Annotated in this window: 49 protein-coding genes; 21 read left to right on the top strand and 28 right to left on the bottom strand. The window is 75.8% G+C overall.

What is annotated here, in order from left to right:
- Positions 1-60: 60 nt before the first annotated feature.
- A complete protein-coding gene (locus tag ACIP60_RS00245; protein ID WP_282203096.1) occupies positions 61-216 on the top strand; it encodes a DUF6131 family protein in 156 nt (51 codons plus the stop codon).
- Between the two features lie 93 nt (positions 217-309).
- Here the strand turns inward: ACIP60_RS00245 and ACIP60_RS00240 are convergent, their stop codons facing one another.
- The 8 genes from ACIP60_RS00240 to ACIP60_RS00205 form a co-directional block, all read right to left on the bottom strand.
- The gene (locus ACIP60_RS00240; protein WP_400678586.1) at positions 310-894 is read right to left on the bottom strand and encodes a DUF5994 family protein; all 585 of its coding nucleotides are present in this window, start codon (positions 892-894) and stop codon (positions 310-312) included.
- A gap of 198 nt (positions 895-1,092) precedes the next feature.
- Complete coding sequence (locus ACIP60_RS00235) at positions 1,093-1,926, bottom strand: metal ABC transporter permease (RefSeq protein ID WP_400678584.1); 834 nt, start codon at positions 1,924-1,926, stop codon at positions 1,093-1,095.
- Positions 1,923-2,123 carry a hypothetical protein gene (locus ACIP60_RS00230; protein ID WP_400678581.1) on the bottom strand — a complete coding sequence of 67 codons (201 nt, stop codon included), beginning with the start codon at positions 2,121-2,123 and terminating at the stop codon, positions 1,923-1,925. Before ACIP60_RS00230 ends, ACIP60_RS00235 begins: the two co-directional genes overlap by 4 nt.
- Positions 2,120-3,031: a metal ABC transporter permease gene (locus tag ACIP60_RS00225; protein WP_400678580.1), complete on the bottom strand. Its 912-nt coding sequence runs from the start codon at positions 3,029-3,031 to the stop codon at positions 2,120-2,122. The genes ACIP60_RS00230 and ACIP60_RS00225 overlap by 4 nt, the downstream gene beginning before the upstream one ends.
- Complete coding sequence (locus ACIP60_RS00220; RefSeq protein ID WP_400678579.1) at positions 3,022-3,927, bottom strand: metal ABC transporter ATP-binding protein; 906 nt, start codon at positions 3,925-3,927, stop codon at positions 3,022-3,024. The genes ACIP60_RS00225 and ACIP60_RS00220 overlap by 10 nt, the downstream gene beginning before the upstream one ends.
- Positions 3,924-4,937, bottom strand: a complete 1,014-nt coding sequence (locus tag ACIP60_RS00215; RefSeq protein WP_400678577.1) for a metal ABC transporter solute-binding protein, Zn/Mn family — start codon at positions 4,935-4,937, stop codon at positions 3,924-3,926. Before ACIP60_RS00215 ends, ACIP60_RS00220 begins: the two co-directional genes overlap by 4 nt.
- A gap of 150 nt (positions 4,938-5,087) precedes the next feature.
- On the bottom strand, positions 5,088-6,023 hold the full coding sequence (locus ACIP60_RS00210; RefSeq protein WP_400678575.1) for a sugar kinase: 936 nt from the start codon (positions 6,021-6,023) through the stop codon (positions 5,088-5,090).
- A complete protein-coding gene (locus ACIP60_RS00205; RefSeq protein WP_400678573.1) occupies positions 6,020-6,664 on the bottom strand; it encodes a bifunctional 4-hydroxy-2-oxoglutarate aldolase/2-dehydro-3-deoxy-phosphogluconate aldolase in 645 nt (214 codons plus the stop codon). The genes ACIP60_RS00210 and ACIP60_RS00205 overlap by 4 nt, the downstream gene beginning before the upstream one ends.
- A 111-nt stretch (positions 6,665-6,775) precedes the next feature.
- Here ACIP60_RS00205 and ACIP60_RS00200 point away from each other — a divergent pair, with 111 nt between their 5' ends.
- The 3 genes from ACIP60_RS00200 to ACIP60_RS00190 are packed head-to-tail and all read left to right on the top strand — an operon-like array spanning position 6,776 to position 9,642.
- Positions 6,776-7,933 (top strand): mandelate racemase/muconate lactonizing enzyme family protein, encoded by a 1,158-nt coding sequence (locus tag ACIP60_RS00200; protein ID WP_400678571.1) that lies wholly within the window; start codon positions 6,776-6,778, stop codon positions 7,931-7,933.
- A gap of 3 nt (positions 7,934-7,936) precedes the next feature.
- Entirely contained in the window at positions 7,937-8,923 is a 987-nt protein-coding gene (locus ACIP60_RS00195) for a dihydrodipicolinate synthase family protein (RefSeq protein WP_400678569.1), read from the top strand.
- The gene (locus tag ACIP60_RS00190; RefSeq protein WP_111555290.1) at positions 8,920-9,642 is read left to right on the top strand and encodes an SDR family NAD(P)-dependent oxidoreductase; all 723 of its coding nucleotides are present in this window, start codon (positions 8,920-8,922) and stop codon (positions 9,640-9,642) included. The genes ACIP60_RS00195 and ACIP60_RS00190 overlap by 4 nt, the downstream gene beginning before the upstream one ends.
- A gap of 238 nt (positions 9,643-9,880) precedes the next feature.
- On the opposite strand, the gene ACIP60_RS00185 is transcribed toward ACIP60_RS00190, so the two are convergent.
- The 8 genes from ACIP60_RS00185 to ACIP60_RS00150 all read right to left on the bottom strand — a co-directional run bounded on the left by ACIP60_RS00185 (position 9,881) and on the right by ACIP60_RS00150 (position 20,355).
- Complete coding sequence (locus ACIP60_RS00185; RefSeq protein WP_400678568.1) at positions 9,881-10,771, bottom strand: SMP-30/gluconolactonase/LRE family protein; 891 nt, start codon at positions 10,769-10,771, stop codon at positions 9,881-9,883.
- Entirely contained in the window at positions 10,768-11,595 is an 828-nt protein-coding gene (locus tag ACIP60_RS00180) for an IclR family transcriptional regulator (RefSeq protein WP_282203086.1), read from the bottom strand. The genes ACIP60_RS00185 and ACIP60_RS00180 overlap by 4 nt, the downstream gene beginning before the upstream one ends.
- A gap of 179 nt (positions 11,596-11,774) precedes the next feature.
- Positions 11,775-13,085, bottom strand: a complete 1,311-nt coding sequence (locus ACIP60_RS00175) for an ABC transporter substrate-binding protein (protein ID WP_400678566.1) — start codon at positions 13,083-13,085, stop codon at positions 11,775-11,777.
- A 44-nt stretch (positions 13,086-13,129) separates the two neighbouring features.
- Positions 13,130-14,050 (bottom strand): carbohydrate ABC transporter permease, encoded by a 921-nt coding sequence (locus ACIP60_RS00170; RefSeq protein ID WP_400678565.1) that lies wholly within the window; start codon positions 14,048-14,050, stop codon positions 13,130-13,132.
- Positions 14,050-14,988: a carbohydrate ABC transporter permease gene (locus ACIP60_RS00165; protein ID WP_400678563.1), complete on the bottom strand. Its 939-nt coding sequence runs from the start codon at positions 14,986-14,988 to the stop codon at positions 14,050-14,052. Before ACIP60_RS00165 ends, ACIP60_RS00170 begins: the two co-directional genes overlap by 1 nt.
- 142 nt (positions 14,989-15,130) lie before the next feature.
- Entirely contained in the window at positions 15,131-16,666 is a 1,536-nt protein-coding gene (locus ACIP60_RS00160) for a family 16 glycosylhydrolase (RefSeq protein WP_400678562.1), read from the bottom strand.
- A gap of 240 nt (positions 16,667-16,906) precedes the next feature.
- On the bottom strand, positions 16,907-19,804 hold the full coding sequence (locus tag ACIP60_RS00155; RefSeq protein WP_400678560.1) for a helix-turn-helix transcriptional regulator: 2,898 nt from the start codon (positions 19,802-19,804) through the stop codon (positions 16,907-16,909).
- Between the two features lie 95 nt (positions 19,805-19,899).
- Positions 19,900-20,355 (bottom strand): ATP-binding protein, encoded by a 456-nt coding sequence (locus ACIP60_RS00150; RefSeq protein WP_400678558.1) that lies wholly within the window; start codon positions 20,353-20,355, stop codon positions 19,900-19,902.
- Between the two features lie 173 nt (positions 20,356-20,528).
- On the opposite strand from ACIP60_RS00150, the gene ACIP60_RS00145 reads away from it, so the two are divergent.
- Positions 20,529-20,924 carry a hypothetical protein gene (locus tag ACIP60_RS00145; RefSeq protein ID WP_400678556.1) on the top strand — a complete coding sequence of 132 codons (396 nt, stop codon included), beginning with the start codon at positions 20,529-20,531 and terminating at the stop codon, positions 20,922-20,924.
- A gap of 32 nt (positions 20,925-20,956) precedes the next feature.
- Here ACIP60_RS00145 and ACIP60_RS00140 read toward each other — a convergent pair whose 3' ends face one another.
- From ACIP60_RS00140 to ACIP60_RS00130, 3 genes are all read right to left on the bottom strand, one after another.
- Positions 20,957-21,583 carry a response regulator gene (locus ACIP60_RS00140; RefSeq protein WP_400679890.1) on the bottom strand — a complete coding sequence of 209 codons (627 nt, stop codon included), beginning with the start codon at positions 21,581-21,583 and terminating at the stop codon, positions 20,957-20,959.
- A 71-nt stretch (positions 21,584-21,654) separates the two neighbouring features.
- On the bottom strand, positions 21,655-22,827 hold the full coding sequence (locus ACIP60_RS00135) for a sensor histidine kinase (RefSeq protein ID WP_400678555.1): 1,173 nt from the start codon (positions 22,825-22,827) through the stop codon (positions 21,655-21,657).
- A gap of 113 nt (positions 22,828-22,940) precedes the next feature.
- The gene (locus tag ACIP60_RS00130) at positions 22,941-23,630 is read right to left on the bottom strand and encodes a hypothetical protein (RefSeq protein ID WP_400678554.1); all 690 of its coding nucleotides are present in this window, start codon (positions 23,628-23,630) and stop codon (positions 22,941-22,943) included.
- A 233-nt stretch (positions 23,631-23,863) separates the two neighbouring features.
- Here ACIP60_RS00130 and ACIP60_RS00125 point away from each other — a divergent pair, with 233 nt between their 5' ends.
- Positions 23,864-24,400: a hypothetical protein gene (locus tag ACIP60_RS00125; protein ID WP_400678553.1), complete on the top strand. Its 537-nt coding sequence runs from the start codon at positions 23,864-23,866 to the stop codon at positions 24,398-24,400.
- Between the two features lie 6 nt (positions 24,401-24,406).
- Here ACIP60_RS00125 and ACIP60_RS00120 read toward each other — a convergent pair whose 3' ends face one another.
- Positions 24,407-26,053 (bottom strand): amidohydrolase, encoded by a 1,647-nt coding sequence (locus ACIP60_RS00120; RefSeq protein ID WP_400678551.1) that lies wholly within the window; start codon positions 26,051-26,053, stop codon positions 24,407-24,409.
- A 70-nt stretch (positions 26,054-26,123) separates the two neighbouring features.
- Positions 26,124-27,623 (bottom strand): APC family permease, encoded by a 1,500-nt coding sequence (locus ACIP60_RS00115; RefSeq protein ID WP_400678549.1) that lies wholly within the window; start codon positions 27,621-27,623, stop codon positions 26,124-26,126.
- A gap of 164 nt (positions 27,624-27,787) precedes the next feature.
- On the opposite strand from ACIP60_RS00115, the gene ACIP60_RS00110 reads away from it, so the two are divergent.
- The 6 genes from ACIP60_RS00110 (at position 27,788) to atzF (ending at position 37,756) form a co-directional block, all read left to right on the top strand.
- On the top strand, positions 27,788-28,540 hold the full coding sequence (locus tag ACIP60_RS00110; RefSeq protein ID WP_400678548.1) for a TetR/AcrR family transcriptional regulator: 753 nt from the start codon (positions 27,788-27,790) through the stop codon (positions 28,538-28,540).
- 248 nt (positions 28,541-28,788) lie between these two features.
- Positions 28,789-29,478, top strand: a complete 690-nt coding sequence (locus ACIP60_RS00105) for a TMEM175 family protein (RefSeq protein ID WP_400678546.1) — start codon at positions 28,789-28,791, stop codon at positions 29,476-29,478.
- A gap of 132 nt (positions 29,479-29,610) precedes the next feature.
- Positions 29,611-30,324, top strand: a complete 714-nt coding sequence (locus tag ACIP60_RS00100) for a GntR family transcriptional regulator (protein WP_400678544.1) — start codon at positions 29,611-29,613, stop codon at positions 30,322-30,324.
- A gap of 199 nt (positions 30,325-30,523) precedes the next feature.
- Positions 30,524-32,224 (top strand): allantoin permease, encoded by a 1,701-nt coding sequence (locus ACIP60_RS00095; protein WP_400678542.1) that lies wholly within the window; start codon positions 30,524-30,526, stop codon positions 32,222-32,224.
- A gap of 97 nt (positions 32,225-32,321) precedes the next feature.
- The gene (gene uca, locus ACIP60_RS00090; RefSeq protein WP_400678541.1) at positions 32,322-35,951 is read left to right on the top strand and encodes an urea carboxylase; all 3,630 of its coding nucleotides are present in this window, start codon (positions 32,322-32,324) and stop codon (positions 35,949-35,951) included.
- The gene (gene atzF / locus ACIP60_RS00085; RefSeq protein ID WP_400678540.1) at positions 35,948-37,756 is read left to right on the top strand and encodes an allophanate hydrolase; all 1,809 of its coding nucleotides are present in this window, start codon (positions 35,948-35,950) and stop codon (positions 37,754-37,756) included. Before uca ends, atzF begins: the two co-directional genes overlap by 4 nt.
- A 512-nt stretch (positions 37,757-38,268) precedes the next feature.
- On the opposite strand, the gene ACIP60_RS00080 is transcribed toward atzF, so the two are convergent.
- A complete protein-coding gene (locus tag ACIP60_RS00080) occupies positions 38,269-39,306 on the bottom strand; it encodes a LacI family DNA-binding transcriptional regulator (RefSeq protein ID WP_400678538.1) in 1,038 nt (345 codons plus the stop codon).
- A 311-nt stretch (positions 39,307-39,617) separates the two neighbouring features.
- Here ACIP60_RS00080 and ACIP60_RS00075 point away from each other — a divergent pair, with 311 nt between their 5' ends.
- The 4 genes from ACIP60_RS00075 to ACIP60_RS00060 all read left to right on the top strand — a co-directional run bounded on the left by ACIP60_RS00075 (position 39,618) and on the right by ACIP60_RS00060 (position 44,232).
- The gene (locus ACIP60_RS00075; RefSeq protein ID WP_400678537.1) at positions 39,618-40,769 is read left to right on the top strand and encodes a Gfo/Idh/MocA family protein; all 1,152 of its coding nucleotides are present in this window, start codon (positions 39,618-39,620) and stop codon (positions 40,767-40,769) included.
- A 133-nt stretch (positions 40,770-40,902) separates the two neighbouring features.
- Entirely contained in the window at positions 40,903-42,054 is a 1,152-nt protein-coding gene (locus tag ACIP60_RS00070) for a dihydrodipicolinate synthase family protein (RefSeq protein WP_400678535.1), read from the top strand.
- Positions 42,051-42,914 (top strand): sugar phosphate isomerase/epimerase family protein, encoded by an 864-nt coding sequence (locus ACIP60_RS00065; protein ID WP_400678534.1) that lies wholly within the window; start codon positions 42,051-42,053, stop codon positions 42,912-42,914. Before ACIP60_RS00070 ends, ACIP60_RS00065 begins: the two co-directional genes overlap by 4 nt.
- A 34-nt stretch (positions 42,915-42,948) precedes the next feature.
- Positions 42,949-44,232 carry a glycerate kinase gene (locus tag ACIP60_RS00060; protein ID WP_400678532.1) on the top strand — a complete coding sequence of 428 codons (1,284 nt, stop codon included), beginning with the start codon at positions 42,949-42,951 and terminating at the stop codon, positions 44,230-44,232.
- A gap of 120 nt (positions 44,233-44,352) precedes the next feature.
- Here ACIP60_RS00060 and ACIP60_RS00055 read toward each other — a convergent pair whose 3' ends face one another.
- From ACIP60_RS00055 to ACIP60_RS00030, 6 genes are all read right to left on the bottom strand, one after another.
- Positions 44,353-44,901 carry a hypothetical protein gene (locus tag ACIP60_RS00055; RefSeq protein WP_400678531.1) on the bottom strand — a complete coding sequence of 183 codons (549 nt, stop codon included), beginning with the start codon at positions 44,899-44,901 and terminating at the stop codon, positions 44,353-44,355.
- A gap of 714 nt (positions 44,902-45,615) precedes the next feature.
- Positions 45,616-48,075 (bottom strand): glycoside hydrolase family 2 TIM barrel-domain containing protein, encoded by a 2,460-nt coding sequence (locus ACIP60_RS00050; RefSeq protein WP_400678529.1) that lies wholly within the window; start codon positions 48,073-48,075, stop codon positions 45,616-45,618.
- A gap of 309 nt (positions 48,076-48,384) precedes the next feature.
- Complete coding sequence (locus ACIP60_RS00045; RefSeq protein WP_400678528.1) at positions 48,385-49,257, bottom strand: SMP-30/gluconolactonase/LRE family protein; 873 nt, start codon at positions 49,255-49,257, stop codon at positions 48,385-48,387.
- A gap of 15 nt (positions 49,258-49,272) precedes the next feature.
- On the bottom strand, positions 49,273-50,193 hold the full coding sequence (locus ACIP60_RS00040; RefSeq protein WP_400679888.1) for a sugar kinase: 921 nt from the start codon (positions 50,191-50,193) through the stop codon (positions 49,273-49,275).
- 41 nt (positions 50,194-50,234) lie between these two features.
- Positions 50,235-50,858, bottom strand: a complete 624-nt coding sequence (locus ACIP60_RS00035) for a bifunctional 4-hydroxy-2-oxoglutarate aldolase/2-dehydro-3-deoxy-phosphogluconate aldolase (protein WP_400678526.1) — start codon at positions 50,856-50,858, stop codon at positions 50,235-50,237.
- A gap of 323 nt (positions 50,859-51,181) precedes the next feature.
- Positions 51,182-51,880, bottom strand: coding sequence for a FadR/GntR family transcriptional regulator (locus ACIP60_RS00030; protein WP_400678524.1), 699 nt, complete (start codon positions 51,878-51,880; stop codon positions 51,182-51,184).
- 264 nt (positions 51,881-52,144) lie between these two features.
- On the opposite strand from ACIP60_RS00030, the gene ACIP60_RS00025 reads away from it, so the two are divergent.
- From ACIP60_RS00025 to ACIP60_RS00005, 5 genes are all read left to right on the top strand, one after another.
- Entirely contained in the window at positions 52,145-53,866 is a 1,722-nt protein-coding gene (locus ACIP60_RS00025; RefSeq protein ID WP_400678523.1) for an IlvD/Edd family dehydratase, read from the top strand.
- The gene (locus ACIP60_RS00020) at positions 53,866-54,855 is read left to right on the top strand and encodes a dihydrodipicolinate synthase family protein (protein ID WP_400678522.1); all 990 of its coding nucleotides are present in this window, start codon (positions 53,866-53,868) and stop codon (positions 54,853-54,855) included. Before ACIP60_RS00025 ends, ACIP60_RS00020 begins: the two co-directional genes overlap by 1 nt.
- On the top strand, positions 54,852-55,607 hold the full coding sequence (locus tag ACIP60_RS00015; protein ID WP_400678521.1) for an SDR family NAD(P)-dependent oxidoreductase: 756 nt from the start codon (positions 54,852-54,854) through the stop codon (positions 55,605-55,607). The genes ACIP60_RS00020 and ACIP60_RS00015 overlap by 4 nt, the downstream gene beginning before the upstream one ends.
- Before the next feature lie 91 nt (positions 55,608-55,698).
- The gene (locus ACIP60_RS00010) at positions 55,699-56,751 is read left to right on the top strand and encodes a substrate-binding domain-containing protein (RefSeq protein ID WP_400678520.1); all 1,053 of its coding nucleotides are present in this window, start codon (positions 55,699-55,701) and stop codon (positions 56,749-56,751) included.
- A 108-nt stretch (positions 56,752-56,859) separates the two neighbouring features.
- The coding region (locus ACIP60_RS00005) for an ATP-binding cassette domain-containing protein (RefSeq protein ID WP_400678519.1) at positions 56,860-57,047 on the top strand (188 nt) is incomplete at its 3' end.

The following is a 57,047-nucleotide window of genomic DNA, read 5'->3' as shown; positions in this document are numbered from 1 at the left end:
AGCACCGCCTCCGCCCAGCGGAGCACCGTTTCACCAGGGGGAACAGGAACGAAGGCCACCATGATCACCCTCGGAGTCATCCTCCTCGTCATTGGCTTCATCGCCGGCATCCCGGTCCTGTGGACCATCGGCATCATCCTCGCGGTCATCGGCCTCGGCCTGGTGCTCGCGGGCGCGCTCGGGCACGAGATCGCCGGCCGCCGCCACTACTGGTGACCCGGCACCGTCCACCCCGCAGCACGGACGGGGCGCCCGGTCACGATCGACCGGGCGCCCCGCGCCCACGAACGGCCCGTCGGCCGCCCCTCGTTACGCCCGTCCGGGCCAGGCGGCGGCCCGGTCGCGGGCGACCTCGGCCCGTTCCCCGGCCGCGCCGGCTCCGTCGGCGGGCTCGGCGGCCGACGGCAGGAAGCCGGAGCGGGCCGCCTCCCCCGCCGGGTCGTCGTCCGGCTGCGCGGGCGCGGCGAGCAGCGCGCTCGCCGTCCGGACGTTGGCCGGGTCGGCCGCCGCGGTCATCAGCCGGGCCGCGTCGACGGGGTCCGTCTCCGGCGGGACGACCAGCAGGTCCAGCCTGCGCGGGGTGTACGAGCAGACCCTGATCAGGTGCTCGTCCTGCTCGACGGTGAACCAGCCCGCGTGGACGACGTGCCCGGTGACCGGGATGCGCCGGGGGATGACGGGCCACTGCGCGGGGTTGACGGTGATCCGGGTGACCCGGCCCCACCGCCGGTCGAGTTCGGCGGCCAGGGAGGGCAGTTCGAGGAGGAGGTCCCGCGAGCGGGGCCACCAGGCCCCGTCCAGCCGGCCGGGCCGGACCCCCTGGGGGGCGAGGGAGAGCCGTGGGGTGGATTCCAGGGCGGTGGGCGTCGTCGCACGATCGAGCATCGCGGTCATGGCCAAGCACCTGTCTCCGGGCCTGGCCCGAACGGGCCGGTCCGGCATTGCCGTTCGCCGGAGACGACGCCAGTATCCGGTGCCGGCATGCGAAGTGCCTTCGGTGATCTCCAGGTTACTCTCCGTCGGCCCCGAACCCACCCTGTTTCCGGGGGTCAGTTTCCGGGGAGCGGTTTCCGCCCCGGCCGTGGGGCGCGATCAGCCTGCCGCCGGACGGACCCGGGCCTGCGGGCGGACCAGCAGTGCGGCGGCGTAGCAGGTGGTGGCGACCGCCATGATGCTGAAGCTGGGCGGCAGTCGGGGCACCGTGACGGAGAGGGCGAGTCCGGCCCACATCTCCAGGACGGCGAGGGCGGCGGAGAGGCCGAGCGCCCGGTAGGGGCGGTCGGTGAGCCGGACGGCGGCGCCGGCGGGCGCGGCGAGCAGCCCGAGCAGGAGCAGCGAGCCGACCGCCTGGGTGGCCTCGGCCGCGCAGGCGCCGACCAGTGCGAGGAAGACCAGGCCGAGCGTACCGGTGCGCACGCCGCGGGCGGCGGCGACGGCTTCGTCGAGGGTGGCGAACAGCAGCGGGCGGGCGATCAGCAGGACGGCCGCGGCGATGACCGCCGCGATCGCGGCGGCGGTGGCGGCCCGGGCGGCGTCCAGGCCGTAGACGGAGCCGAACAGGACGCTGATCCCGGCGTTGCCCCGGTCGGCGCCGCGGTGGGTCGCGTACAGGGTGAGGAAGAAGGTGCCGAGGCCGAGGATCCAGGAGAACAGGGTGCCGATGACCACGTCGTCGGGTCGGCCCCGGCGGCCGAGCGCGCCGAGCAGCAGGGCGGCGCCGACCGTGGCGGCGAACAGGCCGAGCCGCAGGTCGTAGCCGCCGGCGAGGGCGGCCATGGCACCGGTGAAGGCGACGTGGCTGAGGGTGTCGCCGGTGAAGGTCTGGGCGCGCAGCACCAGGAAGTACCCGACCAGGCCGGAGGCGAGGGCGATCGCGGTGCCGGCCAGCAGGGCGTGCTGGAAGAAGGGCTGGTGGAGGGCGTTCATCGTTCCGGTGCTCCGAGGGGCGGGCGGCGGCCGGACGCACCGGGCGGCGGGGCGTCACCGATGGCGAAGGCGTCACCGATGGCGAGGACGACGGCGACGGCGACAGCGACAGCGACAGCGACGGCGATCGCGGTGCCGGCCGACGGGGCGGGCCGGTGGAGGAGCCGGTGGCAGGACCGGCGGCGGGCGGCGGTCATGCCGGTGCTCCGGTGGGCAGCGGGCCGCGGGTGCGGCCGAGGGCGGTGTGCAGGGCGCGGCCGAGGTGGGCCAGCAGGTAGCCGGCGAAGGCGAAGGTGGTGACGAAGAAGCCGAGCGGGTAGGGCTGGTAGTAGGCGGCGAACAGGCCGAGCCAGCAGGCCGCGAGGCCGATCAGGGCGCTCAGCAGCAGGCCGAGGGCGGGCCGGGCGGTCAGCACCTGGGCGGTGGCGGCGGGCATCACCAGCAGGGCGAAGACCAGCAGGCTGCCGGTGATCTGCCCGGCCTCGGCCGTCGCGGTGCCCAGCAGGAGCAGGAAGGCGGCGCCGAGCAGCCGGACGGGGACGCCGCGGGCGGCGGCGACGTCCGGGTCGAGGGTGGCGAACAGCAGCGGCCGGGCGATCAGGGCCAGTGCCAGCAGGACGGCCGCGCCGACCGCGGTGAGCAGCACGACCTGGCCGGTGGTGATGCCCAGGAAGGTCCCGAACAGCAGGGCCTGCGGGCCGCCGAGCAGGCCCTTGTAGAGGGTGACGAAGAGGAAGCCGCAGGCCAGGGCGGACGACTGCACGGTGCCGGTGGCCGCGGACTCCTGCGCCGCCCCGGCCCGGCCGCTGTCGCGCAGCAGGGCGAGGCCGAGGGCGGCGGCCGTGCAGGCGCCGAGGTAGCCGAGCGGGACGGGCAGGCCGAGCAGGGTGGCGAGCGCGGCGCCGGGGAAGGCCACCACGGACAGGGTGTGCCCGGCGAAGGTCTGCCGGCGCAGCACCATGAACCAGCCGACGGCGGACGCGACCACGGCGACCACGGCCCCGGCCCGGAACGCGTTGACCATGAAGAGGTAGGACCACATGTCCCGGAGGTCGGCGGCGAGGTTCCAGGAGAAGGCCGGTGCGGCGGTGTCGGCTAGCAGCACGGGCCACAGCTCCGGCAGTCCTCGGGCACGCCGACCACGACCAGTCGGCCGTCCCCGGTGCGCAGCACCTCGACGGGGGCGCCGTACAGGCGGCTGAGGGTGGCGGAGGTGATCACCTCGGCCGGCGGGCCGGAGACGGCCCGGCCCTCGGCGAGGTACACCACCCGGTCGAGGTGGTGCAGGATCGGGTTGACGTCGTGGGCGACCATGACGACGCACACCCCGCTCTCCCGGCAGATCCGGCCGAGCAGCGCGGCGACGGCGCCCTGGTTGGGCAGGTCGAGGCTGTCGAGCGGTTCGTCGAGCAGCAGCAGCCGGGGGCGGGTGACCAGGGCCTGGGCGAGCAGCAGGCGCTGCTGCTCGCCGCCGGAGCACTGGCCGACCGGCCGCCGGGCGTAGCCGGTGGCGCCGGTCAACTCGATGGCCTCGTCGACGCGTTGGCGGGCGAGGCGGCGGCGGGCCCGGGTGGCGGCGCGCAGTCCGGGGAGCGGGACGCCCCAGCGGTGGCCGTCGAGGCCGAGGCGGACGAGGTCGGTGCCGCGGATCCGGACGCCCGCGTCGAAGGTGCGGCGCTGCGGCAGGTAGCCGATGGCGGTGCGCTCCGGGACGCGGACCTCGCCGGCGGCGGCCGGCACCGCGCCGAGCAGCAGCTTGACCAGGGTGGACTTGCCGACCCCATTGGGGCCGAGGACGGCGGTGAACTCCCCTTCCCGGGCGGTGAGTTCGACGTCGGACCAGAGCGTGCGCCCACCGGCCCGGGCGGCGGCGCCGCGCAGTTCGAGCACGGGCCGGCGGACGGCGGGGCCGGGGTCGGGGCCGGGGCCGCTTCCGGCGGCGGGGCCGGGACCGGGGTCGGACGGGCGGGTCGTGGCGCGCTCGGCGGATGCGGCGGTCACTTGCCGGTCGCCTGCTTCAACGCGTCCGCGATGCCACGGAGTTCGGCGAGCTGCCAGTCCTGGAAGGAGGCGGTGGCCGGGTCCGGCGTCTCGGTGACGGTGGCGACGGGTATGCCCTGCGCCTTGGCGGCCTGGACCTGGGCCTTGATGTCCGGGGTGTCGTTCTGGCTGTTGTAGACGTAGATGCCGATCTGCCTGCCGCTGATCTGCCGGTCGGCGGTGGACTTGTCGGCGGCCGTCGGGTCGGCGCCCTCGCTGACGGCGTCGAGCAGGCCCTCGGGGGTGAGGAGCCGGAGGCCGAGGCCCTCGGCGAGCGGGGTGACGATCGACTCGGAGGCGCCGATCGGGGTGCCGGCGTAGGTGGCCTTGATCTGCGCGATCAGCTGGTCGTAGGGGGCGAGCGCGGTGCCGAGGAACTCGGTCCGGCGCTGGTCGAAGTAGGCGGCGTCGGCGGGGTCGAGCTTCTGGTAGTCCTCGGTGATCCGGTCGATCACCCGGTGCACGCTGGCCGGGGAGTACCACTGGTGCGGGTTGCCGCCCTCCTGGATGCCGACCAGGTCGCCGACCTTGAGCGCGGTGCGGTCGGGGGCGGGGTTGGCGGCGAGCAGCTTGTCCGCCCAGGCGTCGTAGCCGATGCCGTTGGTGATGACGTACCGGGCGCCGGCCACGGTGCGGCCGTCGGCGGCGGTCGGCTCGTAGTCGTGCGGGTCGGCGTCCGGGTTGCTGATGATGTCGCTCACCTCGACGTGCTCGCCGCCGAGTTGGGCGGCGAGGGACCCCCAGAAGCTCTCCGCGGCGGCGACCCGGATGGTCCTCCCCGCCGCACCTGCCGCACCCGCAGCCGCGTCCGCCGCCCCCGTGGCGGCGTCGGACTTGGCGGGGCTGGTCGAGCAGGCGGCGGTGGCGGCCAGCGCCAGCGCGGCGGCAGTGGCGGCGGCGAGCCGGACCGGTCGGGCGGATCGGGCAGGTCGGGCGGATCGGGCAGGTCGGGCGGGCGCGGAGATGCGCATGGCGGTGGTGCTCCTCGGCAGGGGGGTGCGAACCCCCTCACCATAGATGGAAACGGTTTTCATCACCATGAGTTCATGGCCGAGATGAAAATCATTGCCGAATCTTGACCTGCCGCCGGGCACTCCCGCGGGCCGGTCAGCGCAGCACGGTCAGCGCAGGGCGGTGCCGCCGCCGCGCGCGAGGAGCGCCAGGTCGGCGCGGGTGGGCAGGGACTCCCAGTCGCCGTGGCCGCCGACGCAGAAGGCTCCGGCGGTGACGCCCCGGGCGAGGCGGTCCTCCGTCGGCAGTCCGTCGAGCGCGGCGGAGAGGTAGCCGGCGACGAAGGCGTCGCCCGCGCCGATGCTGTCGGCCACCGCGACCGGCAGGGCGGCCAGCGAGCGGCTGCCGTCGGGGGTGTGCGCGTGCGCCCCGGCCGCTCCGGCGGTGACGACCACCTCGGCCGCGCCCCGGGCCAGCAGGTCGGGGACGGGGTCGGCGGCGGGGGTGAGCAGGTCGAGTTCGTCCTCGGAGGCGAAGACGGTGTGCACCCACGGCAGCAGTTCGCGCAGCACGGCGGCGGCCTCGCCCCGACTCCACAGCCGGGCACGGTAGTTGACGTCGAGGGTGACCCGGGCTCCGGCGGCCCGGGCGGTGCGGGCGGCGGCCAGGGTCGCGGCCCGGGCGGTGGCGGACAGCGCCGGGGTGATGCCGGTGAGGTGCACCAGTTCGGGGGCGCAGGAGGTGACGGCGGCGGCGGTCTCGGCGGCGGTGAGGGTGGACCCGGCGGAGCCGGTGCGGTGGTAGCTGACCCGGGTGGTGTCGTGCGCGGCCCGGTCGAAGGCGATGAAGCCGGTGGGCGCCCCGGGCGCGGTGCGGGCGTACCGCAGGCCGACGCCTTCGGCCCGCAGGGTGCGCAGGACGAGTTCGCCGGGCTGGTCGGCGCCGACCGCGCCGAGCCAGTGCGCCTCGTGGCCGAGCCGGGCCAGGCCGATGGCGACGTTGCTCTCCGAGCCGGCGACGGAGAGTTGGGCGGGGCCGCCGAGCCGCAGCGGGGCGGCGGTGCGCAGGGCGGCCATGGTCTCGCCGACGGCCAGCACGCCGCTCATCGGGCCGCCGCCGGGGTGTCGCGGTGCCCGACGGCCCGCAGCAGGCGGGCGGCGCGTTCGGCGAGGGCGGTGAGGCTGCCGCCGCGTCCGGCGTCGCCGAGCAGCGGCGAGCCGACGCCGACGGCGCGGGCGCCGGCCGCGAGGTAGCGGGGCGCGGCGGCGGCGTCGATGCCGCCGATGGCGATCAGCGGGGCGTGCGGCAGCGAGGCGAGCAGGTCGCGCAGGTAGCCGGGGCCGTGGGTGGCGGCGGGGAAGACCTTGACCGCGGTGGCGCCGGCGTCGAGCGCGGCGAGGACCTCGGTGGGGGTGAGCGCGCCGCACAGCAGCGGCAGGCCGAGGGCGGTGCTGCGGGGCGCGCCGGGGGTGAGGCCGGGGGTGACGGTGAACGAGGCGCCGGCAGTGGCGGCCAGTTCGGCGTGCTCGGCGGTGAGGACGGTGCCCGCGCCGATCAGGACGTCCGGCGGGCTGTCGGCCCGGGCGCGGGCGATGGCGTCCAGCGCGCCCGGGGTGGTGAGCGAGACCTCCAGCGCGGTGACCCCGGCCCCGGCCAGGGTGCGGATGCAGGCGACGGCGAGGTCGGGGGTGTCGGCGCGGACGACGGCCAGGACCTTGCGGTCCGTGAGTTCGGTCAGCAGGTCCACGGGTTCCTCCGGTGGTCAGGGGGTTTCTCGTACCCCGGTGAGCGTGGATACTACTTTCAACATACGCAAGTGCCAAGCCATAATGCGGATGATCCAACTTTGGGAGCTCCCTTGCGCATCACCGATGTGAAGACCTTCATCCTCAAACAGCCCACCGGACCGTCCGGCCCCACCGACGGCGCGGTGGGGGACGACGACCCCGGTTACTTCACCCGCCCGCCGTGGCGCAGCCTCTACTCCGCCCGGATGGAGACGCTGCTGGTCCGCCTCACCACCGACGACGGCCAGCAGGGCTGGGGCGAGGCGCTCGCCCCCGTCGCCCCCGAGGTGGTCGGCGCGATCGTCGACCGGATGCTCGGCCCCTGGCTGACCGGCCGCGACCCGCGCGCCGTCCGGCCGCTCTGGGACGGCATGCGCGACCTGATGCGCGAACGCGGCCACCTGACCGGCCACCAGGCCGACGCGATGGCCGCCCTCGACATCGCCCTGTGGGACCTGCTCGGCCGCACCACCGGCCTGTCGGTCGCCCAACTCCTCGGCGGCGCCCACCGCACCGAGATCCCCGCGTACGTCTCCGGGCTGGCCGAACCCACCGACGAGCGCCGTGCCGCCCTCGCCGCCCGGCTCGCCGTCGAGGGCGCCACCACGATCAAGCTGGCGGCCGGCCAGGGCGTGGAGGCCGACCTGGCCACCTACGACGCGGTGGCCGCCGCCGCGCCCGGCGTCCGGATCGCCCTGGACGCGCACTGGGTCTACTCGCTGGCCGACGCGCTGCGTCTGGGCCGCGAACTCGACCGGCGCGGCGCGCTGTTCTTCGAGGCCCCGCTCGCCCCGGAGGACATCGAGGGCCACCGCGAACTGGCTGGCCGGATCGCCACCCCCGTCGCCGTCGGCGAGTGCCTGCGCAACCGCTACGAGTTCCGCGACTGGATCACCCGCCGCGCGCTGTCCGTCGCCCAGCCCGACGTGGCCCGCACCGGCCTCACCGAGGCCACCGCGATCGCCGCGCTGGCCGACGCCCACCACGTGCCGGTGGCCCACCACCACTCGGTGGGCCTCGGGGTCGCGCTGGCCGCCGGACTGCACGCCTCCGCCGCCACCGCCGACTGCCCGTTCTTCGAGTACCAGCCCACCCCGCTGCCCTACGCGCAGCGCGTCCTGCGCACCCCGATCACCGCCGGACCGGCCGGTTTCACCCTGCCCGAGGGCCCCGGCCTGGGCATCGAGGTCGACACCGAGACCGTCGAACGACTCGCCGAGGAGAGCTGACCGTTGTCCCCCACCCGCACCCCCACCGGGCTCGTCCCCATCCTCGCCACCCCGTTCGACGACACCGGCGCGCTCGACCTGTTCTCGCTGCGCACCCTGGTCGAGTTCCAACTCGCCGCCGGCGCCGACGGGCTGGCCGTCTTCGGCATGGCCAGCGAGGGCTTCGCGCTCACCGCCGAGGAGCGCCGCGCCGTCCTGCGCGAGGTCCGCACCGTGGCCGGTCCGGACGTCCCGCTGGTCGCGGGCGTCAACGGCACCGGCACGGTGGTCGCCGTCGAGCAGGCCCGGCTCGCCGCCGACGGCGGCGCCGACCAGCTGATGGTGCTGCCGCCGTTCCTCGCCAAGCCGAACCGCCGGCAGGTCATCGACTTCTACGGCGCGCTCGCCGCCGCCACCGACGCCTCGGTGATGGTGCAGGACGCGCCCGGCGTCACCGGCGTCGCCATCGACGCCGCCGCGATCGGCGTGCTGGCCACCGTCCCCGGCATCACCTCGGTCAAGGTGGAGGCCCCGCCCACGCCGGTGAAGATGGCCGCCGTGGCCGCCGCCGCCGGGCCGGGCTTCGCGGTCCTCGGCGGGCTCAACGCGGCGGCGCTGTGCGAGGAGTACGCCAACGGCAGCGTCGGCACCATGCCCGCCTGCGAATTCACCGACCTGCTGCGCCCGGTCCTGGACGACCTGGCCGCCGGGCGCACCGCCGCCGCCCGGGCCGGGTTCACCCGGCTGCTGCCGCTGATCCACCTCGGCATGCGGCCCGGGCAGGCGTGGGCGGTGCACAAGGAGGTGCTGCGCCGGCGCGGGGTGATCGCCTCCGCCGCCGTCCGGCTGCCCGCCCAGGACCTGGACCCGCTGACCGCCCGCGCCCTGGACGACGTGCTGGCCGACCTGGAACTGGCGCCCGCCACCGGCCGGGTGCCCGCCGGGCGGCGGGAGGGCGCCGAGCCGGGGAACGCCGGGCCGCAGCGCGCCGGACGGGCGGGCGTCCGGTGAGCCGGGCCGTGCTGCTGATCGGCAGCTCCTCCCCGATCGGACGGGCGATCACCGAGGTCTTCACCCGCGGCGGGGACCGGGTGGTCGGGGTCAGCGTCGAGCCCGACCCCGACCCGGCGCTCGCCGACTCCCTGGTGCTGGACGCCGGCACCGCCGAGGGCGCGGACCGGGCGGTGGCCCGCACCGTCGACCTGCTCGGCGGCCTGGACGTGCTGGTCCTCGCGGCGGCCGTGATGGCGCCCGGCCGGGCGCACGAGATCGGTCCCGAGCAGTGGCGCGCCGCGCTCGACAACACCCTGGACACCGCGTTCTTCCCGGCCGCCGCCGCGCTGCGGGTGCTGCCCCCGGGCGGGGCGGTCGTCGCGGTCGGCTCGGTGAACGCGACGCTGGCCGCGCCGTGGCTGCCCGGGTACGCGGCGGCCAAGGCGGGCGTCGAGGGGCTGGTGCGCCAACTCGCCCTGGACTACGGGCCGCGCGGGGTGCGGGTCAGCGCGGTGGCGCCCGGGATGATCGGCAACGAGCACCTCCCGCACGTCGCCGACGGCTACCCGCTGGGTCGGGTCGGCCGCCCCGAGGAGGTCGCCCACGCGGTGCACTTCCTGGCCGGCGCGACCTTCGTCACCGGCGTGGTCCTCCCGGTCGACGGCGGCCTGTCCGTGGCCTCACCCGCCGCCTTCCTCCGCCCCGACCTGCGCGCCCGCCTCTACGACGGCGCCTGACCCCCGCCCCGGTGCCCCGCCCGCTCGCCCGTCACGAGCCGGCGGGGCCCCGCCGACACCGCCGTCCCCAGCAGCGGCCCTCCGCCTCCGAACGCTCCGCGACATCTCCCCCGTCCGCCCCCGGCGCCCCGCGCTGCGGCGGACCCGCCGTCCCCAGCAGCGGCCCCCGACCGCCGGACGCCCCACGGCACTTCCCCCCTTCCGCCCCCGACGCCCCGCGCAGCGGCACTCCCCCGCCTCAGCCCCCGGCCGGGAGCACCGCCCGGCGCGCCGCGGGGCCGCCGACGCCGACGTCCAGGGTGTACGTCCAGCCGGAGGCCTCCTCGCCGGCGACGGCGGCGGTGGTGATCACCAGGTGCGGGCCGACGAAGGCGCAGGCGGTGGGGCGGGAGCAGGGCAGTTCCACCCGGCGCAGTTCGGTGCCGTCGGGGGCGAGCCGGACCACGGCCGCGGCGTCCCACAGCGCCACCCAGAGGCAGCCCTCGTGGTCGACGGCCAGGCCGTCGGGCAGGCCCTGCGGGACGGGCAGCGGGGGGCCGCCGGGCCGGGGCGGGGCGGTCGGGTCGGACGGGTCGGTGCGCAGCCGGTGGACGAGGCGGCGGCCGGTGTCGACCACGTACGCCCGGGTGCCGTCGGGGCTCCAGCCGATGCCGTTGGCGGCGAGCATGCCGTCGAGCAGGACGGCGGGCGTCCCGTCGGGTCCGAGCCGGTGCAGGCGGGCGACGGGTTCGAGCGGGCGGCGGTGGCCGATCGAGCCGACCCAGAGGCGGCCGTGCGGGTCGACGGCGCCGTCGTTGAGCCGGGCCGGGCCGGGGTCGGCCTCCAGCTGCGCGACGACCGGGGCGGCGGCGGGCGGGGTGCCGGGCCGCCAGTGGACGACCGCGCCGCCGAGCGCCACCAGCCAGTCCGCGCCGTCCCCGGCCCGCACCGCGCAGCCGGTCTCGCCGGGGAACTCGGCCAGCAGCACGGGCGCGCCCAGCGGCTCGTCCGCGTCGGGGCGGGCGTCGGCCCGCCAGAGGCGTCCGGCCACCAGGTCGACCCAGCTCAGGGTGGCGGTGGCGGCGTCCGGCCGGGGGCACTCGCCGAGGCGGGTGCGGGGCAGGGCGGTGCGCCGCAGCGGCGGGTTCACCGCGCGGGCTCCGCGGTGGCGGCCGGCAGCCGGGGCTGGGGGGCGCGGGTGACGGAGAAGCCGAGGCCGACGGAGAGTTCGTCGGCGGCCTCGATCACGGTGAGCGCCCACTCCTGCTGCCGGTGGGGCAGGTCGAGTTCGGAGAGCGGGCCGCTCAGCGACAGCGCCGCGACCACGTTCCCGGCGCGGCCGCGGATGGGGGCGGCGACGCAGGCCCGGCCGAAGGCGAGTTCCTCGACCTCGGTGGCGCAGCCGCGGCTGCGGACCTCGGCCAGCGCGGTGTGCATCGCGGCGAGGTCGGTGAGGGTGTGGGGGGTGTAGCCGTCGGCCCGGCCGGCCGCGTAGTAGGCGTCGACGTAGTCCGGGTCGAGGTCGGCGAGGACGGCCTTGCCCATGCCGGTGGCGTGCAGCGGGGCGGTGCGCCCGGCCATGGTGAAGTTCTTCGGGGAGCGGGCGCCCTCGAAGTTGCACAGGTAGAACAGCTGGTCGTCGCGGAACTCGGCGAGGTTGACGCCGAGCCCGGTGCTCTGCGCGAGGTTCTGGGCGAGCTGCCGGGCGGCGCGGAACAGCGGGGAGCTGTTGAGGGCGACGGAGCCGAGCGTCACCGAGGTCGGGCCGAGCCGGTAGAGCCCGGTGCGGGCGTCCTGGACGACGAAGCCCAGCCGGTCGAGCGAGGCGACCATCCGGGAGACGGTGGACTGGCCCAGTCCGGTGCGGGCGCAGAGTTCGGAGATGCGCAGTTCGCTGTCCTCGTCGGAGAAGCAGAGCAGCAGCGACATGGCGCGTTCGACGGCCTGGGTGCCGGCCCCGGATTCGGTGGTCATGGCCCTCCTCGGTCGGGCGCGGCCGCTCCGGCCGCGCCATCGGCTATCCACAAGTTGCAACACGCTTGCATATCATGCGTACCACTGAGGTGCCACCGCGGCCCCGTGACCAGCGGCGGCTGCCCCGCCGCCCGGAGGGGCGGCGGGGCAGGTCGGCGCGGGGGCGGTTCAGGGGCGGCTCAGGGATTCTGGGCGAGGATGTCCTCGACCTTCTTGCGCAGGTCGTTCAGGCCGCTCTGCACCTGGCTCTGCCCGGCCAGGATCGCGGCGACGCCGTCGCCGATCGCGGTGTCGATCTGGGCGTAGGCGGCGAGCCGGTCCCAGGCCGCGGCCCGCGAGTGGTCGGCGATCTCGGTGCGGAACAGGGTCTGGAAGGTGTCCTGGGCCAGGCCCGGGACCTGGGCGGCGACGGTGGCGTCGGCGGGGGCCAGGGCGGACTGCTGGTACAGCGCGGTGGCGGCGGCCAGGTCGCCCGCGACGTAGGCGATGAAGTCCTTGCTGGTCTTCTCGCCCTTGCCGGAGCTGCAGAACAGGCCGCTGCCCCAGAACCGGTTGAAGGACGGCGCTCCCCCGGCCTGCGGCCGCTGCAACGGGCGGACGGCGGAGGCCAGTTCGGCGCTGCCGCCGTTGGTGGTGACGAACTTCCGGGCCAGCGGCGCGTCGTCGTACAGCACCGCCTGGCCCCGGGCGAACAGGATGCGCGCGTCTCCGCGGGCCACCCCGGACTTGGTCAGCCCGGCGTCCTGGAGCTGCTTGTACCAGGTGACGGCGGCGACCGACTCGGCGTCACCGATGGTGACCTTGCGGTCGTCGGTGACCACCGGGCTGCCCCAGCCCCACATCCAGTGGACGGCGTCCTTCAGATCGGGGTTCTTGGTGACGGCGGCGTACGGGATGAGCTTGGCGTCCTGCTTCTTGATCCGCTCCAGGGCGGCGGCGAACTCCTCCACGCCCAGCCCGGCCCGCAGGCCGACCTCGTCGGCGATCCGGCCGTCGGCGACCAGGCCGATGCCGGAGGCGTTGACCGGCAGGTAGTGCAGCTTGCCGTCGATCCGCAGCGAGTCGGTGATCCGGCTGGGCAGGCTCATCCCGGCGGCCAGGTCGGAGACGTCGGCGAGGATGCCGGTGGGCACCAGCACCTGCCAGGGCCCGGCCTGGCCGACGCCGGCGAAGTCGCCGGATCTCGCGGCCAGCGCCAGCTGGGTGGACGCCTGGTCGTACGGGTAGATCACCGGCTTGACGCTCCGGCCGGACTTCCTCTGCCAGCCGTCGACGGCGGCCTGCCAGGCGGCCTTCTGCGACTCCTCCCCGAGGACGTTGTTGTAGAAGTTGATGGTGCCGATCTCGGTGGCGCCGCCGGCCGCGGACTTGGCGGGGGCGGGCGTCGAGCAGCCGGTCAGGCCGGCGGCGCCGAGGACGCCGAGCGCGCCGAGGCCGGCGAGCAGGCCGCGGCGGGACAGCGGCCGGTGGGTGTCGGGGGTGAAGGACATCGCTGCTCCTGGGGAACGGGGGGCGAGGGTGGGCGGGCGGGCGGTCAGCCCTTGACGGCCCCGGCGGCGAGGCCGGAGACGAAGTAGCGCTGCAGGGCGACGAAGGCGACGGCCAGCGGCAGCGAGGTCACCACGGAGGAGGCCATCAGGGCCGGCCAGTCGGCGGCGCCCTCGTGGATGAAGGCCGTGGTCAGGCCGACCGGCAGGGTCTGCCGGTCGGGCCCGGCCAGGGTGAGGGCGAACAGCAGGTCGCTCCAGGCCCGCATGAAGGCGAACATCCCGGCGGTGACCAGGCCCGGGGTGATCAGCGGGAAGACGATCCGGAACAGGATCGCGGTGTTCGACAGGCCGTCGACCCGGCCGGCCTCGATGAGTTCGTCCGGCAGGCCGTCGATGATGCCCTTGAGCAGGAACGCGGACAGCGGCAGCGTGAAGGTGGTGAACGCCAGCACCACCGCGGTGTAGGTGTGCAGCAGTCCGACCGCGCTGAACATCAGGTACAGCGTGACCAGCAGCAGGGCACCGGGCAGGAGTTGGCCCAGCAGGAACATCACCATGATGGCGTTGCGGCCGCGGTAGCGGAACTTGGAGAGCGAGTACGCCATCAGGCCGGAGACCAGCACCGAGACCGCGGCGGTGGCGGTGGAGACCACCGCGGAGTTGCCGAGGGCGTGCAGCAGGGCCGGGTCGTCGAAGAACGCGCGGAAGTTCTCCAGTGTCGGGTGGACCGGGAACAGCGGGCGGTCGGCGGCGAAGACGTCGCCGCGGCGCATGAACGCGGTGGCGAAGAGCCAGTAGACCGGCAGCAGTCCGAACAGGGCGAGGGCGGTGAGGGCGATCCGGCCCCACGGGCCGAGGGCCGGGGCGGTGATGCCCTCGCCGACCTGGCGGGCGGCGCGGCGGGCGGCCCGGCGGGCGGGCTTGCGGGCGGGCGTGCCGGGGGAACGGGGGGCGAGCAGGGCCATCAGCGGGATTCCAGTTTCTTGTCCAGCAGGAAGTAGCCCGCGCACACCACGGACAGGGACACCAGCCACAGCACGCCCATCGCGGCGGCTCGGCCGAGCGAGAACTCGGTGAAGGCGTAGCGGTAGAGGCTGACGGCGAGGGTCATGGTGGAGGTGCCGGGGCCGCCGCCGGTCATCACGAAGATCATGTCGAAGGACCCGAAGTTGTAGATGAACTCCAGCATCGCGACCAGGGCGACCGGCCCGGCCAGGTGCGGCAGCGAGACGTGCCGGAAGCGCTGGGCGCGGGTGGCGCCGTCCAGGGCGGCGGCCTCCAGCTGCTCGCGCGGCAGGGACTGCAGGGCGGCGAGCGCGACCACCATCACCCAGGGGAAGGAGTTCCAGGTCTTGGCGGCCACGACGGCGAGCATCGCGGTGGCCGGGCGGCCGAGGAAGTCGACCTGGGGCAGGCCCAGGCCGGACAGCAGGTGGTCCAGGACGCCGTAGCTGTCGTTGAAGATCCAGGCCCACAGGAAGGAGACCACCACGCCGGGCAGCAGCCACGGCAGCATCAGCGCGCCGCGCAGCAGGCCGCGCCCGCGCAGCCGGGCGTTGAGCAGGACGGCGAGGGCGAGGCCGACGGCGAGCGGGAAGAGCGTGGCCAGGCCGGAGAAGACCAGGGTGGTGCCGAGCCGGTCCACGAAGTCGGGCCAGACGGCGGTGTAGTTGTCCAGGCCGACGAACCTGCGCTCGGGCCGGATCAGGGACTGGTCGTAGAAGCTCGTCGCGATGCCGGCCAGCAGCGGGTAGACGGCCACCACGAGGAACAGCGTGAGCGCGGGCGCGGCCAGCATGAAGCCGAAGGTGCGGTCCCGGGCGCCCGCCGACCGGGGCCGCGCGGCGGGGCGGGGGGTGGGGTCCGCGGTCCGGACGGGCGGGGGTTCGGTGGTTATCGCCATGTTCACTCCTCATACTGTGACGACACGTCACCGTATCCCGGAATACACATCCATTAAATGGATGTCAGATTTACTATATGAATCCGTTGCCTGGCGGGGCGGCGGGAGGTCGGGGGTGCCGCCGCCCCGCCCGGGCGCCGGCTCAGCCGAGGGCGGTGACCGTCAGATCGGAGGCGGTGAACGCCTGCTGGTAGCCCTTGAGCCCGATCCGACCGGTGCCGAAGGCGAAGTCGTCCTTGGCGAGCTTGCGCACCCCGTCCACGTAGCCGGTCAGGGTGTTGTCCTCCACCGTCAGCTTCAGCCGGTACGCCGTCCCGGGCGTGCTGGCCGCCGGGGCGGTGGCCAGCACGGTGGAGACGCCGTCCGCCTTGCGCACCAGCGCGACCTGCTGCTTGGCGGGCAGCAGTTGCAGGTAGTAGTAGTTCTGGTCGTCCTTGGCGCGGGCCATCAGCCCGGCCCCTTGGCCGGCGCCGTCGAGCGTGACGGTCGCCTCCACCGCGACGTTGGTCCAGTCCGGCGCGAACGGGAGGGTGTTGGGCGGCTGCGGGTCGGTGACGGGCTGTCCGAGCAGGGCGATCGCGTCGCCCTGCGCCGAGGGGTGGCGCAGGCCGTGGCCGGTCCCGGCCGGGACGGTGGTCCAGGTCGAACCGGGCTTCTTCCACCAGCGGGCCGCTCCGTCGGCGAAGTCCTCCGCGACGGTGGTGAACGCGTCCGGCAGCGGCGTCGGGTCGTCCACCGGCGGGACCTGTCCGTCGGGCGCGTAGTAGGCGACCCGGTCCACCCGGTAGGTGCCGAAGCTGGTCCCGACCGGGACGTCCGCGCCGATGTAGGCGGGCGTGGTCAGCACCGCCGAGATCCAGATCGACATCGGCGAGTTGTAGGACGCCGCCGGGTAGCTCGCGGTGCCCGGCATCGGGTCCCGGACCGGGTTCGGCACGGTGCCGATCGGCGTGCCGTCCAGCACGTACGTCAGCGCGGTGGGCGTGTAGTAGAGGCCGTAGCGGTGCTGCTCGTTCCACAGCGGCGTGCCGTCGGCCTTCTTCCAGGGGAAGCGCGGCTTGAACTCGGAGTTCTTGATGTCGTTGCCGGAGGTGTTGTTGTTCCAGGTGATGACGCCGCCGTCGAGCTTGGTGGTGGCGGGGACGGTGCCGTGCGGGGCCACCGACTGGACCTCGAACACGTCGAGTTCGGTGAACGGCCGGTCGTACACCGGACGGCCCTCGGCACCGTCCCACAGCTGGGTCCAGAACGCCGGGTGCCAGCCGGGGGTCAACTGCGGGAGGGTCGCGGTGATCTCGTAGTACCCGTAGCCGAAGCGCTGCCTGGAGGAGATGCCGCCGCCGCGGAAGCCGTCCTTCCCGGCCGAGGCGCTCACCCGCTTCATGTCGATGTTCAGCTCGCCACCGCTCACCGAGACGTTGGAGTCGTTCGACCAGGAGGTCTGGCGGACGTTCCACTTCGCGGGGTCGAGCGCGGTGCCGTCGAAGTCGTCCGCGAAAACCTGCCGCAGGCAGGGCAGCGGGTAGCTCACGCCGGCGGGGTCGGCGCAGGGCGCGCCGGTCGCACCGGCCGTCGCGGCGGCCGGGCCGACCGCGGTGAGCAGGCCGAGGGCGGTGGCGAGGCCGACCGTTCCGGCGAGGGTGCGGCGACGCAGGCGCGTGACAGGGCCAGCAGTCATGGGGGACCGCCTTTCGAACTGGTGGGTGGTGGCTCATATCGTGGCTAGCTCATCCGCTTTTAGCAATAGGCATGCAACATATGATGAACAGATCCACCGATTGCGGCGCACGACGGAACACCGGCCCGAAAGGACGAGTCAACGCCGGGCCGCCCCGGACGGACACCCCGCAGCCGCGGCGACGGAAAAGATCGGGGGGTCGGGTAAGGGGCCCGCGCAGCCGTCCGCGCAGCCGTCCGCTCAGCCGCTCAGCGCCGCCGCGAGCTGGGTGCGGGCGGAGATGCCGAGCTTGCGGTAGATCCGCGACAGGTGGACCTCGACCGTCTTCGGCGTGACGAACAGCTGGTGCGCGATCGCCCGGTTGGTCGCCCCCGCCGCCGCCAGCTCGGCCACCCGCAGCTCGCTGGGGGTCAGCGCCCCCGGCCCGGACAGCGCCGCCCGGCGCGGGCGCGCGCCCGCCGCCCGCAGCGCCCCGCGCACCCGCTCGGTCAGCGGCCGGGCCCCGCACTGGTCGGCCGCGTCCAGCGCCGCGCGCAGCACCGCCCGGGACTCCGCCGCCCGGCCCGCCGCGTGCAGCGCGACCCCGAGGTCGGCCCGCGCCGCCGCCAGGTCCAGCCGCGCCGCCGACCCCTCCAGCACGGCGACCGACTCCCGCAGCAGCTCCACCGCGCCCACCCGGTCCGGCGCCAGGTCGGCCAGCAGCCGCAGCGCCCGACCGACCGGCGCGGGGGCGCCCCACCGCCGGGCCAGCTCCAGCTCCCGGACGGCCAGCTCCCGGGCCTGCCCGGTGCGGCCGTCCGCGTGCAGGGCCAGCGCCGCCGGGACCCGCCACTGCACCATGGCCGGGTTGAGCACCCCGATCGCCTCCGCGGCGCTCCCCGCCTCCAGGGCCTCGCGCGCCACCAGCGCCGGGGCGTCGCCGCGGGCCTGCCGCAGCCGGGCCCGCGGGGCACCGAGCAGGTGCGCCGGTCCGGCGGCGGCCAGCACCCGCCCGGCCTCGTCGAGGTCGCCGCGCAGGATCAGCGTCTCGCCGAGCGCGGCCCGCACCACCGGGCCGAGCACCGTGGTCCGCAGCCCCGTCCGCTCGTAGATCCGGGCCGCGGCCAGTCCCTCCCGGGCGTCCGTCTCGGCCTCCGCCAACTGCCCGGCCAGCAGCCAGCCGCGGGCCCGGACGGTGCTCGCCGAGGCCAGCATGCGCAGCGAACCGCTCCGCCGGGCGTCGGCCGTCAGCGCGTCCAGCCGGGCCGCCGCACCCGGGTCCTCCGCCAGCAGCAGCACCGCGAGGGCCAGCGCCAGCGCCGTGACGGTGTGCTCGGACGGCTCCAGCAGCCCGCCCGACAGCCCGCGCCGGGCCCGGTCCGCCGCGTCCGGGCGGCCCGTCATGGCGTCCTGGTAGGCGATCGCGCAGTCCAGCATCCGGGCTCCCGGACCGTCGTGCTCGGCCAGCTCGCGCAGCCGCGGCATCCGCCGCGCCAGCTCCCCCCGGCCGGAGCGGGAGGCGAACGCGGTGAACAGCATCGTGGCGGCCAGCCGGCGCCGCAGGTCCTCCGCCGGAACGCCGCCCTCCTCCCGCTCCAGCGCCGCCACCGCGTGCTCCAGGTCGGCCATCGCCTGCTCGGTCGGCTGCACGTAGGTCGCCGCCTCGCCCAGCAGCGCCGCGATCCGAGCCCGCTCCACCGGGCCGGACGCCAGCCGCAGCGCGGTGCGCAGGTGGCCGGCCGCGGCGGCGATGTCCTGGGTGATGGTCGCCTCCGCCAGCTCCAGCAGCAGCGGCACCCGTTCCGGCTCGGGCGGCGGCTCCTCCAGCGCCCGGCGCAGGAACACCGCCGCCTCGGCGGGCGCGCCCATCGCGGCCGACCGCGCAGCGGCCCGGCGCAGCAGCGCCACCGCGTGCGGGTCGGCGGCGGGCACCGCGTGCAGCAGGTGCGCGGCGATCCGGGCCGGGTCGCCGTCGCCGGTCCTGGCCTCCACCAGCCGGGCGGCCCGGCGGTGCAGCAGGGCCCGGTCGGCCGCCGGGATCGAGGCGTACACGGCGGCCCGGATCAGCGGGTGGACGTAGCGCAGGCGGCGCGGGCCGCGCCCGGCCGCGGAGCCCTCCCCGTCGTGCACGGTGCCGGGGTGGCCGATCTCGTCCAGGCAGCGCAGCGCGGTGCCCGGGTCGATGCCCGCCAGCGCCGCCGCGTCGGCCAGCGGCGCGTCGTCGCCGAGCACGGCGAGCGCGGCGGCGAAGCGCTGCGCCCGCGGACCGAGCCGGTCCCGGCGGCGCTCCACCAGCCGGGCCACCGCGTGCGGCCCGAGGTCCACCACGTACCCGGCGTGCGCGGCGTCGGTCGGCAGGTCCTGCTCGCGCACGGCCCGGGCCAGCTCGCGCAGCAGCAGCGGATTGCCCGCGGTGGCGTCGTGGCAGGCCCGGACGAAGTCCGGTTCGACGCCACCCCGGTCCAGCGCCCGGGTCAGGAACTCCGCGGCGGCGCCCCGGCCGAGCGGGCGCGGGCGCAGCACCGTGAACGCCGGGTCGGTGGCGACCTGGTTGAGCAGCGGCCGGGCCTCGACCGCCTCGTCGCTGCGCACGGCGGCGACCAGGGCGATCCGCAGCTCGGCCAGCCGGGGCAGCAGGAACGCCAGCCAGCGCAGCGACGGCGGGTCGCACCAGTGCAGGTCGTCGACGACGAGCAGCAGCGGCTCCTCCTCGGCCGCGTTCACCGCCAGCCACAGCAGGCCGTTCAGCGCGGCGAAGTCGCCGATCGCCGGCCTGGCCGCCGCCGGTTCCTCCCGGAGCGGTGCGAGGACCGCGGTGGCGGCCAGTGCCGGGCCGACCAGCAGGGCCGCCCGCCGCTCGGGGGGTGCCGCGGCCAGCAGCGGTTCGAGCAACTGCCGCACGACACCGAAGGCGAAACTGGTCTCCAACTCGGTGGCCCGCGCGGTGAGCACCCGCACGCCGCCCGCCCGGCCCCGGTCGCGGGCGTACCGCAGCAGGGCGCTCTTCCCGATCCCGGCCACCCCCTCCAGCAGCACGGCCGCCCCGGCACCGCGCCCGGCCGCGGCGACCGTCGCGTCGAGGACGGCCGACTCGTGGCCGCGTTCGAGGAGTGCCGCGTCCGGTACGGGGGCCGGGGGCGGCCCGGGTTCGGCGCTCACGTGCCCATCTTCGCCGCTCGCACCGGATCGGTCCAGGTCAGGGGCGGTCCGACCGGCCGGAGCGGGCGCGGTCGGCCGAGCGTCGGGCCCGGCGTTCAGCCCGCCGCGACGCAGGCCCAGCGGACGACCGTCCCGCCGTGGTGCGGGCGCGCGCCGTGGGCGAGGGCGAGGGTGGCCACGAGGAGCAGTCCGCGGCCGTGTTCGTCGGGCGGCGGCAGGTCGGGGGCGGCGGTGCGGGCGGGGCCGCCGTCGGTGACCTCGACCCAGAGCCGGCGGTCGGCGCGGTCGTGGCGGAGCCGGAGGGCGACCGGCGGGAGGGCGTGGCGGACCGCGTTGGTCACCAGTTCGGACACCACCAGGACCGCGGCGTCGGCGGCGGCGGGCTCCACCCCCCAGGAGTTCAGCGACGCCCGGGCCGACCGGCGGAGCGGCCCGAGCGCGTCGGGGCGGTGCTCGACCGCCCAGTGCTCCCCCTCCCGTCCCGGCGCGGGCGCGGGGGCGGGGACGGCGGGGGCGGGGCGGGGGGCCGTCGGGATCTCGGTCGTGGCCACGGCGATCACTTCCAGCGGGTGCGGTTGGCGGGCTCTCCCTCCGTTGTCCCACCCGGGCCCGCCCCCGGCGTCAGGGGGTGCACCCCAAGGAAACGGCACGGTTCACCGCCCGGATCGGAAACGTTCTCCTCCCCGGGCCGGGAACGGGGCGCGGGCGCTGGCAGGATGGCCGGGTGCACGACGACACCACCCCCACCCGGGCCGAACGGGTCCGCCTCTACCTCGACACCCTGCGGGCCCGGATGTCCCCCGACGAGTTCCGGGTGCTGGGCCGCCTCCTCGCCCCCGCGGTGGCCTCCCTCGCCGCCCCCGCCGAGGACCACGTCCTCGACCTCGCCCCCGAGGACCGGGCGCACCTGACCCGCGAGGTGGAGGAGGAACTCCTCGCCGTGCTGTCGATCGTCGCCACCGGCACCATGGAGCACCGGTTCGTCGACCTCGGCGACGGCGCGACCACGGTGCTGGACACCGGCGCGGCCGACGACCCGGAGGCCGTCGAGCGGATGCGCGCGTGGGCCGCCCGGCAGCGCGAGGTCCGGGTCGGCGCCGAGCAGGCCCCGCACGCCTGACGCCCGGCCGTCGGCGCCGCGGCCCCGGCCGGTCACGGCACCGGGCCGCCCAGTCCGTGCTGCCGCGCGTAGTGGACGACGGCGACCCGGTCGCGGCAGCCGGTCTTGGCGAAGATCCGGTTGATGTGGGTCTTGACGGTGTTGTTGCTGAGGAAGAGGGCCGCGCCGATCTCCCGGTTGCTGAGCCCGCGGGCCACCAGGGCCAGCACCTCGGCCTCCCGGGCGGTCAGCCCGTCCGGCCGCGGGCCTTCCGGAGCGGGGGCGGGGGCCGGGTCCGGGAAAGGCGGCGGGTCCGGTGCCGGGCCGGCCGCGGCGAGGAGCGCCCCGCGCACCCGGGGGTCGAGCACGGCGAAGCCCCCGTGCGCGGCGCGCAGGGCGGCGGCGATGTCCGCCCGGTCCGCGTCCTTGGTCAGGTAGGAGCACGCCCCGGCCCGCAGCGCCGCCAGGACCGAGGCGTCGTCGACGTAGGTGGTCAGGACGACGACCGCGACGCCCGGGTGCTCGCGCGCGAGGACCCGGGTGGCACCGGTCCCGTCCAGGCGGGGCATGTGCAGGTCCATCAGCACGGCGTCCGGCCGGTGCCGTTCGACCTGGGCGACGGCCTCCTCGCCGTCGGCGGCGGTCGCCACCACCTCGATCCCGGGCAGCAGGCCCAGCATGATCGCCAGCCCCTCCCGGATGCTGGCCTGGTCGTCGGCGACGACGATCCGCAGCGGGCCGGGGTCCGCGCTCACCGCGGCACCCGCGCGGTGAGGGTCCAGATGCCGTCGGCGCCGTCGGCACGCAGCGTGCCGCCCAGCAGCGCCAGGCGCTCCCGGATGCCGGTGAGCCCGTAGCCCCCGTCGACCGTCGCGACCCCGGCCTCCACCCGCCCGGGGCCGGGCGGGCACAGCGGGTTGGAGACGGTCAGCGACACGTGGCGCTCCCGGTAGTCGAGGGTGACGGACACCGGCCGCCCGGGTGCGTGTTTGGCGGCGTTGACCAGGGCCTCCTGCGCCGTCCGCAGGAGGTGGAGGTTCTGCTCGGGGCCGAGCGCCGGGCCCCGGGCGCCGTGCACCTCCAGCCGGACGGACGCCGCGTGGCGCAGGCGGTGCTCCGCCGCCGCGGCCTCCAGCCCCTCGGGCAGCGGGACGTCGCCGCCGCGCAGCGCGTGCACGGCGCGGCGGGTCTCGACCAGTCCGTCGGAGGCCATCCGGCGGGCCCGGTCGAGGGTCTCCAGCAGCCGCGGGTCGGGGGGCGGGCCGCCGTCCTGGGCGGCGAGGGCGCGGGCCAGCTGGATCTGGATGCCGAGCGCCCCGAGCGAGTGCGCGAGCACGTCGTGGATCTCCCGGGCGATGCGGGCGCGTTCGTCCAGCACCGCGGTACGGCGCTGCTCCGCGCGCAGTTCCTCGGACCGGTCGAGCAGCAGGGCCGCCTGCTCGGCCCGGAGCCGGTGCGCCCGCCGGTTGTGACCGGCCAGCAGGGCGACCACCAGCAGCAGCGGGTAGCCGAGGAAGACCCCGCGGCCGGCGCCCGAGGCCAGCGCACCGGCCTGCACGGCCAGCACGCCGAGCGCGGCCACGGTCCACCCGGCCGACAGCGGGAGGTCACTGCCCGCGGCGATCACCGCGATCGCCGCGAGGCCCACCGTCGTGCCCGCCCCGGGCTGCGCGCAGGCGGCCCCGGCGACGGCGGACACCGCCCCGAGCAGCAGCGGCACGGCCGGTCCGCCCGCGGGCGCGCCCACGGGGGCGCGCAGGTCGAGGACGGCCCAGAGCGCCAGGCAGCCGCCGCAGAACAGGTAGCCGGCGGCGATCGCCGTCCGGCCGGGGCCCGTGGGCAGGCCGGTGGAACGGACGAAGGTGTCGAGGCCGATCAGCGCGAAGGCCACGCCTCGGATCGTCCAGGAGACGGTGCGGAGCACAGCTCCACGATAAGTCGCCGATCCGGTGGCGGAGCGGCGGGCGGACGGGCGCCCCGGCGGTCCGGGCGCCGGCGGTTCCCGGTCGGCGACGGGGGCCGTGGCTGCGGCCCGGTTCACCGGGCACCGCCGCGGCGGCGGTCCGGACGCGTGGCCGACCGTTCCCGGCGCCGCTCCTCCCGGCGGTCCCGGTGGCGGTCGCGGTCGCGGTGCGGGGCCCCGTACCGCTGTTCCCCGCGCGGGTTCGGCCCCCGGAGCAGGGGCTGCGGGCGGTGCCCGGCCGGACGGCCGGGCCGGGCGGCGGCCCCGGGCGGCAGACCGGTGGCGGACGGCAGGCCGGTCGCCCGGGCGCGCGGCAGCAGGACGGCTGCCTGCCCGAGCCGGTTCGCGCCCAGGAACAGGACGGCGGTGGCACCGGAGGCCGCCGCGTGGGCACCCGCTGCCGCGCCCGCGTGGGCCGTCGCCGCGCGCAGTCCCGCGAGCACCGGCCACCAGCAGAGTCCGGCCGCGGGCATCCGGGCCCAGAGCACCCCGGCCCGGTCCTCCAACCGCAGCGTCCGCCCCTGGCCCGCGCCGACCGCGGCGGCCCCCGCGGCGGCGACCGCCAGCAGGACGGCGTCCGCCGGGGCCAGGGCGAGCAGGGCCGCCGGGCCGCCGAGCCCCGCCCGGGTGAACAGACCGAGGACGAGCAGGAGGAGCGGCGCGAGGAGCACGCGGCGCGGGCGCAGCGGGCCGCCCCGCCACTGCCGCACCGCCACGGCGGCGACGGTCACGAGCACGGGCAGCACCCGGAGGAGGGTCGGCATCGGCCAGGTTCCTGACGGTCGGGGCGGCGCCGGGAGAAGGAGGGGGCCGCCGGAGGACAGCCAGGCTAGGGACGGGCTCCCCGGCCGGGCGTCACCCCGTGCGGTGACCTCCGGGGTGACGTCCGGCCGGCCCGTTCCACCCCGGAGGTCACCGCGGCGGGCGACGCGCGGACCGGGGGCGGCCGGGGAGCGTGGGCCGGGTCAGGCACCGCTCCGTACCGGAAGGCCCCCCGATGTCCCCCACCGCCCAGGCGCTCGTCGTCAACGCCGCCGTCCTGTTCGCCATCCTGGAGGCCGACCTCGGGCCGCACCGCCGGATCGGCGCCTTCCGGCTGCTGCGCCCGGTCCTGGCCGCCGGGGCCATCGTGCCGCTGTTCGTGCGGAACCCCGCGCTCTCCGGCGCCGGCCTGTCCCTGGAGATCGCCGGGGTGGTCGCCGGGCTGCTGGGCGGCGCCCTGGCCGCCGCGGCGTTCCGGGTCTACCGCAGCCCGCGCACCGGGCGCCCCGTCAGCCGGGCCGGCTGGGCGTACGCGGCCGTGTGGGTCGGCGTCATCGGGGCCAGGGCCGCCTTCTCCTACGGCTCGGTCCACTGGTTCGCGGCCCCGCTCGGCGGTTGGATGCGCGAGCACCGGGTCTCCGGCGACGCCCTGACCGACGCCCTGCTGCTGATGGCCGTGGCGATGATGCTCACCCGCACGGCCGCGCTCGCCGCCCGCACCCGGACCGTCCTGGGTCCGGTCGGCCGGGGCGTCCCGGCCGACCGGGCCTGAGGCGGGTCAGGCGTCGGGGGCGCGGTGGACCCGGCGGCCGCCGACGAAGGTCTCCAGGACGCGGGCCAGCGCGATCTCCTCGGCGGGGCGGGCGAAGACGTCGCGGTCGAGCACGGCGAGGTCGGCGAGCTTGCCGGGGGTGATGGTGCCGGTGTCGTCGAGGTGGTTCACGTGGGCGCTGCCCGCGGTGTAGGCGGCGAGCGCGGTGTGCAGCGGGATGCGCTGCTCGGGGAGGAAGACCGGGCGGTCGGAGCCGGGCTGGTGGCGGTTGACGGCGGTGTGCAGGGCGGCGATCGGGTCGGGGCTGGAGACCGGCCAGTCGCTGCCGGCGGCGAGGGTGGCGCCGCTGCGGACGAGGTCGGCGAACGGGTACTGGCGGGCGGCCCGGTCCCGGCCGAGGAAGGGGATGGTGAGCTCGTCCATCTGGGGTTCGTGGGCCGCCCACAGGGCCTGGACGTTGGCGGTGGCGCCGAGCGCGCGGAAGCGCGGGACGTCCGCCGGGTCGACCACCTGGAGGTGGGCCAGGTGGTGCCGGTTGTCGCGCCGGCCGTTGGCCCGGAGGGCGGCCTCGACGGCGTCCAGCGCCTCGCGCACGGCCCGGTCGCCGAGGGCGTGGAAGTGGACCTGGAACCCCTCGGCGTCCAGTGCGGTGACGGCCTCGGCGAGTTCGCGGGGGTCGACGAAGGAGAGGCCGGAGTTGCCGGAGGCGCAGCCGCAGGCGTCCAGGTAGGGGCCGAGCAGGGCGGCGGTGCCGTTCTCGGCGATGCCGTCCTGCATGATCTTCACGGTGTGGGTGTTCAGCCCGCCGAGGGTGAACTCCTCCCGGCGGCGCAGGAGTTCGGGCAGTTGCCCGAGGCCCTCGGACCGCTCCCACCACAGCGCACCGCGGACCCGGGCGGTCAGCAGCCCCTCCCGCACGGCGCGGCGGTAGACCGGCGCGGCGTCGGGGGTGGAGGCGTGCGCGCCGAGCAGGGCGTCCTGCCAGGCGGTGATGCCGTACCCGTGCAGGACGGCCTGGGCGTGCAGCAGGCCGGCCAGCTGCTCGTCGGCGGTCACCGCGGGGACGTGGTCGGCGACCAGGCGCATGGCGCCCTCCTGGAGCGTGCCGCCGGGCGTGCCGTCGGCCTCGCGTTCGATCCGGCCGTCGGCGGGGTCGGGGGTGCGGCGGTCGAGGCCGGCGAGTTCGAGGGCCCGGGTGTTGGTCCAGGCGCCGTGGTGGTCGCGGTTGACCAGGTAGACCGGGCGGTCCGGCACCAGGGTGTCGAGCAGGTGGCGGTCGGGGGTGCCGCCGGGGAAGGACTCCATCGACCAGCCGCCGCCGGTGATCCAGGGGCGGTCGGGGTGGGCGTCGGCGTAGGCGCGGATCCGGGCGGCGCAATCCGCCGGGCCGGTGGCGCCGGACAGGTCGCACTGGCCCGCCTCCACGCCCGCGCCGACGGGGTGGACGTGGGCGTCCTGGAAGCCCGGGATCAGCAGCCGGCCGCGCAGGTCGACGACCTCGGTGGCCGGTCCGACCAGGTCGCGCACCTCGTCGTGGCCGACCGCGAGGACGCGGTCGCCGCGCACCGCCACCGAGGTGGCGTACGGGCGGACCGGGTCGACGGTGTGGACCGGCCCTCCGGTGAACACGAGGTCGGCGGTGGCGGCGTGCATGCGGGCTCCAGGACGGGGGTGCGGACGGACGGAGGGCGGGCGGAGGACGGGCAGAAGGCGGACGGGCGGGTCAGGCGGTGGCGTCCATGGGCAGGGCGATGGCGTCGGCGTCGGTGCCCCGGCCGGTGGTGAAGTACGGGGAGCGGCGGCGCCACTTGGCGACGGCGGCGACGAGCAGGCCGGAGCCGACGATCAGCGCGGGGATCAGCAGCATGAACCAGCCGTTGTCGGGGGTGGCCTCGAAGTGGTCGCTCATGGTGGCGTACTGGTAGGCGAGGTACCCGCCGAGGCCGAACAGCACCAGGGCGCTGAGGCCGGGCACGATGACGCCGCGCAGGGCGGGCGACAGGCCCGCGCGCAGGTCGGCGCGGAAGCGGACGGCGCAGGCCAGGGCGGTCAGGCCGTAGTAGAGCGCGACGATCAGGCCGATGGAGTTCACGGCGGTGAGGATCATCAGGTTGATCTTCGGGATGCCGACGGCGAGGACGGCCACGGCGGCGGACGTCGCCATGATGAGCAGGGTGCCGACGGCCGGGGAGCCGTAGCGGGGGTGCACTCTGGTCCACAGCCGGCCGAGGGTCCGGTCCCGGCCCATCGCGAGCGCGCCGCGCGCGGTCGGGATGACGCTGGACTGGAGCGAGGCGAACGCCGAGCACATCAGCGCGGCCAGCGGGAGCGAGGCCCACGGCTCGGGGGCGAGCTTCGCGCCGAGGTAGGTGAGGGCCTGCGGGCCCTGGGCGACGAGTTCGTCGTTGCCCAGGATGCGCTGGAAGGAGATCGCGGCGAACACCAGCAGGCCGAGCATCGCCAGCAGGGCGATCAGGCCGCCCCGGGAGGCGTCGGAGGCGTTCTTGGTCTCCTCGTTGACGGTGAAGGCGGCGTCCCAGCCCCAGAAGACGAACACCGCCAGCACCAGGCCCTGGGCGAGGGAGCGGAAGGAGTCGATGGCGAACGGGTCGAGCCAGTTCCAGGAGAACGACTCGTGCCCGGCGAGCATCGCCCAGGTGCAGAACACCAGCAGCACGGTGTACTCGAAGGCGAGCAGCGCCCACTGCAGGCGGGTCGCGGAGCGCACGCCGGTCACCGCGGTGACGGTGACGGCGACCAGGGCGACCAGGCCGACCACGGTGCTGATCCCGGTGGAGCCCGGGTCGAGGCCGACGCCGAGCAGGCGGTGCAGTCCGGCCTTGTTGACGAACTGGAGCACCACCGAGCCGGTGATCGCGCTGGTGTAGGCCATGAAGACCACGTTGGCGACCAGCACCACCCAGCCGGTCAGGAAGCCCGGCCAGGCGCCGACCGAGCGGCCGACCCAGGTGTAGCCGTTGCCGCAGTTCGGCTCGGTGCGGTTGAGCCGGGCGTAGGAGAGCGCGATGCCGAGGATCGGCAGGAACGCGACCAGCAGCAGCGCCGGGGTCTGCCGGCCCGCGTACACCGCGAGCGCGCCCATGCCGATGCCGATGCTGGTGGTGGCGGCCGTGCTGGACGCCGCGATCGCCACGCCGTCGCGCACGCCCAGGGTGCGCCGCAGCTCCGGTGCGGGGGGTCCGGCGGGGATGCCAGCGGCCATGTCGGTCTCCTCGACTCGTGGGGGACCCTCCGCCCGGGCCTGAGCGGCGCGGGGCGGGCGGAGGGGGGTGCACCGATGAAACAACCCTGCCATAGTTACGTCAATAAGTTGTCGTAAGAGCGGACGCCCCGCAGCGCCGCCGATCCCGCCCCAGGAGCCCCGACGTGCCGGAACCGACGCGCATCCCCGCCGAACGCCGCCGCAGGCGCCCCACCCGCAACGGCACCGTGCTCACCGAGGAGCTGATCGTCACCGCGGCGCTCGACCTGATCGAGGCGCCCGGCGGGAACGCCCTGACCGTGCGCCGGCTCGGCACCGCCCTCGGCTGTGACCCGTCCACCGTCTACCGCTACTTCGCCGACACCGACGCCCTGCTGCTCGCGGTCGCCGACCGGCTGATCGGCGACTCGCTCGACGGCTTCGCCCCCACCGCCGACTGGCGGGCCGACCTGCGCGAGTTCGGGGTGCGGGTGCACAGCTCGGTGCTGCGCCACCCGCGGCTGGCCGCCGTCCGCGCCTCCCGGGTCACCGCCGGCCCGGCCGAGTGCCGCGCGGTCGACACCGGCATCGGCCTGCTGCTGGCGGCCGGCTTCTCCCCCGCCGACGCGGTGCGGCACTACCGCGCCTTCATCGACACCGTCCTCGCCCACGCCGCCCTCGACGCCGACGTCCGCACCCTCACCGCGCAGCAGCGCGACCAGCAGGACCGCTCCTGGCGCTCCGTCCACGGCAACCTCCCCGCCGCGGAGTACCCGCACCTGCACGCCGTCCGGGACCACCTGCCCGAGATGGCCGGCTCCGCCTTCCCGGACGTGCTGGACCTGCTGCTCGCCCGGCTCGCCGCGCTCAGCCCGTACGGCGCGGGCGGCGCGGGCGGCGGAGAAGTGACGGGCGGCGCGGACGGCGCAGTGGCCTGACCGGGCGGCCGCGGGTGGGCCGGTCGGAGGACGTCGGGCCCCGGCGGCCGGGGCGGGCGGCGACAGCGGGAACGGATGCCGCGCCGCCCGTGCCCGCGGGCGGCACGGACCGCCGGCCCGGCGCCGGTGGCGGACGAAGGTGAGGTGACGGCCCCGGTGGAGTCGCTCGTGTCGGTCCTGGTGGTGGTCCTGGTGGCGGTCCTCGTGGCGGTCCCCCGGGGAGTGCCCGTGCCGGACGGCGGCCGGTGATGCGTGCCGGGACGCGCTTCACCCGGTCGGACACCGCGCGGGCCGAGGCGTTCAGCGACGGGGTCTTCGCCATCGCCGTGACCATCCTGGTGCTGGACCTGTCCGACCCGCCGCACCGCAGCGGGGGTCTGGCGCACGCGCTGGCCCAGCAGTGGCCGGCCTACGTCGGCTACGCGGCCTCGTTCAGCTACGTGGCGGTGATCTGGCTGAACCACCACCAGGCGTTCGTCCGGGTGCGCTCGCTCGACCGCGGCCTGCAGGCCGCGAACCTGCTGGTGCTGTTCACCACCGCGGCCCTGCCGTTCCCCACCGGGGTGCTCTCCCGCGCGCTGCAGGAGGACTTCGACGGCGCGGACGCCCGGACGGCGGTGGCCCTGTACGCGGGCGTCGCCGCGGCGATGTGCCTGAGCTGGGTGGTGCTCTACCACTGCCTGCGCCGCCGCCCGGAGCTGCTCGCCACCGGGGTGGAGCCGTCCTACCTGCGGCACGGCAGCCTGCGGTCGTGGATCGGCGTGGGCCTCTACGCGGCGGCCGGCGTGCTGGGCGCGGCGCTGGCCCCGCTGGTCGCGCTGGGGGTGTTCCTGCTGGTGCCCGCGTTCTACCTGCTCACCAGCGAGGGCTTCGGCCCCGCCCGCACCGGGGCCGGGGCCGGGGGCGGGGCCGGGGGCGGGGCCGGGGAGCACGGCTGAGCGGCTGAGCGGCCGTCAGGCCCGGCCGTGAGCAGCGCCGTTAACCGTGCCGTTGCCCGGGGAGGCTTCCGAAACGCCTCCTTCACCCGGGGCGCGTCCGGCGGAAACGGCCGCTGCCTAGCGTCTCCGGCCATGGACACAGCGCTGTATACATCCCCGGACACACCGAGCCTCCCGCACCGCGAGCGGGTCCACGCGGAGCTGAGCGAGGAGCTGCTGTCCGGTCGGATCGGGCTGCGCGAACGGCTGACCGAGGAGCGGCTGGCGGCCCGGTTCGGGGTCTCCCGGACGCCGGTGCGGGAGGCGCTGGCCCGGCTGCGGTCGGACGGGATGATCGAGCGCGGCGACGGCGGCTACTTCCCGGTGGTGCCGAACCTCCCGCAGCTGCGGGACCTGTACGAGCTCCGCGTCACGCTCGAACTGCGCGGCGTGGCACGGGCGTTGGAGGACCCTTCGCTGCGGCACGACCCGGCGGTGGTCGAGGCGGAGCTGCGGCGCTGGTACGCGATCCGGGAGGCGCCCCCCGAGCCGGACCCCCGGTTCGTCGTGCTGGACGAGGAGTTCCACACCGCGCTGTCCCGGGCCGCGGGCAACCCCGCGCTCACCGAGGCGCTGGTGGCGGTCAACCGGCGGATCCGCCGGGTCCGGATGTACGACTTCCTCACCCGGGACCGGGTGGACTCCACCGTCACCGAGCACATCGAGATCATGGAGCACGTCCGGGATGGCCGTCTGGACGAGGCGTACCGCGCCCTGCACAGCCACGTCGGGGCCTCCATGGACGTCGTCCTGGAGCGCGCCCGGCGTGCCCTGACGCAGATGGCCCTGCACGCGGACCGGGTCTGACCCCGGGTCCGCCCCGTCCGGCCGCCCCGCCCGCGCACCGCCCGTCGCCGCCGCGCGCCCCCTTCGCACGCCGTCCCGCGCACCCGCATGCCCGCGCACCCGCACCCGCACCCGCACCCGCACCCGCACCCGCACCCGCACCCGCACACCTGCGTACCCGCGCACCCTTCCGCTCTTCCGCACGGCAAGGAGGCACCGCATGAACGTCGAGCCACGCCTGGTGAAAGCCGCCGAGCCCGGCCCCCCGCAGTCGGCGGCACCGGGCACCGGGCAGGCGGTGAAGGAGACCCTGGAGGACTACACCCTCCGCTTCGCGCCGCGCAGTTACCGCCGCTGGACCCCGATGGTGGTGGCCACCACCGCCCTCGGCGGCATCGCCTACCTGGCCGACTTCTCGATCGGCGCCGGCATCGGCCTGGCCCACGGCACCGGCAACGCGCTGGTGGCGATCGCCGTGGCCGCCGTGGTCATCTTCGTCACCGGCTACCCGCTGGCGTACTACGGCGCCCGCTACAACATCGACCTGGACCTGATCACCCGCGGCTCCGGCTTCGGCTACTACGGCTCGGTGCTGACCAGCGTCATCTTCGCCAGCTTCACCTTCATCTTCTTCGCCCTCGAGGGCTCGATCATGGCCCAGGGCCTCAAGCTGGGCCTCGGTCTGCCGCTCTGGCTGGGCTACCTGGTCTCCACCCTGATGGTGATCCCGCTGGTGGTCTACGGCATGAAGGCGCTCAGCCGGCTCCAGGTGTGGACCACCCCGGTCTGGCTGGTGCTGATGGTCTCCCCGCTGGTGTACCTGATCTCCACCGACCCGGGCAGCGTGCACCGCTTCCTGTCCTACCCGGGCACCGACGGCGCGGGCGGGGTCAACACCGCCTCGGTGCTGCTGGGCGCCGGGGTCTGCCTGTCGCTGATCGCGCAGATCGGCGAGCAGATCGACTACCTGCGCTTCATGCCGCCCCGGACGGCGGCCAACCGGCGCGGGTGGTGGACGGCGGTGGTGCTGGCCGGCCCGGGCTGGGTGGTGGTCGGCGCGCTGAAGCAGGCGATCGGGGTCTTCCTCGCCGTGCACATCCTCTCGGCGGTCGGGCCCGGCCTCGCGCCCGAGCCGATCCGGCAGTTCAAGGGCGCCTTCGACGCGATGCTGCCGTCCTGGCTGGTCGTCCCGCTGGCGGTGGTGCTGGTGGTGATCAGCCAGATCAAGATCAACGTGACGAACGCCTACTCCGGCTCGCTCGCCTGGACGAACTCCTTCACCCGGGTCACCCGGCGCTACCCCGGGCGGATGGTCTTCGTCCTGGTCAACCTGGGCATCGCGCTCGTCCTGATGGAGGCCGACATGTTCAGCTTCCTCAACGGGGTCCTGGGCTTCTACTCGAACTGCGCGATCGCCTGGGTGGTCACCGTCGCGACCGACATCGGCGTCAACAAGCACCTGCTGCGGATCTCCCCGCTGCGACCGGAGTTCCGCCGCGGCATGCTGTACGCCGTCAACCCGGTCGGCGTGGTCGCCTTCACCGCCGCCTCGGGCCTGTCCATCGCGCTGTACTTCCACGCCCTGGGCGACACCCTCCAGCCGTACTCCCCGGTGGCCGCCGCCCTGATCGCCTTCGTCCTCACCCCGCTGATGGCCGTCCTCACCCGGGGCCGGTACTACCTGCGCCGCACCGACGACGGCCTGGCCGAGCCGCTGCTGGACGACGAGGGCAACCCGAGCGCGGCCACCCTGGTCTGCCACGTCTGCCACCAGCCGTACGAGCGCCCCGACCTGGCCGCCTGCGCCACCCACGACGCCGTCGTCTGCTCGCTGTGCCTGAGCACCGACCGGGTCGGCGACCACGTGCTGCCCGCCGCGCCCGCCGCACCCGTCACGCCCGCCGCGTCCGCCACCGCGTAACCCGCTCCGCCACCGGTACGGGGCGGACCGGCCGCCCCGTACCGGCCCGCCCGACCCCGCCCGGCCCCGTCCGGCCCGCCCCTGAGGAGCCGCCGTCGTGTTCGACACCCTGCTCGTCGCCAACCGCGGCGAGATCGCCTGCCGCGTCATCCGCTCCGCGTCCGCGCTCGGTCTGCGGACCGTCGCCGTGTACTCCGACGCCGACCGCACCGCCCCGCACGTCCGGATGGCCGACGAGGCCGTCCGGCTGGGCCCGGCGCCCGCCGCCGAGAGCTACCTGCGGGCCGACCTGGTGCTGGCCGCGGCCCGCGCGACGGGCGCCGGGGCGGTCCACCCCGGGTACGGCTTCCTGTCCGAGAACGCGGCGTTCGCCGCCGCCGCGGAGGCCGCCGGCCTGGTCTTCGTCGGCCCCACCCCCCGCCAGCTGGAGGTCTTCGGCGCCAAGCACACCGCCCGCGCGGCGGCCGAGGCCGCCGGGGTCCCGCTGCTGGCCGGCACCGGACTGCTGGCCGGACCGGAGGAGGCGCTGCGCGCGGCCGAGGAGATCGGCTACCCGGTGATGCTCAAGGCCACCGGCGGCGGGGGCGGCATCGGCATGCGGGCCTGCGCCGGGCCGGACGAACTGCGGGCCGCCCACGACCAGGTCACCCGGCTGGCCCGGGGCAACTTCGGCGACGGCGGGGTCTTCCTGGAGCGGTACGTCGCCCGGGCCCGGCACGTCGAGGTGCAGGTCTTCGGCGACGGCACCGGACGGGTCGTCAGCCTCGGCGACCGGGACTGTTCGTTGCAGCGCCGCCACCAGAAGGTCCTGGAGGAGGCCCCGGCCCCCGGCCTCCCGGCCGCACTGCGCGAGCGACTGCACCGCAGCGCGCGGGAGTTGTGCGCCTCGGTCGGCTACCGCTCGGCCGGCACCGTGGAGTTCGTCTACGACGCCGAACGCGAGGAGGCCGCCTTCCTGGAGGTCAACACCCGCCTCCAGGTGGAGCACCCGGTCACCGAGCAGATCACCGGCGTCGACCTGGTCGGCTGGATGCTGCGGCTGGCCCGCGGCGAGCGGGACCTGCTGGCCGGCGTCGGCCCCGACGGCCCGCCCGTCCGCGGGCACGCCGTCGAGGCCCGGCTCTACGCCGAGGACCCGGGCCAGGACCACCGGCCCAGCTCCGGCCTGCTCACCCGGGTCGAACTCCCCGGCGGTGCTCCCGACGGCGCCACCGGCGGTGCTCCCGGCGCCGGGGTGCGGGTGGACGGCTGGGTGGAGACCGGCCAGGAGGTCTCCCCCGCCTACGACCCGATGCTCGCCAAGGTGATCGCCACCGGCCGCGACCGCGCCGAGGCGTTCGCCCGGCTGGCCGAGGCCCTGGAAGCCACCCGGATCGACGGCGTCGAGACCAACCTCGGTCTGCTGCGCGCCGCCTGCCGCACCCCCGAGGTGCTGGCGGCCCGGCACACCACCGCCACCCTGGCCGGCGTCACCGACCCGCGCCCGCGGATCGACGTGGTCCGCGGCGGCACCCTCACCACCGTGCAGGACTGGCCCGGCCGCACCGGCCACTGGGACGTCGGCATACCGCCCGGCGGTCCGATGGACGACCTCTCCTTCCGGCTCGGCAACACCGCCGTCGGCAACCCGCAGGGCGCCCCCGGCCTGGAGTGCACCCTGGAGGGCCCGGCCCTGCGCTTCTCCCGGCCCGCCGTCGTCTGCGTCACCGGCGCCCCGGCCCCGGTCACGGTCGACGGCGCCCCCGCCGCCCAGTGGGAGCCGCTCGACCTGCCCGCCGGCGCCCTGCTGGAGGTCGGCACCCCCGCCGGGCCCGGCATGCGGACGTACGTGCTGGTGCGCGGCGGCCTCGACCTGCCCGCCTACCTCGGCAGCACCGCCACCTTCACCCTGGGCGGCTTCGGCGGCCACGCCGGACGGGCCCTGCGCACCGGCGACGTGCTGCGCCCGGCCGACCCCGCGCCCGGCGCGCCCGCGCCCGCCGCCGTCCCCGCCGCCCGGCGCCCGCACTTCACCACCCGCTGGCGGCTCGCGGTCTCCGAAGGCCCGCACCCCGCACCGGACTTCCTCACCCGGGCCGGCCTGCGGACGGTGTACGGCGCCGACTGGAAGGTCTCCGCCCAGTCCGCCCGCACCGGCGTGCGGCTGATCGGCCCCCGCCCCGAGTGGGCCCGGCCCGACGGCGGCGAGGCCGGACTGCACCCCTCCAACGTCCACGACACCGCGTACTCCGTCGGCGCCGTCAACCTCACCGGCGACACCCCCGCCATCCTCGGCCCCGACGGCCCCAGCCTCGGCGGCTTCGCCTGCCCGTTCACCGTGGTTGCCGGCGAGCGCTGGAAGGCCGGACAGCTGCGCCCCGGCGACACCGTCCGCTTCGTCCCCGTCACCGAGGCCCGCGCCGCCGAGCTGCGCCGCTCCCCCGCCCCGCGCACCCTGCCCGCCGACGGCCCCGACCCCGACGACGGCGTCCTCGCCCGCCGCCCCGCCACCGACACCGCGCCCGAGGTGGTCTACCGGCGCGGCGCCGACGACAACATCCTGGTCGAGTACGGCCCGATGGCCCTCGACCTGGCCCTGCGGATGCGGGTGCACGCCCTGGCCGGGCACCTCGCCGCGCACCGGCCCCGCGGCCTGGTCGACATCACCCCCGGCGTCCGCTCGCTGCACCTGCACACCGACCCCGACGCGCTCCCGCTGCGCACCCTGCTCGGCCTGCTCCAGGAGGCCGAGGACCGGCTCCCCGCCGCGCACGACCTCACCGTGCCCAGCCGGGAGGTCCACCTGCCGCTGTCCTGGGACGACCCCACGGTGGACGAGGCGATCTCCCGCTACCGCACCTCGGTGCGCGACGACGCCCCGTGGAACCCGTCCAACATCGAGTTCATCCGCCGGATCAACGGCCTCGACTCGGTCGACGACGTCCGCCGGACCGTCTTCGACGCCCGGTACCTGGTGCTCGGCCTCGGCGACGTCTACCTGGGCGCCCCCGCCGCCACCCCGCTCGACCCCCGCCACCGCCTGGTCACCACCAAGTACAACCCGGCCCGCACCTGGACCGCCGAGGCCGGCGTCGGCATCGGCGGCTCCTACCTGTGCGTCTACGGCATGGAGAGCCCCGGCGGCTACCAGCTGATCGGCCGCACCGTCCCGATCTGGGGCGGCCTGCGCCCCGGCCGGTCCTTCGCGGACGGCATCCCCTGGCTGCTGCGCTTCTTCGACCGGATCGTCTGGCACCCCGTCTCCCCGGCCGAACTCCTCGACGTCCGGGCGGACCTGGCCGCCGGCCGCCGCGCGCTCGACATCCGCCCCGGCACCTTCTCGCTGGCCGCGCACGAACGCTTCCTGGCCGAGAACGCCGACGGCATCGCCGCCTTCCGGGCCCGCCAGTCCGCCGCCTTCGCCGCCGAGCGGCGGGCCTGGGAGGCCGCGGGCGAACTCGCCGACCGGCCCGAGCCCGTCCCGGCCCCGGCGGCGGCGCCCCGCGCGCTGCCGCCCGGCGCCGGGCTGGTGGAGGCGCCGCTCAGCTCCAGCGTGTGGAAGGTGGCCGCCGCACCCGGCACCCGGGTCGCGGCGGGGCAGCCGCTGATCGTGCTGGAGGCCATGAAGATGGAGGTCGTCGTCCGCGCCCCGTCGGCCGGCGTCGTCGCCGACGTGCTGGTCGCCCCCGGCCAGCAGATCGACGCCGGCACCCCGTTGACCGTCGTCCTGCGAGAGGAAGCAGCGTGAACCGCACCACCCCCGAGAGCGCCGCCCCCGCCGCCCCCGCCCCCGGGACCGCCGGGACCGCCGGGACCGCCGAAGCCGTCACGGCCGCCACGGCCGCCACGGCCGCCACGGCCGAGGAGCGCGTCGCCGCCGCCTACCGGCGCATCGAGGAGGCCGACCGGCCGGAGGTCTGGATCACCCTGCGCCCCCGGGAGGAGGTCGCGGCCGAGGCCCGCGCCCTCGACGCCCGCGCGGCGGCCGGTGAACTCCTGCCGCTGCGGGGCCTGTTGTACGCCGTCAAGGACAACATCGACGTCGCGGGCCTGCCCACCACCGCCGCCTGCCCCGGCTACGCCCGGCACCCGGAGGTGTCCGCCACCGCCGTGCGGCGGCTGGCCGCCGCGGGCGCGATCGTGCTCGGCAAGACCAACATGGACCAGTTCGCCACCGGGCTGGTCGGCACCCGCAGCCCGTACGGCGCGGTGCGCGCGGCCCACCACCCGGAGAAGGTCTCCGGCGGCTCCAGCTCCGGCTCCGCGGTCGCCGTCGCGCTCGGCATCGCGGACTTCGCGCTCGGCACCGACACCGCGGGCTCGGGCCGGGTGCCCGCCGCGTTCAACGGCATCGTCGGCGTCAAACCGACCCTCGGCCTGGTCCCCACCACCGGGGTCGTCCCCGCCGCCCGCCCCTACGACGCCGTCACCGTCTTCGCCCGCACCCTGGCCGAGGCGCTGCCCGCGCTGGCCGTGCTGACCGGCCCCGACCCGGCCGACCCGCGCAGCCGCGCCTGGCCCGACGCCGTCCGGCTGGCGGCACCGGAGCGGCCCCGGGTGGCGCTGCCCCGCGAGCAGGACCTCGCGCCGCTGTCCGAGCAGGCCCGGGCCGCCTTCCACGCGGCCGCCGCCCGCCTGCGGGAGACCGGCGCGGAGACCGCCGCCGTCGACGTCTCGCCCCTGCTGGCGGCGGCCCGGCTGCTCTACGACGGCGCCCTGGTCGCCGAACGGTACGCGGCCGTCGGGGAGTTCCTCGCCCGCGACCCGGAGGGCGCCGACCCCACCGTCGCCGCCATCGTCCTCGCCGCGGCCGACCTGCCCGCCCACGCCCTCGCCGCCGACCAGGAACGCCTCGACCGCCACCGGGCCGACGCCGCCCGCCTGCTGGCCGGCTTCGACGCGCTCCTGCTGCCCACCACCACCGAGCACCCCACCCTCGCCGCCGTCCGGGCCGACCCCGTTGGCGTCAACTCCCGGCTCGGCACCTACACCAACTTCGTCAACCTGCTCGACCTGGCCGCCGTCGCCGTCCCGGCCGGCGAGGCGGACGGCAGCCCGTTCGGCGTCAGCGTCCTCACCCGCGCCTTCGACGACCAGGTCGGCCTCGACCTGGCCGCCCGCCTCACCGGCGAGGACCTCCCGACCCCCCTTCCCGACACCGGCATCGACCTGGTCGTGCTCGGCGCCCATCGCCGCGGCCAGCCCCTCAACCACCACCTCACCGACCCTGGCGCCCGCTACGCGGGCCCCGTCCGCACCGCCCCCGCCTACCGTCTGACCGCCCTCCCCACCACACCCCCCAAACCCGGCCTGGTCCACGTCGGCCCGGACGGGGGCGGCACGGTCACCGGCGAACGGTGGACCCTCTCCCCCGCCGCCCTGGGCCGCTTCCTCGCCGACCTCCCCGCCCCGATGTCCCTGGGCCGCATCCAACTCGACGACGCCACCTGGGTCCTGGGCTTCCAGTGCGACCCGCACACCGCGGCCACCGGCCCCGACATCACCCACCACGGCGACTGGCTCGCCTACCTGGCCACCCGGCCGCACCCCTGACCCCGCCGACCGACCGTCCGAACCGCCCCGACCGGTACCGGGGCCCGAGCGAGAACCGCCCCCCCAACCACCGCCCTCGGGCGGACCCACCCCCGAACGCACGGGACGGCCGGGCCGCCGCCGAACCCGGCTCCCGCCGACCACCGGGCACGGCGGCGCCGTCCACGGATCCGAGAGCACGCAGCCCCGGCCCCGGACGGAACGGCCCCGGACGGAACGGCCCCGGACGGAACGGACCCGGACGGAACGGACCCGGACGGAACGGACCCGGACGAGAGCGCTCTTCCCGCACGGACGGAGCAGGACGGCCGCCGCCACGGCGGCGAACTCGGCGGGGCGGACACCCGACCTCCGGGCTGCCGCGCCCCAGGCCACCGATCGCCCCGGCCCTCCCGCCGGGCGGACGCGTCCCCGCCCCGAACCCACGGGACGGCCGGGCCGCCGCCGAACCCGGCTCCCGCCGACCACCACCGCCGCCACCGCCACCGCCACCGGCGGCGGCTGCCAGGGCCTCAGTCCCTCGCCGGGGCCGCAGTGCTGTCGCGCAGCACCACCTCGGCGAAGACCTCGCTCCGCTGGGCGGTCGCGCCGCGCTCGCGGAGGGCGAGCCGGACGGCGGACTCGCCCATCGCGGTGAGCGGCAGTCGGACGGTGCTGAGGGCCGGGGCCAGGTCGGTCGCCAGGGGGATGTCGTCGAAGCCGGCTACCGAGATCCCGGCCGGGACGGGGATGTCCCGGTCGCGCAGTTCGGCGAGCGCCCCGGCGGCGCAGATGTCGGAGAGGGCGATCACCGCCGTGGGGCCGGGGGTGCCGTGCTCCCGGGCGGTGTCCAGGATGCGCGCCATGGCCGCCTTCCCGCCCTCGCGGGTGAACTCCGTGTGCTGGAGCATCCCTTCGGGCAGCGTGAGGCCCACCTCGCCCAGCGCCTCCAGCACGCCCTCCAGCCGGTCGGCGGAGACCCGCAGCCGCCGCGGCCCGGTGATCACCGCGAAGCGGCGGTGCCCCAGCTGGGCCAGCGCGTACGTCAGCGAGGCGGCGCCCTCGCGGTTGTGGACGTGCACGGTGTCGTACAGCGGGCCGTGGTCGCCGATCGCCACCACCCGGCCGCCCTGGGCCTCGTAGGCGGTCAGCGCCTCGTCCAGTTCGCGGACCGCCGTGACGTCGCTGTACGCCGACCCGGCCAGCACGATCGCCCGTACCCGGTGCGCGTGCAGCATCCGGATGGTCTGCAACTCCCGCCGGGGATCGCCGTCCGTGCTGGTGACCAGCGTGAGCAGCCCGTCCCGGGCGGCGGCGTCGCCCACGCCGCGGGCGATCCCGCCGAAGTACGGGTCCGCGACGTCGTGCAGCAGCACACCGACCGTCGTGCCGGAGGAGCGGGCCAGCGCCTGGGCCGGGGCGTTGGGGAGGTAGCCGAGGGCGGCGGCGCTCGCCCGCACCCGCGCCGACAGTTCCTCCGTCACCGAGCGGGCCGAGCCGTTCAGGGCCCGGGAGGCGGTGGCGAGCGAGACCCCGGCGTGCCGGGCCACGTCGCCGAGAGTGACTGCCACGGGTGCTCCTCGTTCCCTCGCCCTGTTCCCTCGCTGACCGAGGGAACAGGCTACCGCCTGACCGGAGCGCCTTGACCGGGGCGATCCGGCCGCCTAGCCTCAGTGCTTGGAAAGCGCTTTCCAGCACCTCTGAGGGCCATCTCGGAAAGCGCTTTCCATCTTGCCTCCGAACCTCCCGGACGCCACGTCCCGCCCCAGCCGGAAGCCGGTTCGGAGAGCGGTTTCCGGCCGTCCGGACCCGGAGGCACCCCCGCCGTCACCCCCTCCTCCCCCTCCCCGCCCCCTCGTCACCACTCAGACAAGGAACCCCCATGTCCCGCAAGGTCATCGGCATCGTCATGAACGGCGTCACCGGTCGGATGGGCTACCGCCAGCACCTGGTGCGCTCGATCCTGGCCATCCGCGAACAGGGCGGCCTGCCGCTCGGCGACGGCGAGGTGCTGTGGCCCGAGCCGATCCTGGTCGGGCGCAGCGCCGCCAAGCTGGAGGCGCTGGCCGCCCGGCACGGGCTGGAGCACTGGAGCACCTCGCTGGACGAGGCGCTCGCCCACCCGCTCGCGGAGATCTACTTCGACGCCCAGGTCACCCCGGCCCGGGAGGCGTCGATCAAGGCGGCGATCGCCGCCGGCAAGCACATCTACACGGAGAAGCCGACCGCCGAATCGCTGGCGGGCGCACTGGAGTTGGCGCGGCTGGCCCGGGAGGCCGGGGTCCGCAACGGCGCGGTGCAGGACAAGCTGTTCCTGCCGGGCCTGCTGAAGCTCAAGCGGCTGGTCGACGGCGGCTTCTTCGGCCGCATCCTGTCGGTGCGCGGCGAGTTCGGCTACTGGGTGTTCGAGGGCGACTGGCAGAGCGCGCAGCGCCCGTCCTGGAACTACCGGGCCGAGGACGGCGGCGGCATGATCCTCGACATGTTCCCGCACTGGCGGTACGTGCTGGACGGCATCATCGCCCCGGTCCGCTCGGTGTACGCGCACACCGCCACCCACGTCCCGCAGCGGGTGGACGAGTCGGGCCGGCCGTACCGGGCGACGGCGGACGACGCCGCGTACGGGGTGTTCGAGCTGGAGGGCGGGATCGTCGCGCAGATCAACTCGTCCTGGGCGGTGCGGGTCGACCGGGACGAGCTGGTGGAGTTCCAGGTGGACGGCACCGAGGGCAGCGCGGTCGCCGGTCTGCGCAACTGCCGCATCCAGCACCGTGGTTCGACGCCGAAGCCGGTGTGGAACCCGGACCTGCCGGCCACCGAGCGGTTCCGCGGGCAGTGGCAGCAGGTGCCGGACAACGACGAGTTCGACAACGGCTTCAAGGTGCAGTGGGAGCTGTTCCTGCGGCACGTGGCGACCGGCGCGCCGTACCGGTGGGACCTGCTGGAGGGTGCGAAGGGCGTGCAGTTCGCCGAGCTGGGGCTGCGCTCCGCCCGCGAGGGCCGCCGCCTCGAGGTGCCCGAGCTCAGCCTCTGACCCGGCCCCGCCGCTCCCAGCGCTCCCGGCGATCCCCGCGATCCCGCCGCTCAAGCCGTTCCCACCCCGCCCCCGCTCCCACCCCACCCCGGTCCCGCCCGCGCGGGACCGCCCGACCAGCGAGGTCTGACCCATGACGCATCTCGATCTGCCCGGTACCGGCCGGTACCGCCTGCGCGACCCGCAGCCGCTGGACGGCGTCCCGTCGGAGCCGGCCGTCTCCCGGGTGGCGTTCGCCGCCGCCCACGTGGTGGCCGACCCGTTCGGCGGCAACGCGCCGGGCGCGCCGGCGGCCGTGGACTGGGAGGCCACGCTCGCGTTCCGCCACCGGCTGTGGTCGCTGGGCCTGGGGGTGGCCGACGCGATGGACACCGCGCAGCGCGGCATGGGCCTGGACTGGGCGGCGACCCGGGAGCTGATCCGCCGCTCGGGCGCGGCGGCCCGCTCGGTCGGCGGGCGGCTGGCCTGCGGCGCGGGCACCGACCAACTGACTGGCACCGACGTCCCGTTGACGGCGGTACTGGCCGCGTACGAGGAGCAGTTGGCGGTGGTGGAGGAGGCCGGGGCGCAGCCGATCCTGATGGCGAGCCGGGCGCTGGCGGCGTCGGCGCGCGGGCCGGAGGACTACCTGGAGGTGTACGGGCGGCTGGTCGAGCAGTCGCAGCGGCCGGTGGTGCTGCACTGGTTGGGCGAGATGTTCGACCCGGCGCTGGCCGGCTACTGGGGCGCGGACGACCTGGACGCGGCGGCGGCGACGGTGCTGGAGCTGATCCGCAGCCACCCGGGGCGGATCGACGGCATCAAGGTGTCGCTGCTGGACGCGGACCGGGAGGTCGCGCTGCGGCGCGAACTGCCGTCCGGGGTGCGGCTGTACACGGGCGACGACTTCCACTACCCGGAGTTGGTCAAGGGCGACGAACTCGGCCACAGCCACGCACTGCTGGGCGTCTTCGACCCGATCGCGCAGGTCGCCGCGGCCGCGCTGCACGCGCTGGACGCCGGTGACCCGGCGCGCTACGACGCGCTGTTCGCACCGACCGTGCCGCTGGCGCGGCACCTGTTCGCGGCGCCGACGTTCCACTACAAGACGGGCATCGTGTTCCTGGCCTGGCTGTGCGGGTACCAGGAGCACTTCACGATGGTCGCGGGCGCGCAGAGCGGGCGGTCGGTCAGCCACCTGGTGGAGCTGTTCCGACTCGCGGACGCCGCAGGGGTGTTGGGCGATCCGGAGCTGGCCGCGGGCCGGATGCGGGAGTTCCTGGCGCTGGCGGGGGTGCGGGCGTGAGCGCGGGGCGGGCGCCGGGGGCGGCCGAGGGCTGCGAGCGGCTGTCGCTGAACCAGATCACCACCAAGGGGTGGACGCTGGAGGAGGCGGTGCGCGGGTGCGTGGCGGCGGGCGTCCCGGCGATCGGACTGTGGCGGGACAAGGTCGCGGAGACCGGCGTGGCCCGGGCGGCCCGGCTGTGCCGGGACGCGGGCCTGGCGGTGAGCAGCCTGTGCCGGGGCGGTTTCCTGACGGCGGGTGACGAGGCGGCGCGGCGCGCGGCGCTGGCGGACAACCTGGCGGCGATCGAGGAGGCCGCCGAGCTCGGCACCGACACCCTGGTGCTGGTGGTGGGCGGCCTGCCGCCCGGCAGCCGGGACCTGGTGGGCGCCCGCCGCCAGGTCGCCGACCTGATCGGTGAACTGGCCCCGCACGCGGGGGACTTCGGCGTCCGGCTGGCGATCGAGCCGCTGCACCCCATGTTCTGCGCGGACCGCGCCGTCGTCTCCACCCTCGGCCAGGCCCTCGACCTCGCCGAGGCGCACCCGGCGGACCGGGTGGGCGTCGTGGTGGACAGCTACCACGTGTGGTGGGACCCGGAGTTGGCGCGGCAGCTGGCCCGCGCCGGGGCGGGCGGCCGGATCGCCGCCTACCAGGTGTGCGACTGGACGCTGCCGCTGCCGGCGGACGCGCTGCTGGGCCGGGGGCACGTCGGCGACGGTCACATCGACTTCGGGTGGCTGACCGACCGGGTCGCGGAGGCCGGCTACACCGGCTGGATCGAGGTCGAGCTGTTCAACGAGGCGGTGTGGAACACTCCTGGCGCGCAGACCCTGGCGACGGTGCGGGAGCGCCACCGGACGCACGTCGTCCGGTGCTGACGGCGATGGGCGCGGGCAGGGCGGAGGCGGGCTGATGCGGGTCGTGGTGGCACCGGACTCGTTCAAGGGGACGATCGACGCGGCGGACGCGGCCGGTGCGCTGACCGCCGGGTGGCGTTCGGTGCGCGGGTGGGACGAGCTGCGCTGCCTGCCGATGGCGGACGGGGGCGAGGGCACCCTCGCGGCGGTCGTCTCGGCGAGCACCGGCACGAGCACGAGTACCGGCACGAGCACCGGCACGAGCACCGACACCGACGCGGAAGCGGCCCCGGGCGCGGGCGCGGGCGCGGGCGTGCGGCTGGTCGAGGTGCCGCACGTGAGCGGGCCGGACGGCCGGCCGGTGCGGGGGCGGTTCGCCCTGCTGCCGGACGGGACGGCGGTGGTGGAGCTCGCGGTGGCCAGTGGACTGCCGCTGCTGGGCGGCCGGTTGCGCCCGCTGACGGCCACCACCCGGGGCACCGGGGAGACCGTCGCGGCCGCCCTGGACGCCGGTGCCCGGCGGCTGGTGATCGGCCTCGGCGGGTCGGCGTCGACCGACGGCGGCTACGGGCTGCTGGCCGCGCTCGGCGCGCGGCTGCGGGACGGCGCGGGCCGGGTGCTGGACGACGGTCCGGCCGGTCTCGACCGGGCCCTGGAGGCGGCCCGGGTGCTCGACCGCTCCGCGCTGCGGACGGCGCCGCCCGGCGGGGTGGTGCTGCTGACCGACGTGACCAACCCGCTGCTGGGCGGGCGCGGCGCGGCGGCCGTGTACGGCCCGCAGAAGGGGGCCGGTGAGCCCGAGGTCGCCCTGTTGGAGCGGCGGTTGGCGCGGCTGGCCGAGCTGCTGGGCGGCGACCCGGCCGCGCCGGGCGCGGGGGCGGCCGGTGGCACCGGGTACGGCCTGGCGGCCGGCTGGGGCGCGGTGGTCGAGCCCGGTGCGGCGGCGGTGGCGCGGTTGCTGGGGCTGCCCGCGGCGGTGGCCTCGGCCGACCTGGTGATCACCGGGGAGGGCCGGTTCGACGCGACCAGCCTGCAGGGGAAGGCGGTCGGCGAGGTGGTGCGGCTGGCCTCGGCGGCCGGGGTCCCCTCGGTGGTGGTGGCGGGTGCGGCGGACGCCCCGGAGGTGCTGACGCTCTCCGCCCTGGCGGGTTCGTCCGCCGCCGCCTGCCGGGAGCCGGCGCACTGGCTGTACCGGGCCGGCGCCGTCCTGGCGGCCCGCTGCGGCACACCGGCCGGCCCGTCCTCCGGCCCGTCGGTCTGCACACCAGCCGGCCCGTCGGTCGGCACACCAGCCGGCCCGTCGGTCGGCACGCCGGTCGGCCCGTCGGTCGACTCCTGACCGACGCGCCCGCACGGCACCCGCTGCGCCCTCCCCGCACCGAAAGCAGCCGGGGCCGCTCCCCCTCGCGGGAAGCGGCCCCGGCCGGTGTCACGGGTCGGCGAACGGCCGGTCGGCCCGTCAGCCGAGCAGCCGCAGCTTCGCGGTGGCGCTGTAGTTGGCGGGCAGGGTGATCGCCGGGTCGGTGTAGTTGCCCCAGGCGAGGTCGGGGTAGTTGAGCTTGGAGCTGATGACGAGGTTGACGCCGGGCAGGGCGGCGTAGGGGTCGGGGGTGATGACCTCGAAGGCGTCGAGCACGACGTAGGTGTCGGAGGACGAGGCGTTCTTGGTGCCGGTGACCTTGATCTTCACCGTGTGGAGGCCGTTGGTGAGGCCGGTCTTCTCGAAGACGGTCTGGGCGAACTGCTTGCCGGCGGCGTACAGGTCGACCTGGGTGGGGGTGCCGCCGTCGACGGAGATCTCGGCGATGCCCTGGTTGGAGCTCTTGGGGGCGATCACCCGGATGCCGGTGCCGCGGAAGGTGGTGGTGGCGGTGTCGCCGTTCGTCCGGCTGAAGGACTCGGTGCGGGCCAGGTCGCCGGAGGTCCAGGACTGGGTGGCGTCGCCGTGGGTCCAGGTGCCGGTGTAGGTGACCTGGCCGGAGGCGTCGTCGATGATCGAGCTGACCACCTTGAAGGCGTCGATCAGGGCGTAGGTGCCGCTGGAGGCGGTGTTCTTGGTGCCGGTGCACTCGACCTTGACGGTGTGCTGCCCGTAGGGGAGGTCGGCGCTGCGGAAGACCAGCTGGGCGGGGATCTTGCCGGGGCCGTAGAGGTCGACGGTGGCGACCTGGGTGCCGTCGATGGAGATCTTGACGATGCCGAGGTTGTTGGCGCGGGCGGAGTAGAGGCCGACGCCGGTGCCGGTGAAGGTGAGCTGGGCGTTGGCGCCGGTGGCGCTGCTGAAGGACTCGGTGGAGAAGAGGTCGCCGCCGGTGTAGCTGCTCGACGGGTCGGCGTGGGTCCAGGCGCCGGTGTAGACGATCTGGGACGAGGAGTCGTCGATGACGGCCGGGGCGGCGGGTTCCAGGCGGACCGAGTCGCTGCCGTCGGACTCGACCTGGGCGCCGGGGCCGGAGGCTCCGGCGGTGGCCTTGGCGAGGCGGACGTTCGCCTTGGTGCTGCGGAAGTCGTTGGTCCAGTGGGCGGCGCTGTCCTTGCCGAACAGGAAGTAGCTGTGGGTGTCCTGGGACCAGGGCCAGGTCGGTGCGGTGCGGTAGCCGTCGGTGCCGGAGGCCCGGGTCCTGGTGGCGGTGCCGGCGGCCCGGCCGATGTGGTCGTCGGGGTAGACCGTCCACTGGGCGTCGCGCTGCCAGTTCAGGGTGTCGGTGCCCTCGGCGAGGGTTTAGCGGATGCCGACGTCGCTGGGCGAGCCGGCGGGCGGGTTGGCGATGGTGTAGGTGGTGGTGAGCAGGCCGCGGCCGTCGATGGCGATCTTGACGGTGGTGTTGATCGAGCCGAACTGGCCGGTGAGGGTGACCACCGCCTGGCCGCCGGTGGTGGTGACGGCGGCCGAGCTGCCGGTCCACTGGCCGGGGGAGGTGCGGGAGATGACCAGGTCGGGGCCGCCGGTGAGGACGGTGGCGCTGCCCGCGGTGGCCTGGACGAGGCGGGCGGTGGCCTTGTCGAAGACGACGGTGAAGGGGGTGTCGACGCCGGTGACGGTGATCCGCCCGGCGGCGTCCTGGACGGTGGGGGTGGTGCCGCCGGGGGCGGGGAAGCTGGGCGTGGTGCGGGTGTTGAGCCACAGGCTGTAGTCGTCGACCAGGGCGCCGGAGCGCGAGAAGGTCAGCCGCAGCGCGTCGCCCGCGGACCAGGCGCCGGCCGGGACGGTGAGCGTGCCGCTCTGCCGGGCGGGGACGCCGACGCCGGTGAGGGTGCCGGACCGGCTGCCGATCTTCCAGGTGATGGTCAGTTCGGAGAGGTCGGTGTGGTCGTACCAGTTGGTGACCGGCACCGGGATCGCCCCGCCGGGGGTGAGCCCGGTCAGCACGCCGTCGGCGATCCGCACCGGCGAGAACGCCTTCTTGGTCAGCCAGAACTCCGGCTTGCGGCGGCGCCACAGGTCGATGACGCCCCACTCGCCGTAGCCGATCGGCCCGGAGTCGAGGTGGAAGACCTCGTCGATGGCCGCCCAGATCGCGCCGCCGACCACGCCGCTGGTGGTGCGGAACTTCTCGGCGTGCTTGGCGATGCTGTGGCCCCAGAAGTCCCGGGCGCCGGGGTCGACCTGCAGGGTGCCGGTGTTGTAGCACGGCACGTGGGAGAACTCGCCGTACTGGACGGGCTGGTTGGCGTTGCCGTTGGAGTTGGTCAGGGTCGGGTAGTGGCCGCTGTAGACGTCGGTCTGGGTGCCGCCGTTCTTCTGGCTGACGTCCTCGAAGACGGTGGGCCGGGACGGGTCGGTCTGGTGCGAGTAGGTGTTCTCCTGGGCGAAGTTGGTGCCCATCCCGCTCTCGTTGCCGACCGACCACTCCACCACGCAGGCGTGGCTGCGGTCGCGCTCCAGCATCTCGGCGTACTGCGTCATGTACTGCTCGGTGTAGTTGGCGTCGTCGACGGTGTTGTACTGGAAGCAGACCGGCGCCTCGACCTCGACGTACAGGCCCAGCCTGTCGGCCCACTCCAGCAGGGCGGGGGTCGGCGGGTAGTGCGAGGTGCGGATGAAGTTGCAGTTCGCCTCCTTGTAGAGGCGGGCGGCCTGCTCCTCCTGGGCGGGGGTGGTGGAGCGGCCCAGGGTCTCGGTGATGCTGTGGTGGCAGACGCCCAGCAGGTGCACCGGCTTGCCGTTGACGAGCAGCTGGTTGCCCTGGACCTTGACCTGCCGGAAGCCGATCTGCCGGGTGACGGTCTGGGTCTGCCCCTGGGCCTGGAAGGTGGCCTTGAGGGTGTAGAGGTCGGGGTGCTCGGCGTCCCACTTGCGCGGGGCGGTGACCGGGATCGCCACCGAGGTCTGCGGCGCGGTGGCGCTGACCGTGAGGGTGGCCGGGGAGAGCGCGACCTGCTGGCCGTCGGGGTCGGTCAGGGTCAGGGCGACGGTGCCGCTGGTGCCGGCCGGCAGCAGCGCGGCGGCGGCGGTGACGGTGAGGGTGGCGTTGGTGTAGGAGGAGTCGAACGTGGTGTCGGCGTGCAGCCGGGTGAGGTAGGCGGCGGGCAGCGCCACCAGCGTCACGTCGCGCAGGATGCCGCCGATGACGTGGTGCGCGTAGTCGGACTGCCCGGCGATGCTGGTGGGCCTGTCGGTGACGCCGAGGGTGACGGTGGCCTGCTGGCCGGGGGTGACCAGCGAGGTGATGTCGGCGTACCAGGTGGTGAAGCCGCCGTCGTGGGTGCGCACCAGGGTGCCGTTGACCCACAGCCGGGCGTAGTTGTAGACGCCGTCGAAGCGCAGCAGGACGCGGCGTCCGGCGTAGTCGGCGGGGACGGTGACCTGGACGGAGTAGGCGCACTCGGTGCCGGACTTGACGTCCTGGCTCTGTAGGGCGGGCTCGCCGGGGACGGTGACCTGCGCCCAGGACGAGGTGTCGGTGCCCGTGGTCCAGAACGAGGCGGGCGGGGTGGTGGTGTAGCGCCAGCCCGAGGTGATCGGCAGCCGGGGGGTGGCGACCCCGGAGACGGTGTCGGGCAGCGGCGGGATCTCGGGGGTGGCGGTGGCCGCGCCGGCGGGGGCGGCAAGGAACAGGCCGCCGGTCCCGACGGCGGTGAGCAGTCCGGCGGCGGCGAGGCCCTTCAGCGCGGCGCGGCGCGAGAAGCCGCCACCGGTGGAGTCGGACGGGGTGGGGGCGGTGTGGCGGGGTGGCGTCACCGGCGTGCCTTTCTTAGCAGCTAAGCTTCTAAGCAGATATAAGGGGACGCGGGCCCCGGCGGCAATACCCCGCGCAGCAGATGTTTCCGGCGGATTTCCGCCAACCCGCCACCCGCCCGCCGCCGTTTCCCGCCTCCCGCCCGCTGCCGGACCGCCGGCTCCCGCCGCCGACTGCCGCCCTGGTCGGAACGCGTGCGGGCATGCCGACGACCGCCGCGGCAGGTCGTGCGGCGCGGCGGTCGGCGGTGGAGCTCCCCCGGGGTGCGGGGGTGGTCGGCGCAGGCGTCGGGACAGGCGTCAGCGCAGGCGTCAGTGCAGGCGGAAGGCGGCGGCGGGGGGTGCCGCCGCGTCCACGGGGACGGCGAGCACCGACCCGGCGGGGCCGACGTCGCCGCTCAGGCCCTGGCGGGCGGTGGTGACCAGCAGCAGGCCGCCCTCGGGGCGCAGGCAGACCGAGGTGGGCCGGGGGGTGGGCAGGCGCAGGACGTCGAGCAGGGCGCCGTCGGGGTGGTAGCGGTGGACGGCCGCCCCGTCCCAGACGGCCACCCACAGGCAGCCTTCGGTGTCGACGGTCATGCCGTCGGGCGCGCCGGCGGCGAGTCGGGTGAACTCCTCGGTGCCGGTGGGCTCCCCGTCCGGGTCGAGGGTGAGGCGGTGGATCGTGCCGAGGGCGCTGTCGGCGAGGTAGAGCACGGTGGCGTCGGCGTTGAAGGCCGGGCCGTTGGCGACGGTCAGCCCGCTCAGCACGCGGTGCACCGAGCCGTCCGGGTCGGTGCGGTAGAGCGAGCCCGCGCCGGGGACGGCACCGCCTTCGGACATGCTGCCCGCCCAGAAGCGGCCGGCCGGGTCGCAGACGCCGTCGTTCATCCGGACCGGGAACGGGCGTCCGTCCTCGGGCCGGGCCAGCCAGCGCACCAGCCCGTGCGGGGTGAGCAGGGCGATGCCCGTCCCGGCGGCGGCGATCCAGTGGCCGGGGCGGTCGGCGAGCGGCGCGACCGCCCCGAGCGGGACGTCCAGGCGCAGCAGTTCCCGGGGGGTGTGCGGGGTGGCGGGCGGGAGTTCGAGCAGCCGTCCGGTCGGGATGTCGACGAAGACCAGCCGCCCGTCGACCCAGCGGGCGCCTTCGGCGAGCTCGTGGTCGCCGGGGGCGTGGACGGTGCGGGGGGTGGGTTCCGGTGCCATGGGCGGTCTCCGGGTTCAGCGCAGGGTGGTGCCGGCGGGCCGGTCCAGCAGGTCGAGGTCGTCGCGGACGGGCAGGCCCTCCCAGTCGCCGCGGGTGGCGACGGCGAAGGCGCCGGTGGCGGTGGCCCGGTGCAGGCGGGCCGCCGGGTCGAGCCCGTCGAGGGTGGCGGAGAGGTACCCGGCCACGAAGGCGTCGCCGGCGCCGATCACGTCCGCGACCGGCACCCGGCGGGCCGCGGCGGTGACGGTGCCGTCGGCGGTGGTGACGCCGGCGCCGTCCGCGCCGCGGGTGAGGACCACCTCGCGGCGGCCCTGGGCGAGCAGTTCGGCGACCGCGTCGTCCTCGTCGAGGCCGGGCCGGTCGCAGACCAGGTGCAGTTCGTCGGCGGAGGCGACCAGGATGTCGGCGAACCGGGCCAGGGGCCGCAGGACCTTCCCGGCCCGGTCCGGACTCCACAGCCGGGCCCGGTAGTTGACGTCCAGGCAGACCAGGATGCCGAGCGTGCGGGCCCGTTCGGCGGCGGCCAGGACCGCCTCGGCGGCGGTCCCGCTCAGCGCCGGGGTGATGCCGGTCAGGTGCAGGATCCGCACGGCGGGGTCCAGCGCGGGCAGGACGTCGTGGTGCCGGAGCGCGGACCCGGCGGAGCCCGCCCGGTAGTAGCCGACCCGGGCCAGGTCGCCGATGCCGTTCTCGCGGACCAGCAGGCCGGTGGGCCGCCCCTCCCGGTCGGTGCGGGCGTGGGTGGTGTCGACGCCCTCGGCCCGCAGGGTGCGCAGGACCAGTGCGCCGAACGCGTCGTCGCCCACCGCGCCGACCCAGGCGGCCCGGTGGCCGAGCCGGGCCAGGCCGATGGCGACGTTGGACTCCGCACCGGCCACGGACAGCTCCATCGCGGGGCCGAGCTTGATCGGGCCGGTGGCCCGCAGCGCGGCCATCGCCTCCCCGACGGTGACGACCTCGGGCGCGGTGGCGGCGCTCACGCGGCGGCCTCCTCGGCGAGCGCGGTGCGCCAGGCGGCGATCCGGGCCCGCAGCGGGCCGAGGTCGCCGGTGTCGGCGGCGTCGCCGATCAGCGGGGAGCCGACGCCGACGGCGACCGCCCCGGCGGCCAGGTAGGCCCGGGCGGCGCCCGCGTCGACGCCGCCCACCGGGACGAACGGGACGTCCGGGAAGGGGGCGCGCAGGGCGGCGAGGTAGTCGGGGCCGCCGAACGAGGCGGGGAAGAGCTTGACGGCGGTGGCGCCGTGCTCGACGGCGTCCATCACCTCGCCCGGGGTGAGGGCCCCGGCGAGGAGGGGCAGCGCGAAGGGCGCGGCGCGGCGCAGGTCGGTGCCCAGGCCGGGGGTGACCAGGAAGTTCGCCCCGGCGTCGGCGGCGCGGGCGGCGGCGGTGGCGGTCAGCACGGTGCCCGCGCCGAGCAGGGCGTCGGGGCCGAGTTCGCGGCGGGCTCGGTCGATCACCCAGGGGGCGTCGGGGGTGGTGAACGACACCTCGGCGGCGGTGATGCCCTCCTCGGCGAGGGTGAGCACCGTGCGCAGCGCGGCGTCGCGGTCCTTCCCGCGCACGATGGCGATCGTCCGGTACGGCAGGTCGGTGAGCATGGCGGGTCCCTTGGGTGGTGGCGCGGTGGCGGCCGGGGCCGGGCGGCGGGTGCGGCCGGAGGGTGGCCGGGGGCGGGCCGGGCGGTCGCGGACTGGCCGGGCGGTCGCGGGCGCGGCGGACCGGTGCGGGCCGGTCGCGGTGCGGGCCGGTCGCGGTGCGGACGGGGCACGGGAGGCCGGGCCTGGATGCCGGGCCCGCCGGTGCGCTGGGGTGCACCGGTGGGCCCGACCCCCTACTTATAGCTGCTTAGCAGCCTAGTTGCCAAGGGGCCTGCCCCGCGACGACAGGGCGCACGGTCGGCCGGGCGCGCAGTCGGCGGCGCTCACAGCAGGCCGAGGTCGCGGCTGGTCTCCTCCAGGTGGCCGGTCATGGCCGCCGAGGCCCGTTCGGCGTCGCCCGAGGTGATGGCGTCCAGGATGAGCCGGTGGGCCTCGACCGTGTCGCCCTGGCCGCTGCCGCGCCGCTGCCGGCCGCGGTAGCTGGCGCGCCGGGCCTCCAGCAGGGCGCCGTTCATGGCCGCCAGGATGAACGAGAAGACCTCGGAGGAAGCCAGTTCGGCCACCGCCTGGTGGAAGGCCAGGTCGGCGGCGACGAACGCCTCGCTGTCCGCGGCCGACTCGCGCATCACCTCCAGGGCCCGCGCGGCCCCGGCGGCGGAGCCCTGCCCGGCGGCGATCCGGATCGCGGCGCGCCGGGCGAGCTCGCCCTCGATCACCCGGCGGGTGTCCAGCAGGTCGCGCACGTCCATGGAGTTCTGGTTGAGCCGGAACTCCAGGATCTGCCCGAGCACCGCCGGGCTGGGGACCGCGACCCTGGCCCGCCTGCCCTGGCTGGAGGCCAGCACGCCGCGGGCCACCAGGATCCGGATCGCCTCCCGGACCACCAGCCGGTTCACCTCGTGCCGCTCGGAGAGCTCGCCCTCGGAGGGGATCTCGTCCCCCTCCCGCAGCCGCCGCTGGGCGATCTCCCCGATGATCTCCCGGACGACGAGGTCGCTCAGGGTCTCCCTCGCGATGGTCATGAGGCCATTCCCCTTTCGTTCGAACGCGCCGGAGCGGGGCCCGAGCCTAGCTGCTAAGAAGTTATGAAGAGAAGCATTGACAGCTTAGCTGCTAGGTATCACGATCGATCCACATCCCCCGGCGGCCCACCGCCGCACCCGCCCCGGGTGCCGGCCCCGCCGTCCGCCGGCCCCCTTCCGCGGTCCGGACCCCGAGCACTTTCTGAGGAGGCGCGCACCGATGCGCCGACAGCACGCCGCAGCATCCCGCCAGGGCGGTCAGCCATGAGCCCCCTGCGCAGTTCCACCTGGTGGGACGACCCCGGCAAGGCGGGCTTCATCGCCCGCCACCACATGCGCCAGCTCGGCCTGACCCGCGACCAGCTGCGCGGCAAGCCCGTCGTGGGCATCTGCAACAGCTGGTCGGAACTGACCCCGTGCAACGCCCACCTGCGCACCCTCGCGGAGTCGGTCCGGCGCGGGATCACCGCCGCCGGCGGGCTGGCCCTGGAGTTCCCGACCATGTCGATCGGCGAACCGCTGATGCGGCCCACGTCGATGATGTTCCGCAACCTGATGAGCATGGACGTCGAGGAGACGATCCGGGCCAACCCGCTGGACGCGGTCGTCCTGCTCGGCGGCTGCGACAAGACCCTCCCCGCCCAGCTGATGGGCGCGGCCAGCGTCGACCTGCCCGCCATCGCGCTGTCCGGCGGCCCCATGCTCACCGGGCGCTTCCGCGGCAGGACGGTCGGCTCGGGCACCGACATCTGGAAGATGAGCGAGGACCTGCGGGCCAAGCGCATCACCCAGGACGACTTCGACGAGTTCGAGGGCTGCCTGGCCCGCTCGGCCGGCCACTGCATGACGATGGGGACGGCCTCCACCATGGGCTGCGTCACCGAGGCGCTCGGCCTGTCGCTGCCCGCCGCCGCCGCGCTGCCCGCCGCCGACGCCCGCCGCGCCCAGCTCGCCGAGCAGTCCGGCGCCCGCGCCGTCGAGCTGGCCCGCGAGGGACTGCGCCCCTCCGACCTGCTCACCCGGGAGGCGTTCACCAACGCCGTGGTCGTCAACGCGGCCATCGGCGGCTCCACCAACGCCGTCCTGCACCTGCTCGCCATCGCCGGCCGGGTCGGCGTCCCGCTGGCCCTGGACGACATCGACGAGATCGGCCGCCGCGTCCCGCTGCTGGCCGACCTGATGCCCAGCGGCCGCTTCCTGATGGAGGACTTCGCCTACGCCGGCGGCCTGCCCGCCCTGATGGCCGAGCTCGGCGACCTGCTGGACCTCGGCGCGCCCACCGTCACCGGCCGCACCCTGGGCGAGAACCTCGCCGGGCACCGGGTCTGGGACCGCGAGGTGATCCGGCCCCTGGACAACCCGGTGCAGAGCGCCGACAACGGCACCGCCGTGCTGCGCGGCAACCTGGCCCCCGGCGGCGCCGTCCTCAAGCAGTCCGCCGCCTCCCCCGCGCTGCTCCACCACCGGGGCCCGGCCCTGGTCTTCGACGGCATCGAGGAGTACCTGCGCGCCGCCGACGACCCGGAGCTGGCGGTCGACGCCGACACCGTCCTGGTGGTGCGCAACCTCGGCCCGCGCGGCTACCCGGGCATGCCCGAACTCGGCAACCTGCCGCTGCCCGCCAAGCTGCTCGCCCAGGGCGTCACCGACATGGTGCGGATCTCCGACGCCCGGATGAGCGGCACCGCCTACGGCACCGTCGTGCTGCACGTGGCGCCCGAGGCCGCCGTCGGCGGCCCGCTCGCCCTGGTCCGCACCGGCGACACCGTCGAACTCGACGTCGCCGCCCGCACCCTGCACCTGGACGTCGACCCGGGCGAACTGCTCGCCCGCCGCACCGCCTGGACGCCCCCGCCCCGCCCCGCCCAGGGCGAGCGCGGCTGGACCCGGCTGTACGTCGAGCGCGTCCTGCAGGCCGACCAGGGCGTCGACCTGGACTTCCTGGTCGGCCGCAGCGGCGACCAGCCCGGAAAGGCCCCCTTCTGATGAGCGCGACCGACCCGACCGACGCGACCGGCCCGGCCTCCACCGACCGGCCCGGGGCCGCGAGCCTGCTGCGCGGCGTCATGCCGGTGCTCGAAGTGCCGTTCACCGACGACGGCGACCTCGACCTCGAGGGCTTCGACCGGGTGGTGCGCCACGTCCTGGACACCGGCGTCAGCGCCGTCATGTTCCCCGGCTTCGCCAGCGAGTTCCACAAACTCTCCGACGCCGAACGGGAACTGCTCACCCACCGGCTGCTCGACCTGACCGGCGCCCGGCCCGACGTGGCCGCCGTGGTCTCGATCCCCGACCACGCCACCCGGCTGGCCGTCCGGCGCGCCACCGAGGCCGTCGGGGCGGGCGCGGACGCGGTCAACCTGCTGCCGCCGCACTTCCTCGGGCCGTCGGCCGCCGAGGTCCACCGGCACGTCACCGCGGTGCTGGCCGCCGTCGCCCCCGTCCCGGTGATCCTCCAGTACGCGCCCGCCCAGACCGGCTCCTCGTTCACCGCGGACGGGCTGCGCCGCCTGGCCGACGAGCACCCCAACCTGGTCGCGGTGAAGATCGAGACCGCGCTGCCCGGCCGCCTCGCCGAAGACCTGGCCGGCGGCACCCCCGCCCTGCGCGCCTTCGTCGGCTACGCCGGCCTGCAACTGGCCGACGGCCTGCGCCGCGGCATCACCGGGGTGCAGCCGGGCTGTTCCTTCACCGAGGTCTACCAGCGGATATGGGAGCTCTGGCACGATGGGGCGCACGACGACGCCCTGCGGCTGCACGCCCGGCTCACCCCCTACCTCGCGTACTGGATGCAGGAGGTCGAGCTGATCATCGCGGTCGAGAAGCTGGTCTCGTTCCGCCGCGGTCTGATCGACAGCCCGTACTGCCGCCGCCCCGCGCGCGCCCTGGACCCGCAGGAGACCGCCGGCGTCGACCGGTTCCTCGCCGAGTTCGAGGAGTTCCTGCACCCCGTCCGGAACGGAAGCACCACATGATCGACCTCTCCGGCCACACCGTCCTCGTCACCGGCGCCGCCCGGGGCATCGGCGCCGCCATCGCGACCACCCTGGTGGGCGCCGGGGCCCGGGTCGGCCTGCTGGACATCGACGGCGACGGCGCCGCCCGGCTCGCCGACCGGCTCGGCCCGGCCACCGCCGCGGCCGCCTGCGACATCACCGACGAGGCGCGGGTCGCGACCGCCGTCGCGGCCCTGCGCGAGCGGCTCGGCCCCGCCACCGGCCTGGTCAACAACGCCGGCCGCAACTCCTACGCCGACCCGGTCGCCATGACGGTCGACCAGTGGGAGGAGGTGTTCGGCGTCGACCTCAAGGGCGCCTGGCTGGTGGCCCGCGCCGTCCTGCCCGACCTGCTCGACCGCGGCAGCGGCTCGATCGTCAACATCGCCTCCATGCACGCCTCGCTGACCTGCCCCGGCATGTTCCCGTACGCGGCGGCCAAGTCCGGCCTGGTCGGCCTGACCCGCAGCCTGGCCCTGGAGGTCGGACCCCGGGGCGTGCGGGTGAACGCGGTCAGCCCCGGCTACATCGAGACCGACCTGCTCGCCGAGTACTTCGCCCAGAACCCCCCGCAGGTCCGCCGGGAAGCGCTGGACAAGCACATCCTCGGCCGCCTCGGCACCCCCGGGGACATCGCCGCCGTGGTGGCCTTCCTGCTCTCCGACCTCTCCGGGTTCGTCACCGGCGCGGACTGGCCCGTCGACGGCGGCGTCTCCGCCCGCTTCGCCTGAGCGCCGCGCCACCGCCGCCGCCCGGGCCCCCGACCACCTTTCCCCCGTACCGCCCTTCCACTCAGCACCCCCACCCCTCCTGGAGCCGAACATGTCCCTCACCCCCACCACTCGGAGAGCCGCCGCCCTCGGCGCCGCCGCCCTGGTCGCCTCCCTCGCGCTGACCGGCTGCTCCACCGGCAAGGAGTCCACCTCCTCCGCCGGCAGCGTGGCCCCGGTCGACGGGAAGATCTCGTTGACGTACCTGCAGAAGCAGGGTGATCAGGAGTACTTCATCGGTGAGGCGGACGGTGCGAAGGCGAAGGCCGCGGAGTTGGGGATCGACCTGAAGGTCGTCAACCTGGGCAACGACGCGAACAAGACGATCAGCGAGGTGCAGTCGGCCATCGCGCAGAAGAGCAACGGTCTGATCATCGTGGTGCCGGACCCGGCGGTGGGCCCGCAGGTGGTGCAGACCGCGAAGGACGCGAAGGTGGCGCTGCTGACCTCGGACGACCAGATCTGCGCGACCGGCCCGGACCCGTCCTCGTGTGACAAGGCGGGGCTGATCGCGCGGATCGGGTTCTCGGGCCAGCAGATGGGCGGGGAGGTGGGCAAGCGGGCCGCGGAGGAGTTCAAGAAGGCGGGCTGGAGCGCGGCCGACACCCGGATCGTCTCGGCGTGGAAGCAGGACGTCACCGTGTGCGGCGACCGGGTCGGCGCGGCCGACGCGGCGTTCGCGGCGGCCGCGGGCGCGCAGGTGCAGAAGATCGACGTGGCCACCGACAACACGCCCACCGGTGCGCAGGACAAGATCGCCGCGACGGTGACCGCCAACGCGGGGGTCAAGCACTGGATCGTGTGGGGCTGCAACGACGAGAACGTGCAGGGCGGTGTGACCGCGCTGGCCAACGCCGGTTTCAAGGCCGACGACGTGATCGGTGTGGGCCTGGGCGCCTACCTGGCGTGCAAGGACTGGCAGAGCGCCGCGCCGACCGGGATGAAGGCGGCGCTGTTCATCAACGGCAAGGACGTGGGCGCGCTGGCCGTGCAGACCATGTACGACAAGCTCAAGAACGGCAAGGACTTCCCCGCCGAGGCGTTCGCCCCCACCACCATGGTCGACGCCACCACCTGGAAGAGCGCCGGCGCCTCCTGCAGCTGACGCTCCCCGCGTGACCGCCGGTGCGGCCCCGTGTCCACCCCTTCGCGGGCCGCACCGGCACCCCTTCTCCCCCCGCCCCACCGCCCAGACTCTCCAGCGAGGCCCGCCATGACCACACCCGCCGAGAGGCCGCCCTCCCCCGCCACCGGCAGCCCCGGCAGCGGCGCAGGCGTCGAGAACCTCGTCAAACGCTTCGATGCCGTGCAGGCTCTTGCCGGTGTCACCCTGGATTTCCCGGCCGGTCGGGTGACCGCGTTGATGGGGGAGAACGGGGCCGGGAAGTCGACCCTGTTGAA

Origin of the sequence: Kitasatospora sp. NPDC088783 (assembly GCF_044750705.1) — a bacterium.
GTDB lineage: Bacteria > Actinomycetota > Actinomycetes > Streptomycetales > Streptomycetaceae > Kitasatospora > Kitasatospora fiedleri.
Note: the sequence above shows the minus strand (reverse complement) of the source record. Positions and strands in the feature narration are given on the sequence as shown.

Coding starts and splice junctions, on each gene's coding strand:
- ACIP60_RS00245 (WP_282203096.1), top strand. CDS start 61: ATGATCACCCTCGGAGTCATCCTCCTCGTCATTGGCTTCATCGCCGGC.
- ACIP60_RS00240 (WP_400678586.1), bottom strand. CDS start 894: ATGACCGCGATGCTCGATCGTGCGACGACGCCCACCGCCCTGGAATCC.
- ACIP60_RS00235 (WP_400678584.1), bottom strand. CDS start 1,926: ATGAACGCCCTCCACCAGCCCTTCTTCCAGCACGCCCTGCTGGCCGGC.
- ACIP60_RS00230 (WP_400678581.1), bottom strand. CDS start 2,123: ATGACCGCCGCCCGCCGCCGGTCCTGCCACCGGCTCCTCCACCGGCCC.
- ACIP60_RS00215 (WP_400678577.1), bottom strand. CDS start 4,937: ATGCGCATCTCCGCGCCCGCCCGACCTGCCCGATCCGCCCGACCTGCC.
- ACIP60_RS00210 (WP_400678575.1), bottom strand. CDS start 6,023: ATGAGCGGCGTGCTGGCCGTCGGCGAGACCATGGCCGCCCTGCGCACC.
- ACIP60_RS00180 (WP_282203086.1), bottom strand. CDS start 11,595: ATGACCACCGAATCCGGGGCCGGCACCCAGGCCGTCGAACGCGCCATG.
- ACIP60_RS00175 (WP_400678566.1), bottom strand. CDS start 13,085: ATGTCCTTCACCCCCGACACCCACCGGCCGCTGTCCCGCCGCGGCCTG.
- ACIP60_RS00170 (WP_400678565.1), bottom strand. CDS start 14,050: ATGGCCCTGCTCGCCCCCCGTTCCCCCGGCACGCCCGCCCGCAAGCCC.
- ACIP60_RS00165 (WP_400678563.1), bottom strand. CDS start 14,988: ATGGCGATAACCACCGAACCCCCGCCCGTCCGGACCGCGGACCCCACC.
- ACIP60_RS00160 (WP_400678562.1), bottom strand. CDS start 16,666: ATGACTGCTGGCCCTGTCACGCGCCTGCGTCGCCGCACCCTCGCCGGA.
- ACIP60_RS00140 (WP_400679890.1), bottom strand. CDS start 21,583: ATGCTGGGCCTGCTGCCCGGGATCGAGGTGGTGGCGACCGCCGCCGAC.
- ACIP60_RS00130 (WP_400678554.1), bottom strand. CDS start 23,630: ATGCCGACCCTCCTCCGGGTGCTGCCCGTGCTCGTGACCGTCGCCGCC.
- ACIP60_RS00125 (WP_400678553.1), top strand. CDS start 23,864: ATGTCCCCCACCGCCCAGGCGCTCGTCGTCAACGCCGCCGTCCTGTTC.
- ACIP60_RS00120 (WP_400678551.1), bottom strand. CDS start 26,053: ATGCACGCCGCCACCGCCGACCTCGTGTTCACCGGAGGGCCGGTCCAC.
- ACIP60_RS00115 (WP_400678549.1), bottom strand. CDS start 27,623: ATGGCCGCTGGCATCCCCGCCGGACCCCCCGCACCGGAGCTGCGGCGC.
- ACIP60_RS00105 (WP_400678546.1), top strand. CDS start 28,789: ATGCGTGCCGGGACGCGCTTCACCCGGTCGGACACCGCGCGGGCCGAG.
- ACIP60_RS00100 (WP_400678544.1), top strand. CDS start 29,611: ATGGACACAGCGCTGTATACATCCCCGGACACACCGAGCCTCCCGCAC.
- ACIP60_RS00095 (WP_400678542.1), top strand. CDS start 30,524: ATGAACGTCGAGCCACGCCTGGTGAAAGCCGCCGAGCCCGGCCCCCCG.
- ACIP60_RS00075 (WP_400678537.1), top strand. CDS start 39,618: ATGTCCCGCAAGGTCATCGGCATCGTCATGAACGGCGTCACCGGTCGG.
- ACIP60_RS00070 (WP_400678535.1), top strand. CDS start 40,903: ATGACGCATCTCGATCTGCCCGGTACCGGCCGGTACCGCCTGCGCGAC.
- ACIP60_RS00060 (WP_400678532.1), top strand. CDS start 42,949: ATGCGGGTCGTGGTGGCACCGGACTCGTTCAAGGGGACGATCGACGCG.
- ACIP60_RS00045 (WP_400678528.1), bottom strand. CDS start 49,257: ATGGCACCGGAACCCACCCCCCGCACCGTCCACGCCCCCGGCGACCAC.
- ACIP60_RS00040 (WP_400679888.1), bottom strand. CDS start 50,193: ATGGCCGCGCTGCGGGCCACCGGCCCGATCAAGCTCGGCCCCGCGATG.
- ACIP60_RS00035 (WP_400678526.1), bottom strand. CDS start 50,858: ATGCTCACCGACCTGCCGTACCGGACGATCGCCATCGTGCGCGGGAAG.
- ACIP60_RS00030 (WP_400678524.1), bottom strand. CDS start 51,880: ATGACCATCGCGAGGGAGACCCTGAGCGACCTCGTCGTCCGGGAGATC.
- ACIP60_RS00025 (WP_400678523.1), top strand. CDS start 52,145: ATGAGCCCCCTGCGCAGTTCCACCTGGTGGGACGACCCCGGCAAGGCG.
- ACIP60_RS00020 (WP_400678522.1), top strand. CDS start 53,866: ATGAGCGCGACCGACCCGACCGACGCGACCGGCCCGGCCTCCACCGAC.
- ACIP60_RS00015 (WP_400678521.1), top strand. CDS start 54,852: ATGATCGACCTCTCCGGCCACACCGTCCTCGTCACCGGCGCCGCCCGG.
- ACIP60_RS00010 (WP_400678520.1), top strand. CDS start 55,699: ATGTCCCTCACCCCCACCACTCGGAGAGCCGCCGCCCTCGGCGCCGCC.